The organism is Gordonia sp. ALPHA1B1 (genome assembly GCF_005502615.1).
GTDB lineage: Bacteria > Actinomycetota > Actinomycetes > Mycobacteriales > Mycobacteriaceae > Gordonia > Gordonia hongkongensis.
On the sequence record NZ_SCOC01000005.1, the window covers coordinates 57,672 to 114,560 of the forward strand.

The following is a 56,889-nucleotide window of genomic DNA, read 5'->3' on the forward strand; positions in this document are numbered from 1 at the left end:
GTCACGCTACCGTCGTCGCGACGACGGTTCACCGGAACCCGTGGAGGTCACGACCGACTCGGGCACGACGACGTCCCGGCGCGGCGTCGCCGGGATGCGAGCGCGTACCGCGAACCCGCCGGTCGATGTGGGGGCGGCGACCAGCGAACCACCCACCGCCTGAGCGCGATCGATCATCCCGGGGATACCCACCCCGCTCCCGCCGATCTGCAATGGTTCACCGGTCGCGGCCGTGTTGACCACGGCGACGTCGACGAGTTCATCGTCCCCGTGCCTCACCTCGACGGCCACGCGCCCGCCGGGGGCATGCCGGGTGGCATTGGCCAGCGACTCCTGCACGATCCGATAGATCACCAGCGCGGCCGATTCACCGACCTCGTCGGCGTCGATGGCCAGGTCCAGCACGACCTCGGCACCCGCGCGGCGTGTCTCGGTGACCAGCGAATCGAGTTCGGCCAGGCCGGGATTGGGTGCCGCCGAAGCATCCGCACCCTCGACGCGCAGGACCCCGAGCAACTGTCGGACCTCGTCGAGGGACGTACGTGCCGCCTCGGCGATGGCGTCGAATTCCGCTGCGGCAGAAGGGCTCACATCCGGCAGGCGATATCTGGCGGTCTGTGACATCACGACCACCATCGACATCCGGTGAGCGACCACATCGTGCAGGTCCCGGGCGATGCGCGCCCGCTCCTGGAGTACGGCCGCCTCGGCTTCGGCGGCCTCGGTCTGCTCGGTGCGCACCGCCAACTGCCGTCGCGAAGCCATCAGTCCGCGCAGCAACGCGACCAGGACCGCGAGCACCGAGATCCCGAAGACCCACCCGACGCGCGCGGTCGGTTGCACGGCGAAGGCGATGACGATCGACGTCGAGACCCAGACCACCGGAATCCATCGCAGCGGGCACTTGAGGAAGGCCATGAACGTGAGGACCAGCAGTTCGATCAGGTGGGTGACCTGGATCGTCAGCTCCCACCCGCCCCGGGTCGGGACGACGATGCCGATGAGTTGGGCGGAGACCACCGAGATCGCCCACCCCAGCAACGGGGCCGACCACGCGAGGGCGATCGGCAGGGCCGCGAAGGCAGCGACCACGGGTAGCACGAACACCGGCATCGAGTGGGTGATCGGCAGCGTCGGCCACGCAACCGAGTACATGACCAGTGCGACGAACAGAAAGAACCAGTTGAGTCGCGACGAGAAGTAGTGGCGCACCGCGGGGTCCTGGGCCACCGGGGCGGTCGAGGCCCATTCGAGTGAGGACGCCCCCACCGCGCGGAGCTTCTTGCGGTATCCGAACATGCCCTCACCCTAGGCTCGCCGACCGCTCGAAGACCTCATACTTCCGAGGGAGACGACCCGATACCGTCGTAGCGTTTCGGCGTCGACGAACCGGCCTGGGGACGACCGCGGCCGGTCCCGCGGAGCGATGTGCCGGCCGGATCCGGACTCATAGCGTCGATGACATGACCGGATCAGAGAACATCCGAAAGTTTTCGTCGGACAACGTCTTACACCAGCACCGCGATCTCTCCGCAACTACATGCCGACGACGGTCGCGGTGGTGGGCGGCGATGCTCACCCTGGCCGTACTCGTCACCGGCCAGTGGATCTCGACGGCACACGCCGTCGCGGGCCCGCTCCTCGCAGCATCGAGCCCGGCGGTGACGGCGCCGGCGGCCGATGCGACCAATCCCTACGCGGCCGTGGTCGTCGCCCTCGTGGGACCGCACCCGGCCACCGCACTGACGTCCCTTCCGCCGTCCTTCGTCGTGGCGCAGGGGTACTCCCCGCGGATCGTCGACGGATACCCGATCGACCCGGATGGGGACTGCTCGTCGCCGGTTCCGTTGCCACCGCACTTCACCCCGCTGTGCCGCACCCACGATCTCGGCTACGACCTGTTGCGGGCGGCGCAGCGAAACGGCAAACCGCTCGGCGCCTGGGCCCGGATCGCGCTGGACCGCATGCTGATCGACCGGATGTACGCCTCCTGCCGGACAGTTGCCTGCACGACCGCCACGCACGGCGCTCGAATCGGGTTGGCGTGGAACACGTGGCGCCAGTACGGCGGTCCCCCGGCCCGGGGCGAGTCGTTGTCGGCCTTGGTCCACACGACCGTCGAGCGCGCCTTGGTCGATCCCGACGAGCGCGAGGTGCGGCGATGACGAAGTACCGAGACGCCCGTTGGCTGCGTGACGGCCCGTTCCGATCGTGGCCGCATCCCGCGATCAGTGTCGCGGTGACCCTCGGTTACCTCATCGCGGTCTATCCGGGCACCCTGCCCCGGGACGCGACGACGACCGCGATCGTGACCGCGGCATTGAGCGCGCTGGGTGCGATCATCGGGATGATCGCCGCCCGGCGCAGTCGGCGACAGCCGGACGACCAGGCACGGCGCGTCGTGTTCGGCTCTTGCCTGGTGATCCTCGGATGCACGGTCGGCGTGGCGGTCTGGTGGCAGAACCTCATCCGTGCGGCGGTCGATGTCGCACCCGTCGGGCCCGGATGGGTGGCGGCGGCCACGATCCCGCCCGCCGTCCTCGTCCTGGCGATCGTCGCCGTCCCGCGTAGCTGCGCTCTGCTCGCGGCCGGCGCAGTTGCCCTCACGGCGGGACTGCTGGCACCCGCCGACGCCGGCGCCGACGAACAGCCGGTGCCGGCGTCGTCGACGACGGTGGCGACGCATTCGGACGTCCTGGCCCGCGGGGAGCTGAGCACCGATGGATTCGACCGCGCCGCTGTACAACTCGTGCGGACGTGGACGCGTTCGGGCGGACTGTCGACGCAGGCGGTCGTGGTCGCGGTGCCGACCGGATCGGGATGGCTCGACCCGGCGGCGGTCGACGGTTTCCAGAGCCGGTTCGCCGGCGACGTCCGGGTTCTCACACTCCCCTACGACGACGTGCCGTCGTGGCAGGCCTTCGTGTCCGACCGCTCCCGATCGGCGGACTCGGCGATCGCGGTGGTGTCGGCTCTGACAACCGTCCTCGACGGTGTTCCCGACCGCGAACGTCCGCGGGTGATCCTCTACGGGCAGAGTCTCGGTGCCGTGGGCGCCGACGCCGCCCGGGTATGGCTGGAGAACGAGCGCCCCGCTCTGCTCGACGAGACCGTGCTGGTCGCGCCGCCGGCGGGCACCGTCGCTCCGGATTCCCGCACCTCGCGAACGGTTCTCGCCAATTCCAGCGACCCCGTCGTGCGCTGGTCACCCGCCGGACTGTGGAGGCCGCACCGCGCCACCGAGGACACCCACATCCGCGGTCCGCGGGTCCCGTCGGCGCCGTGGCTACCCGTGGTCAGTTTCGTACAGACGAGCATCGACCTTCTCGGCGCACTCGACGGTGCGGCCGGGGTCGGCCACCGGTATGGGTCGGAACAGTCCGGACCGCCGCAGCCGATGCGGAACTGACGGCCCGCGGCGGCGTGCACCGAAGACGGCACGCCGCCCGGGTCGTCAGACGATCGGCCCCCGAGCCGCTTCGTACGATGCGCCCACGCGGTACAGCCGGTCGTCGGCGAGGGCGGGCGCCATGATCTGCAGCCCGACAGGCATGCCGTCGTCGACCGACAGCCCCGACGGCACCGACATCGATCCGATGCCGGCGAGGTTCACCGGCAGCGTGCACAGGTCGAACAGGTACATCGCGAGCGGGTCGTCGACCTTCTCCCCGATCGGGAACGCGGTGGTCGGCGTGGTCGGCGAGATGAGCACATCGACCTTCTCGAAGGCGGTGGCGAAGTCACGCGCGATCAGGGTGCGCACCTTCTGCGCCTGACCGTAGTAGGCGTCGTAGTAGCCCGAGGACAACGCGTAGGTCCCGATCATGATGCGGCGCTTGACCTCTGGACCGAATCCCTGCTCCCGGGACAGAGCCATGACCTCATCGGCCGAATGCGAACCGTCGTCGCCGACCCGCAATCCGTAGCGCATCGCGTCGAACCGCGCGAGGTTCGATGACACCTCCGACGGGAGGATGAGGTAATAGGCGCCCAGCGCGTAGGTGAAGTGCGGACAGCTGACCTCGACCACCTCGGCGCCGCGCTCCTCGAGGAGCTTGACGGCCTGGTGGAAGGAGTCGAGCACGCCGGACTGGTAACCCTCGCCCTGCAGTTCGGTGACGACACCGATCCGGACGCCGGCGAGATCCCGCTCGGCCCCTTCGCGGGCGGCCGAGACGACGTCGGGCACCGGCACATCGATCGAGGTCGAGTCCCGCGGGTCGTGCCCGGCGATGATCTCGTGCAGCATCGCGGTGTCGAGGACGGTACGGCCACACGGGCCGCCCTGGTCGAGCGACGAGGCGCACGCCACGAGCCCGTAGCGCGAGACCGTGCCGTACGTGGGCTTGACGCCGACCGTCGCGGTGACCGCGGCCGGCTGCCGGATCGAGCCCCCGGTGTCGGTACCGATCGCCAGCGGGGCCTGGTACGAGGCCAGCGCGGCGGCGCTGCCACCCCCCGAACCACCCGGGATCTTGCTGGGGTCCCACGGGTTCCGGGTGAGCTGGTAGGCGGAGTTCTCGGTCGAGCTGCCCATCGCGAACTCGTCCATGTTGGTCTTGCCCAGGATCGGGATGCCCGCGGCGCGCAGGCGTGCGGTGACCGTGGCGTCGTAGGGCGGAACCCAACCCTCGAGGATCTTGGAGCCGCACGTGGTGGGTGCGTCGGTGGTGGTGAAGACGTCCTTGAGGGCGATCGGTACACCCGCGAGGGCCGACGGGGCGTCCCCGGCGGCGATCGCGTCGTCGGCGGCCTTCGCGGCGACCAGCGCTTCGGCGCCACTGACGTGGAGGAACGCGCCGAGTTGGTCGTCGATCTCGGCGATGCGGTCGAGGTGGGCCTGGGTGACCTCTACCGAGCTGACCTCGCGGGCACCGATCCGGGTGGCGAGTTCGGCGGCGGACAACCCGGTCAGATCACCGTCGGGACGCGGCGCGGCGGCGCTGGAATCGGGACTCACTGCTCTTCTCCCAGGATCTGCGGAACCGCGAAACGGTCCTGCTCGACGGCCGGTGCACCGGACAGCGCGGCGTCGGTCGTCAGCCCCGGGACGACGACATCGGGGCGCAGCACATTCGCCAGTTCGGCCGGGTGGGCCGTGCCGGGCACGTCGTCGGCGGCCACTTCCGACACCGACGCGACGTGGGTCAGGATCGAGTCCAGCTGCTCGGCGTAGACATCGAGTTCGTCCTCGCTCAACGCCAGGCGCGACAGACGCGCCAGATGCGCGACTTCGTTGCGCGATATGGACTTCGGTTCGCCAGCCACCGCAGCGTCCTTCCTTCCATCACTGTTCGTTCGGGTCTCGTCGTCCCCGCCGTGTCGTCGACCGATGTCGTGTCGGCGTCTGGGCGACGTCTCCAGACTATGGGAACCCGCGACGACCGCTTCCCCCAGCCACCGGTTGGCAGCCGTGCACTGCGCGCCGCCCGCGCGTGGGTGCGAGAATGTCGCACGTGTCCTACCTGTTGCGGGTCTATCTCGAAGACCGGCCGGGCAGCCTCGGCGTGCTCGCCGTGCAGCTCGGCTCGGTCGGCGCAGACATCCTGTCCCTCGAGGTCGTCGAGCGCGGCAACGGTTACGCCGTGGACGACCTCGTCGTCGAGGTGGCGCCCGGGGCGCTGCCCGACAGCCTGATCACCGCGGCCGAGAAGGTCAACGGCGTCCGTGTCGACTCGATCCGCCCCTACTCGGGCGTGCTGGACACCCATCGTGAACTCGAGTTGGTCGATCAGGTGGCCACTGCCGGACGTGACCGGTTGCAGATCCTGGTGGACAACGCGCCCCGCGTCCTGCGCGTCTCCTGGGCGATGGTGGTCACACCCGCCAGCGGCGGCGTGCTGCAGCTGTTCAGCTCGTCCGGCGCCCCGGAGACCCCGCTCACCAGGGCGGATTGGCTACCGCTCGAGAGAGCCGTCGAGCTGGACGCCGACGGCGACTGGGTGCCCGGTGCCTGGCAGGACATGGACACCCGTCTCGCGGCGGCTCCCCTGGGCTCGGAGTCGAAGGCGATCCTGCTCGGACGCATCGGCGGACCGGACTTCCGGCCGTCGGAGGTCGCCCGACTCGGTTATCTCGCCGGGATCGTCAGTACCGTGCTGCGCGCCGAGAGTTAGCCACCGCCGGTCGATCCGGAGGCATCATGGTCTGATGACGTCCATCACGTTGATACAGGGCGACATCACGACACAGTCGGTCGACGCGATCGTGAATGCCGCGAACTCCACACTGCTGGGCGGCGGCGGTGTCGACGGCGCGATCCACCGGCGGGGCGGCCCGGCGATCCTCGCCGAGTGCAAGGAGCTGCGGGCGGGCACCTACGAACGTGGACTACCCGTCGGCGAGGCCGTGGCCACCACCGCGGGAGACCTCGACGCACGTTGGGTCATCCACACGGTCGGACCGGTGCACTCCTACGACGAGGACCGTACATCCCTGCTCGTCTCCTGCTACCGCGAGTCCCTGCGCCTCGCAACCGAACTCGGTGCCACCACCATCGCCTTCCCGGCGATCTCGACCGGCGTGTACGGCTGGCCGATGGACGACGGCGCCCGCAAGGCGGTCGACACGGTGCGTGCCACGCTGCCGGAGACCTCGATCGAGGAGGTCCGTTTCGTCCTTTTCGACCAGCGTGCCTTCCGCGCGTTCGAGTCCGCTCTGGGCTGATCGACGGTCACTCGGGGCTGCCGGTCTCCAGCAACTTCTTGAACGCGTCCTCGTCGAGCACCGGCACGCCGAGCTGTTCGGCCTTGTCGGCCTTGGTGCCCGGCGAATCCCCCACCACCACGTAGTCGGTCTTCTTCGACACCGAACCCGACGCCTTGCCGCCGCGTTGCAGGATCGCCTCCTTGGCCCCGTCACGGGAGAAGTCCACCAGCGAACCCGTCACGACGATCGTCTTGCCCTCGAGGGTCCGCGGGATCGACTCGTCGCGCTCGTCTTCCATGGAAACGCCTGCGGCGCGCCACTTCTCGACGATGTCTCGATGCCAGTCGACGGTGAACCAGTCGTGGATCGACTGGGCGAGGGTCATTCCCAACCCCTCTACGCCGGCGAGCTGGTCGATGTCGGCGGCCTCGATGGCCTCGAGGGAACCGAATTCGGTGGCGAGGGCGCGGGCGGCGGTGGGCCCGACATGGCGGATCGACAGCCCGACCAGCACGCGCCACAGCGCCACGTCCTTGGCTTTGTCGAGGTTCGCCAGCAACCGCTTGCCGTTGGCCGAGAGCGCCCCCGCCTTGGTGGTGAACAGATCCGTGCGGATCAGGTCCTCGGCCGTCAGCGAGAAGAGGTCACCCTCGTTGGTGAGCACCCCCGCCGACAGCAGGGCCGACGCGGCCTCGTAGCCGAGCGCCTCGATGTCGAAGGAACCCCGACCGGCCAGGTGGAAGAGCCGCTCGCGCAACTGGGCCGGACAACTCTCCTGGTTCGGACAGCGGAGGTCGGCGTCGCTCTCCTTTTCGGGACGCAGCGGCGTCTCGCAGGCCGGGCACAGTTCGGGCATCTCGAACTCCACCTCGGTGCCGTCGCGGAGATCGACGACGGGCCCGAGGACCTCGGGAATCACGTCGCCGGCCTTGCGGATCGTGACGGTGTCCCCGATCAGCACGCCCTTGCGCTTGACCTCCGAACCGTTGTGCAGGGTCGCGCGCGAGACCGTGGACCCGGCGACCAGCACGGGTTCGAGGACTGCGAAGGGTGTGACCCGGCCCGTGCGTCCGACGTTGACCTGGATGTCGGAGAGCTTGGTGGTGGCCTCCTCGGGCGGGTACTTGTAGGCGATCGCCCACCGCGGCGCCCGCGAGGTGGAACCGAGGCGACGCTGCACGGTGACGTCGTCGACCTTGACCACGATGCCGTCGATCTCGTGCTCGACGTCGTGACGGTGTTCGCCCCAGTAGGCGATCTTGTCGATGATCTCGTCGGCGCCGGACACCTTGGTGGTGTGGGTCGACACCGGCAGACCCCAGGCCCCGAGCGCCAGGTAGGCGTCGTGCAACGACTCCGGTCGCCAACCCTCGGTGTGCCCGATCCCGTGACAGATCATCCGCAGCTTGCGACGGGCCGTGACCTGCGGATTCTTCTGCCGCAGCGAGCCGGCGGCCGAGTTGCGCGGGTTCGCGAACGGCGGCTTGCCCTCCGCCACGAGCGAGGCGTTGAGCGCCTCGAAGTCCTCCACCCGGAAGAAGACCTCGCCACGCACCTCGAGGACCTCGGGAATCGGGTACTCCGGGGACTCGGTCAGGCGCATCGGGATGTCGTCGATGGTGCGCGCGTTCAGTGAGACGTCCTCACCGGTGCGTCCGTCGCCACGGGTGACACCTCGCTCGAGAACCCCGTTCCGGTAGACCAGCGCCAGGGCCACGCCGTCGATCTTGAGCTCGCAGAGGAAGTCGGCCCGGGCGCCGGCGTCGGCGACCACGCGGTCGACCCAGGCGCGCATCTCGTCGTGGTCGAAGACGTTGTCCAGCGACATCATTCGCTCGAGGTGGTCCACTGCGGAGAACGCCGTGGAGAAGCCACCCCCGACGAGCTTGGTGGGTGAGTCGGCGGCCGCGAGTTCGGGGTGCGCGTCCTCGAGCGCCTGCAGGCGTCGGAGGAGCAGATCGAACTCGCCGTCGGTGATGACCGGCGCGTCCTTCACGTAGTAGCGGAACTGGTGCTCGCGGATCTCCTCGGCGAGCGCGGTCCACTCCTCACGCAGGTCCGCCTCCGGCCCCGACTGCTCGGTGACCGGCTGACCCGACTCCGTTGTATCTGCCACGTTCCGAGGGTATCGGAGTGGTGGGACAGACCCAGCTCGTCAACCGATGCCTCATTCGCGCGGTACTGCTTCCCTCCCGCTGATCGGATCCGATCAGCGGGACGGAGACGGGACCGCGGGAGTTTCCGCGCCGACGATCACAACGGACCGAGCTTCGCCACCGACCGTTTGGGTGCGATCTGGCGGTAACTCGTGTCGAGGAGTTCGGCGACCTCGTCCCAGTCGGTCTCGGCGTCGAGGATCAGCCCCACCCAGCCGGCCGGCCCGAGGTAGGCGGGCAGGAAGAACCGCGGATCGTCCAGCAGCGCGGGCCGCTCGGAGTCGTCGGCGAGGACCAGGATCGATTGATCGTGACGCACCTTGCTGCCCTTGACGCCACCGCCGTAGTTGCCGAACATCTTGCCGCAGCGAAAGGTCGGGCGACCGTGCGCGACGACCTCGGTTGCGTCGGGCAGCGCGAGCGCGATCTCCCGTATGCGGCCCAGATAGGGATCCGCGTCGTCGAACATGATCGGGTGCGGCATACCGACGAGAATAGGTCCGCGACGTCGGACCCGCAGGGGTTTTCAGAGCGCGGAGGGATCGCTGCCGAGCAGCTGACCGGCCTCCGCGGTGATCGCCAGCGCCGTCTTGGCCCACTTCGTCGATGCCCCGGCCAGACCACAGGTCGGCGTCACGATCACGTTGTCCGACAACACTTTGCGGTCCAGCCCGATGCGGTCGGTCAGCGCGGCGAGTTCGGTCGCCACGTGTTCGGCGGCCAGCGGACGATCGGGCGCGGTCGACGGCACACGACCCGCGAGCAGGACGCCGCCGCGGTCGACGAGCATCCCGATCCCGTCGAGATCGGTCGCCGACGGTGTGGTGATGTCGATCGAATACGCAACCCCGGGAAGATGTTCGAGGAGATCCCACCGCGGTGTGCCGCAATCGTGCAAGACCACCGGGACGCCGACGTGGTCGACGAGTTCGGTGAGTGCGCGAGCCACCTCGACCGCCGGTATCGCCCGGATGGGGTCGAAGCGGGTCAGCGGCTTCACCGTGCCGTCGATGACCTGGCCGACCATCGGCTCGTCGAGCTGGACCACCACGCGCGCACCGAGCCGGCGTTCCACCTCGGCGACGTGCTCGCGCACACCCTCCGCCGTCGACTCGACGATGTCGCGGACGGCACCGTGGTCTTTCAGGACTCGTTGCCCGTTCGTCAGCTCGACAGATGCCGAGGTGGTGAACGGACCGGCCACCTGCACCTTGAAGGCGCGGCCGGTACCGATGAAACCCGCTGTCTCCCACAGCTCCTCGACGACGTCGAGGTCCTCGGCAAGCAGGTCCGCGGCGCGTCGGGCCAGACGGGAGTGGCGTTGCGCCAGCCGGTAACCCCATGTCGCGGTGTCCATCGGCAGGTCGACGAGGATCGCCGCCATCCGGCCGATCAGATCCGCACCGATACCTCGCGCGGGCAGTTCGACGAGGTGGGCGAGATCGAGTTCGCCGTTCACCACCGCGGCGGCGGCACGTGCGTCGGTGCCGGGCATCGACCCCACGCCGGTGCCCAATCCGGTGGGCAGTGCCGCTCCGGTCACCGAGACGCGACGACGGTCGGCTGCGACGAGGTGGTGGCGATGCGTCCGCACCCGACGACCTGGTCGCCGCGTCGGGCATCGGGCAGGTACAGCACCGCGGCCTGACCGCGGGCGACGCCGGTGAGCGGCTCCTGCAGCGCGATGTCGATACCGGGTTCACCGTCGATCGTGGTGGCGGTCGCGCGCACCGGCGCGAGCCCGCCGTGGGCTCGGACCTGCACCATCGCGTCGAAGGGCTCGTCCGGAGTGACCCCGGAGGTCCACACCGCACGCGTCGCGGTGATGCCCCAGACCTGCAGATCGGCTGCCGTCCCGACCGTCACCGTTCCCGAATCCGGGTCGATCTCGGTGACATAGCGGGGCTTGCCGTCGGCGGCCGGCGCCTCGACCCCCAGGCCCTTGCGCTGCCCGATGGTGAAGCCGTGGACCCCGTCGTGCTCGGCGAGGCGCTCGCCCGACGTCGCGTCCACGATCGCGCCCGGCCGGACACCGATGCGGGCTCCGAGGAACGCGCGGGTGTCTCCGCTCGGGATGAAGCAGATGTCGTGGGAGTCCGGCTTGTCCGCGACGGCCAGGCCGCGCCGGGCCGCCTCGGCCCGGATCTCGGACTTCGGGGTGTCACCGATCGGGAACATCGCCCGCGACAACTGATCACGCGTCAGCACGGCCAGCACATACGACTGGTCCTTGTCGGCGTCGACCGCTCGTCGTAACTCGCCGTCGGTCAGCTGCGCGTAGTGACCGGTGGCCAGCGCGTCGAAGCCGAGCGCCATCGCCTTGTCGGCGAGGGCCGCGAACTTGATCTTCTCGTTGCATGTAAGGCACGGGTTCGGGGTGCGTCCGGCCGCGTAGGCCTCGACGAACTCGTCGATCACATCGTCCTTGAACCGGTCGGCGAAATCCCAGACGTAGAACGGGATTCCGAGGACATCGGCGGCCCGGCGGGCGTCGGAGGCGTCCTCGCGCGAGCAGCATCCACGCGAGCCGGTGCGCAGCGCACCCGGAGCCGTCGACAATGCCAGATGAACTCCGACCACCTCGTGACCGGCCTCGACCGCCCGGGCCGCGGCGACCGCCGAGTCGACGCCGCCGCTCATCGCTGCCAGTACGCGCATCAGGAGATCCTTCCGCCGGGGACCGAGACCAGGCCGGCCGCCCGCGCCCGGTCGACGACCTCGTCGATGACCGCGGCGACCGCGTCGATGTCGGCCTCGGTGGTGGTGTGGCCGAGGGAGAACCGCAGCGACGACCGCGCGTCGGCCATGTCCAGACCCATCGCCAGGAGGACATGGCTGGCCTGGGCGACCCCGGCGGTGCAGGCCGATCCGGTGGAACACTCGACGCCCTTGGCGTCGAGAAGCATGAGCAGCGAGTCACCCTCGCAACCGGCGAACGACACGTGCACGTTCCCCGGGAGGCGACGATCGCCGTCGGCACCGTTGCGCACCGTTCCGTCGACGCCGAGGAGGACGTCGGTCAGCCGGGTCTGCAGGGCGCGGACGTGCGCGGTGTTCTCGTCGAGGTGCTCGACGCAACACGACAGTGCCGCGGCCATCCCGGCCGCACCGGCGACGTCCTGCGTTCCCGAGCGCACGTCGCGTTCGTGGCCGCCGCCGTGCAGCAGCGGCACGCATCCGACGTCCCGACCGAGCAGCAGGGCCCCGACGCCCTGCGGGCCGCCGAACTTGTGGGCGGTCAGGCTGAGCGCCGAGAGGCCGCTCGCGGCGAAATCGACCGGCAGATGGCCGACGGCCTGGATCGCGTCGGAATGCACCGGGACGCCGAATTCGGACCCGACCGCGGCGAGCTCGGCGATCGGTTGGATCGTGCCGACCTCGTTGTTGGCCCACATCAGCGAGATGAGAGCGGTCTCGGCAGCGTGCTCCTCGAGCTCCGCGCGCAGGTCGGCGGGCGAGACGACACCGTCGGCGTCGACCGGGAGCAGGACGAGCTCGGCGCCGGCCTGCTCGGCCAGCCACTGCGCGGGGTCGAGGACGGCGTGATGTTCGATCGCCGAGGTGATGATCCGGCGACGGCGGGGGTCGGCGTTCTGCTGTGCCCAGTAGATCCCCTTGACCGCCAGGTTGTCGGCCTCGGTGCCGCCGCCGGTGAAGACGACCTCGGAGGGCCGGGCGCCGACCGCCGCGGCGATGGCCTCGCGCGCCTCCTCGAGCCGACGACGTGCGGTGCGACCGGATCCGTGCAGCGACGAGGCGTTACCCGGCTGCGCGAAGACGGCCGTCATCGCCTCGACGGCTTCGGGCAGCATCTGCGTCGAAGCGGCGTGGTCGAGGTAGACAGGCGCCTTCACGGGCGGTCGGCTTGGCACGGGCATCGCTAGCAAGGATAAACGCGCGTAGGTCGCCGACAAATTCCGCGATCGGACGCGGAACGACAGCCCGCCTCAGACCCGCTCGAGGTAGAAGTACAAGTGACGGCCGTCGATGACTCCGCCTTTGCCGTTCATGATCCCCATCACCGTGGTGTCGTCGACGCGCTTGAAGTGGTCGATGACCGGCTGACCGTCGTAGACCATCGACGCGGTGATCTCGCCGCGGAACTCGATCGCCCACAGGCTGGCCTCGCCCTTGCCGAGTTTGGTGTTGGAGTAGAGGTTGCCGTTCTCGTCGCGGCACACCAGCGGTTGGACGTCGCTGCGTGAGGTGAACGTCTTGCCGAACCAGTTGGCCTTGGCGAGCGCGCCGTTGATGGCGTGCCCGGTGGTGAACTCGCCGCCCTTCCATGCGCCGAGCATCTCCTCGGGCCGCAGCGGCGACAGTCCCGCCCACACGGTGTCGAGGTCGGCGTCGTCGACTCGGCCGTCGACGTCCCGGAGTTCGAAGAACTTGGCGCGCGCGGCTTCTCGGGTCTGAGTGGACGTCATCGTCGGCCTCCTGGAGGTACGCGGTTGATCGTCCGCAGAGCTGCGGACGGCTACCGGAAAAACCTATATCAGGGAACGGGTGATGTCACTTTCCGCGCCCGGGAATCGCCCCGCCACGACGCGCTCACACCGACGCGCCAGCTCGCGACGATCTGCGCCGGGTTCCTCGGGCGGGTGGATGACCATCGTGACGACGAGACCACGCGCCCGCAGGACCCGCCGCAGCGTGTCGGCCGGGGTGTCGGCGCCGATGAAACTCGGTGCCGTCGCGGTGGTCCCGTCGCTGCCGACGAAACGCAACCTCACCGGCACGACCGGCACGTCCGCATCGATCGCGGCCTGGAAGAACGCGGGTCGGAATGCACCGGCCGAGCGGCCGCAGTACGTGGTGCCCTCGGGGAACACGATCACCGACGAGTCGCAGTGCAGCCGCCCGGCCACGTCGCCGACCGTCCCCGGCAGACCGCGGAGTGTGCCGCGGTCGACGGCGATGACGCCGAACCGGCGCGCGAGGGACGACACCACCGGCATCCCGACGACATCGGATTTGGCCACCACGTCAGCAGGGCTGATCAGCGCGAGCGCCAAGACGTCGAGGAACGAGATGTGATTGGCGACCACGAGTCCGGCGCGGGTCGGGCCACATCGCCGGTCCTCGACGCGGACGGCGATACCCAGGGCCGCCAGCAGTGCACCCGACGCGGATCGACGCAGGGGACGCGGCGGACGACGACGCAGCCGCGCCACCGCCCCGGTGGTCAGCGCCGCCCAGACGATCCACACCACGACCACCACGAGTCGGCACAGACGCCACGCGACGATCGTCGCGCCGGTGACCGCGTCGAACCGCCCGGCCCGCGGTGCACCGATGCAACCGTCACCACAGGTGCTGATCGGGAACCACGGGTGCGCGAGCGCGCCGGCCGGGCGGGCAGGCGGACAGGCGGCGTGCTCGCGTCGGAAACGCTCGGAGCGAGGTCCGACCGGACCGACCAGCAGGGCGGTCATCGTGCCGCGCCCCCGGGCTCCGGCGTGGCATCCGTGCGGGCCGAACCCAGCCGTCGGGCACTCGATCGCAGCCGGTCGAGGTATCGCTTGTTGGCACCTTCGCGGTCGAGCAGGGTCAGGAAGTCCGCGACGTCGAAGACGTCGTCGACCGCCGGCTCGCCACAGATGCGGGCGCCGAGGCGGAGGTATCCACGCATCAGTGCCGGCATCGCGACCGTGTCGGACGGCACGATGTCGTCGAGCAGGCGTCCGCCGATGCGGGCCGGCGCCAGCGGGTGGGCGCGGCGCTCGGGGTCCTGGTGGTCGTCGCGCAGACGATCGCGCAGGGCGCGCAGCGACGAACCCGGCAGCCATTCACCCGGCGTGTGCAGGGGCACCGACACACAACCCATCAGGTATCGCAGGTCGGCGTCGTCCATGTACTGCAGCAGCGCCGCCCACATCAGCGCGGTCACCGACCCGTCGCGGTACTCGGAGTGGACACACGCTCGACCCAATTCGACGGTGGCGGAGACGATGTCGTTCATCTCGCGGAGGTCGAACTCGGTGGCCGAGTACCAGCCGCCGGCGGCGATCGCCCGCGCCGGGGAGAGCAGGCGCGCACACCCGACGACCCCGTCGTCGGCGTGGCGGACGATGAGGTGCTCGCAGAAGGCGTCGAACCGGTCGGCATCCCGTCCGGTGACCGCGTCACCGATGCGGTTGGAGAAGCCGGGTTCGTCGGCGAAGACGCGATACCGCAGTTCCTGGGCGGCGACGATGTCGGCGGGATCGTCGGACACGAGGACCCGGATGGGCCCCGCGGTGAGCAGGGTCGTCGGCACGGCCCGCGAGAACCGAGCGCGCGCGACATGGCTGGTGCGGACTGGCGACTGCATGGCGTTCATGACTCGAATGGAAACGAGACCGGGCATCGGCAGGACCACCGCAGCGTGTCGTGTCGGTGCGAGTTCGATGAACTCGGGCCGCCACCGGATGAACAGGCCTCGCCACGGCCACGTGCGGGTGAACGACCCCCGAACGCACGGTGACCCCCGACGGGGAGTCGGGGGTCACCGGGTCCTGCAGTTGATCAGCTCATGATCACTTGCGCTTCTTGACCTCTTCGGTCAGCTGCGGCGCAACGTTGAACAGGTCGCCGACAACGCCGTAGTCGGCGATCTCGAAGATCGGGGCCTCTTCGTCCTTGTTGACGGCCACGATCGTCTTCGAGGTCTGCATGCCGGCGCGGTGCTGGATGGCGCCCGAGATGCCCAGGGCGACGTACAGCTGCGGCGACACGGTCTTACCGGTCTGACCGACCTGGAACTGACCGGGGTAGTAACCGGAGTCGACGGCCGCGCGCGAAGCGCCCACGGCGGCACCGAGCACGTCGGCGAGTTCTTCGACGACGGAGAACTTCTCGGCGCTGCCGACACCGCGACCACCCGAGACGACGATCGACGCCTCGGTCAGTTCGGGACGATCGCCGCCGACGTTCGGCTCGACCTTGGTGATCTTGACCGCGCCCTCTTCCTGAGCCGGGACCTCGACGTCGACACGCTCGCCGGCGCCGGCCTGCGGAGCGGCCTCGACGCCACCGGGGCGGATCGAGAAGACCGGGACCTCGCCCTTGGCCTGGGCGTCGACGGTGTAGGCGCCACCGAAGATGGAGTGGATGCCCACGCCGCCTTCCTTGACGTCGACGATGTCGGCGAGGACGCCCGAGCCGAGGCGCACGGCCAAGCGGCCGGCGATCTCCTTGCCGTCGGCGGTGGCCGCGACGAGGATGCCGGCCGGCGAGGCGGTCTCGGCGATCGAGGCCAGCACGTCGACCTGCGGGGTGATGAGGTAACTACCCGCATCGTCGGACTCGGCGACGTAGATCTTCTCCGCGCCGGCCTCCTTGAGTCCGTCGAGGATGCCGTCGGCCGAGCCGGGCTTGCCGACGACGACCGCCGACGGGGTGCCGAGTGCGCGGGCGGCGGTGATGAGCTCGCTGGTGACCTTCTTCAGGGCGCCTTCGGCGTCCTGTTCCACGAGAACGAGTACTTCTGCCATGGTGGTTTTCTCCTGAATGTCTGGGGGTTCGCCGGTGGTCTGCGTGGAGAAGGTCAGATGATCTTCTGGCCGACCAGGTACTCGGCGACCTTGGTGCCGCCGTCGCCTTCGTCGGTGACGCGCTCGCCCGCGGTCTTCGGCGGCTTCGGGGTGTTCGCCGTCACGACCGAGCCGGCGTTCTCCAGGCCCACATCGCTTGCCTCGACGTCGATCTCGGCGAGGGTCAGGACGGTGACCTCCTTCTTCTTGGCGGCCATGATGCCCTTGAAGGAGGGGAAGCGCGGTTCGTTGATCTTCTCGTTCACGCTGACGATGGCCGGCAGGCTGGCCTCGACGTGGAAGATGCCGTCGTCGGTCTCCCGCTCGCCCTTGAGGGTCTCGCCCTCCAGGGTCAGCTTGCGCAGGTGGGTCAGGTGCGGGAGCTCGAGGTACTCGGCGATCATGGCCGGGATGGCGCCGACGCGACCGTCGGTGGCCTCGTTGCCGGCGATGACCAGCTCGACACCCTCGACCGTGCCGAGCGCCCGGGCCAGCACGTAGGCGGTCTGGACCGCGTCCGAGCCGTGCATGAGGTCGTCCTTGATGTGGATCGCCTTGTCGGCGCCCATGGACAGGGCCTTGCGGATGGCGTCGGTGGCGCGCTCGGGACCCGCCGTCAGGATGGTGACCTCACCGCCGTCGGCCTCCTTGATCTTCAGCGCTTCCTCGACGGCGCGCTCGTTGATCTCGTCCAGGACGGCGTCGGCGGCCTCACGGTCCAGGGTGTAGTCGTCGTCGGACAACTTGCGCTCGGACCATGTGTCGGGAACCTGCTTGATCAGTACGACAATGTTTGTCATGGGTCTACGTCGACCTCCTGCATCGGGTTCGGCAACTTACCGGCGGGTAAGGCCATGGGTCCCCACCACTTTAGCGTCTCCTATGTTTCCACTAAACATCGACTACCTCACACAATGCACGCTACCGTTCGCTCGCTCGGTACGACGGCCCCGGCGGTCCCCGGGGCATGCCCTACTCTCTGTCAGATGACTGACGCAGACCTCGGATCGTCGCGCGGGACGGCAACCACTGGTCTCGAGGCGCTCGACACCGACCAGCAATTGGCGCTGACCGGCGAGCGGACGGTCCCGGGGATTCCCGCCGAGAACTACTGGTTCCGGCGCCACGAGATCGCCTACCGCCACATCGCCGACCGGTGCGCGGGCCACGACGTCCTCGAAGCCGGCTCCGGCGAGGGGTACGGCGCCGCGATGATCGCCGACGCCGGGGCGTCGTCGGTGGTCTGCGTCGACTACGACGCCGCCGCGGTCGAACACACCCGACGCCGCTATCCCCAGCTCGTCGTCCACCAGGGCAACCTCGTCGACCTCCCCCTCGCCGACGCCTCGGTCGACATCGTAGTCAACTTCCAGGTCATCGAACACCTCTGGGATCAGCCGCGATTCGTCGCCGAATGCCACCGCGTGCTGCGTCCGGGCGGGGTCCTGCTCATGTCGACGCCCAACCGCATCACCTTCTCCCCCGGTCGCGACACACCGCTCAACCCGTTCCACACCCGTGAGCTCGACGCGGCCGAACTCACCGAACTGCTTCTCGACGGCGGCTTCGTGATCGACGCGATGTGGGGAGTCGTCCACGGACCGCGCCTTCGCGCCCTGGACACCAAATGGGGCGGTTCGCTCATCGACGCCCAGATCGAGCGTGCGCTCGCCGGCGAGCCCTGGCCGGACGAGCTGGCCGCGGATGTCGCCGGCGTGGTCGCCGCGGACTTCGATGTCGTCGATTCCGGCGTGTACGACATCGACGACTCGCTCGACCTGTTCGCCGTCGCGTTACGGGGCTGAGGGGTGACCACCCGCACCGAACCCGTCCCGGGCCAGTTCACGCTGGTCCTGCACTCGCATCTGCCGTGGCTGGCCAATCACGGCCGTTGGCCGGTCGGCGAGGAATGGCTGTATCAGTCGTGGGCCGCGTCGTACCTGCCGCTGTTCGACATGCTCGAGCGGCTGGCCGCCGACGGTTTCACCGACCAGCTCTCCCTCGGGATCACGCCGGTGCTGGCCGCGCAGCTCGACGATCCGCACTGTGCGTCGTCGATGTACGAGTGGCTCGCCGACTGGCAGCTCCGGGCCACGCAGGCGGCGATGTCCCGCGACGCCGACCGAGCCGCGGCAGGCCGCCGTGAGTACCTCGACGCCCAGCGCGCGCTGGACACCTTTGCCTCCCGATGGCGTCACGGCGCGTCGCCACTGATCCGCGGACTGGCCTCGAGCGGCGTCGTCGAGATCCTGGGCGGGCCCCTGGCCCACCCGTTCGCACCGCTGCTCGACCCGCGACTGCGCCGATTCTCGCTGACCGAGGGGCTCGCGGACGCCCATGCCCGGTGGGGTTTCGATCCGACCGGGATCTGGGCACCCGAGTGCGCCTTCGCGCCGGGGATGGAAACGGAGTACGACCGCGCAGGCGTGCGCCACTTCATGGTCGACGGGCCCGCCTTGCACGGCGACACCGCGCTGGGACGCCCCGTCGGCGACAGCGCCGTCGTCGCCTACGGACGTGACCTGACGGTGAGCTATCGCGTCTGGTCGCCGAAGTCGGGCTATCCGGGTCATGGCGCCTATCGGGATTTCCACACCTATGACCACGAGACCGGGCTCAAGCGATTCCGGGTCACCGGCCGGACCGTGTCCGGAAAGGACAAGAAGCCCTACGACCCGGCGCGCGTCGACGCGGTGGTCGACCGGCACGTCGAGGACTTCGTCGCGCATGTGCGGCAGCGTCTGGTCGACGAGTCCGCGCGGATCGGCCGGCCTGCGCTGGTGGTCGCCGCGTTCGACACCGAACTGTTCGGGCACTGGTGGCATGAGGGCCCGGTCTGGCTGGATCGGGTGCTGCGACGTCTGCCCGAGGTCGGGGTCACCGTCGGGACACTCGCGGGCGCAACGCAGGCCGGGCTCGTCGGCGCGCCCATCGACCTCCCCAGGTCGTCGTGGGGGTCGGGTAAGGACTGGCGGGTGTGGAACGGCCCGGCCGTGCAGCACCTGGTCGACCTGAACGCCGAGGTCACCGAGACGGCGCTCGCCGCGGTCGCCAAGCTGCGGCAACAAGGGAATGCACGCAGCCGGGTCGCCGATCAGATCGTGCGCGAGGCGCTGCTGACCGTGTCCTCGGACTGGCCGTTCATGGTGTCGAAGGACACCGCGGCGCAGTACGCTGTGTCGCGAGCTCACACGCATGCGCATGCCACCCGCGAGATCAGCGACGCGGCTATGCGGGGCCGCGACGACGCAGCCGAGACGCTCGCCGCCGCCTGGGCGCGTGCCGACAATCTCTTTCCCGCACTCGATGCGCGCCGGCTGCACACGGCTCTGACCGCCGACCGGGTCGGTGTCGAGGGGGGAATCCGATGAAGGTGTTATTCGTGTCGTGGGAGTACCCGCCGGTGGTGGTGGGCGGACTCGGCCGGCATGTCCATCACCTCGCCACCGAGATGGCCGCCGCCGGGCACGACGTGGTCGTGCTGACCCGGCGTCCGTCGGGGACCGATGCGGTGAGTCATCCGACGACGGACACCGTCGTCGAGGGTGTTCGGATTCTGGCCGTCGCCGAGGACCCGCCGGAGTTCGAGTTCGGGCAGGACATGATGGCCTGGACGCTGGCCATGGGGCATGCGTTCGTGCGGGCGGGACTTCGGATTCTGCACGGCGCCGGGAGCGGAGCGATCGGGTCGCGATGGATGCCGGAGGTCGTGCACGCGCATGATTGGCTGGTCGCCCACCCGGCCATCGCGCTGGCCGAGTTCTTCGATGTGCCATTGGTTTCCACGATCCACGCGACGGAGGCCGGGCGGCACAGCGGCTGGGTGAGCGGTCGGACGAACCGGCAGGTGCATTCGGTCGAGTGGTGGCTGGTGTCCGAATCCGATGCTCTCATCACGTGTTCGGCGTCGATGCGCGACGAGGTGAACCGACTGTTCGGCTACGACGCCACCGACATCACGGTGATCCACAACGGCATCGACATCCGTACGTGGCCGTTCGCCGAACGTGCTCGGACGAGCGGTCCGGCCGAGCTGCTGTTCGCGGGTCGGCTCGAATACGAGAAGGGCGTGCAGGATCTGCTCGCGGCTCTCCCCCGGATCCGGCGCAGCCATCCGGGTACGACGCTGACGATCGCCGGTGACGGCACTCAGCGGGACTGGCTGATGGAGCAGGCGCGCAAGCATCGGGTCGGCAAGGCGGTGCGGTTCGTCGGCCCGGTCGACCACACCGAGTTGGTTACGCTGATGCACCGCTGCGACGCCATCGTGCTGCCGAGTCGCTACGAGCCGTTCGGGATCGTGGCGCTGGAGGCGGCGGCGACCGGCGTGCCCTTGATCGTGTCCACGACCGGGGGTCTGGGTGAGGCGGTTCGCGAGCCGGACACCGGGCTGACGTTCGAGCCCGCGGATGTCGCCGGTCTGGCCGCGGCGGTCCGGGCCACGCTGTCCGATCCGGGCGCGGCCGCGCAGCGAGCACTGCGGGCTCGGGCGCGGCTCACCGCGGAGTTCTCCTGGGCCGAGGTCGCCGAGCGCACCGCGAGCGTGCACCTCGCCGCGAAGCGTCGGGTCCGGCACGCGATCGGACGGCCCGACATCCCGGAACGCCCGCTGCCAGAACGGGACCCGAGCCAGGCATAGCCCCCTGCTCCCTGAGGAGCCCGGAGCCTGCGGAGGGCCTCCACCCCCTGCTCCCTGAGGAGCCCGGAGCCTGCGGAGGGCGTCACGAAGGGTCCCGCTCGGCCGCGGCCTTCTTCCGTTCGATGTCGGCGAGGGCGCGTTCGAGTTCGGCGCGTTCGGCGGCGTTCGAGGCCCAGTCGTCCATCCGGTTCTTGACCACCCGGGCGGGGGCGCCGACCGCGATGGCGTAGTCGGGGATGACGCCCTTGACCACCGCGTGCGAGCCCAGCACGCATCCTCGCCCGACGATGGTGTTGCGCAGCACCGACACCTTGGCCGCGACCCACGTGTCCGGCCCGATGCGCACCGGGCCCTTCACGATGCCCTGGTCTTTGATCGGCAGCGTGATGTCGTCCATCTTGTGGTCGAAGTCGCAGATGTAGCACCAGTCGGCGATGAGGGTGGAACCGCCGATCTCGAGGTCGAGGTAGGAGTTCACCACGTTGTTGCAGCCGAAGACGGTCTTGTCGCCGATGCGGAGGCTGCCCTCGTGGCAGCGGATGGAGTTGCCGTCGCCGATGTGGACCCAGCGACCGATCTCCATGCGCGCGAGTTCCGGCGTCGCGTGGATCTCGACGTTGCGCCCGAGGAACACCATGCCCCGCAGCACGATGTGCGGATTGGCGAGGCGGAACCGCGCCAGGCGGTAGTAGCGCACGAGGTACCACGGTGTGTACGCCCGGTTGCGTCTGATCCATCGCAGCGAGTCCAGCGTGAGAAAACGCGCCTGGTCGGGGTCGCGGCGTCGGCCCGCGCGCCGGCGGGACCGGTACGACGCATTCCACATGGTGGTCATGACCAGAAACCCTAATCGACGCGATTTTCGCGCACGATAGGCTCACTGCTGGCGCGGAGTGCCGTTCGATGGCATGCCCGGCGCCTGGACACGACGCAGAACAGGGCACGACGACGAGGAGCAGGATGGCTTTGGCACGACCGCAGGTGTCTCGACGCCGCCGATCCGCGCTGACCCGCCCGCTCGTCGCGCTGACGGCCGTGTGCTCGATGGCGCTCGCCGCCTGCTCGGACGGCCACATCGACGTCCGCTCCGTGCCGAGCGTCGGCTGGCCCAGCTACGGGGGCGTCCCGGGCAACGCCAACTTCGCGTATGCCGATGTGCCGGAGGACCTCACGCTGAGCTGGACACGGCCGACCGGCGGCCCGGTCACCGCGCCGGTGACGATCTCCGGCAAGGGGAACGTGGGCGTGACGTCGAATGCGGCGCAGGGCTGCAACGTGCTCGTGCTCGACAGCCGCTCCGGACGCAAGAACTTCTGCAAGGACATGCGGGCCGGTGTCGAGATCAACGCGATGCTCGTCGATCAGTACGACCAGCCCTATCTCGGCGAGGAGACGACCTTCCTCGCCTTCAATGCCGGCGGCGCCATCCGCTGGCGGGCCGGCGTGATCGGGGTACCGCTGTCGGCGAAGTTCGCGGCCCCGAACGAGGTGCTGGTCGCCACCACACAGGGTCAGATCCTGCTGATCGACACCCAGCGCAACGAACTCCTCGCGCCTGAGGTGAGACTGCGCGACGACGCCGATCCGGCGCAACCGCTCCGCGGCTTCGGCGACTGCGTGAGCAATGGGCCGCAGTGCGCGATCCCCGCCCCCGCTGCCGTCGACACCGAACGAGAACGCTTCTTCCTCAACTTCTTTCCCCAGGGCGCAGCGACGTCGCAGATCCGCGCGATGAAGTACGGCGCCGTTGCCGGGAACCGCGAAGTCCGGACTGCGTGGCAGGCCGACGTCCCCAGCGGCGTCATCGGGACCCCGACGCTCTCGGCCGACGGCGCGACCGTCTATGCGTTCTCGCGCGACGGCAAGATCGTCGCCCTGAACGCCGAGGACGGATCGACGCGGTGGACCTACGACATCGGCGGCCACGGATTCGCGACGATGACCGTCTCCCCGGACGGTCTGATCATCCCGACCGGTTCGCTCGGCGCCCCGCTGACCTTGCTGCGTGATCGGGGCGATCGCGCCGAACAGGTCTGGCAGCGCACAGATCTGGCGACAGTGAGCCTGTCCGCGCTGACCCAGCAGCAGACCGCGTGGACGGTCGCCCGCGATCCCGGCAAGGACTCCCTGTCCCTGGTCGAGGTGTCCACGACCGACGGCGCGACGAAACGGACTCTGCCGCTGCCGGATTCGCGCGGCTTCGCGACCGGCGTCTCGGTGTCCTACGCCGGACAGATCGCGACCGCGACCAATCTCGGCGAGGTGTACTTCTTCGACAGCAAGGCCGATCTCGAGTAGGTGTTCGTAGAGTGCGGGATTCGTACCGGAAACCGATACCGATCCCGCACTCTGCGTGATCGGGTTCGTTTCAGAACCGGACGCCCGGCTCACAGATGAACGCGACACCCTTGCGCCCGATCCGGGTCAGCACCACCGACAACGGCCGGGAGCCCTTGAGCTTGAGCTTCTTCCGCAGCCGGTCGGGGTCGACGTCGAGTCCGCGGACAAGGATTTCCAGGGGGCCGCAGTCGAGCGTCGAGAGCGATTTCCGGAGCGCCTTCTCGGTCACCCCCGTCTGCTCGATCACCCGGAACCCGCGGGCGCCGTCGGGGACGGAATCACCAGTGAGATAGGCGATCTGCGGGTCGAGTTGCCAGAGCCCGGACCGGCGGGCGTAGTGCTTGACCAACCCGGCGCGCACGATCGCCCCGTCCGGGTCGACGATCCACTCCCCCGCCTCACCGGCCGGCACGTCGTCGTCTTCGCGGTCGGTGACCTCGACCTCGGCGACCGTTCCGTCGGCGCGGGTGCGCAGCACGGTGGCCCGACGGCCGGGCTCCACACCCGGGCCCGTCCACAGGCACGCCTCGCGCACGCCGCCGTCGAGTGAGGTGACCTGGACCTCGCCGTCGAAGCCATAGCGGTTTCGCAGCATCTGATGATCCAGTCCGGGAGCGCATTTCACGATGAGCGCGCGGCCGGGGTAGGTGGTCAACAGCTCGAAGAGCGGTGGGGTCAGCTGATCGAGCCGGAAGATGCGGCCCGCGTCCGATCGCCGCGCGGGATCGGCGAGGAGCACGTCCGCGGTCGAGGTCGGGGTGAGCGCGTCCGCGACCAGCAGCGTCGCCTCCGGCACGTTGGAACGCGCCATCGCGAGCCGGACCCGGTCGATGTCGCTGCCGATGACACCCGAGATACCGTTGGCGCGCACCAGCTCTCGTAGCTCCGCCCCGATCGAACAGGTCAGGTCGTGCACCACCGATTCCGGGAACCGCGCCGCGATCTCTTCCGCACGGTGCGCGGCGACCACCGACGCGGTCGCCTGCTGCAGGGCGTCATCGGTGAGCAGGAGGCCCTCGGCATCGCGCAGCTTCGAGCGGGCGCGCCTACGACACTGCACCGTCTCGATCAGTGCGGCGTCGTGGGGCGCGTATCGGCTGCGTACCTCGGTGATGTCAGCCAGCATCGTCGACGGGGTGAGCTCGAGGCCGGACACCGTGTCGAGCGCCTTCTCGCCGTGCCGCGACCGCAGGAACGCGACGTCGTCGAGATCGAAGGAGTAGCCCATGGCCTGACGACGGAACCGCCTACTGCGGCTTCGTCCCCGTCACCACGACGTTGTAGAAGAACTTCGGGGGTACGACCTTGCGCAGCACGTTCTCGTCGAGCCAGGTCAGCCGCTTCCAGCCACCGAAGGCAAAGCGGGCCCAGCCCCAGCCGAGCTTCTCCGGCGGCACAGCGGCCTCGAAGGTGCGGACCGGCCAGCCGAGCATCGCGGCGGCCAGTTCCTCGGTGGCGGTGGCCACCTTCTGCGCGCCGGCGGCGCGGGCGATGCCGGCGAGCTCGTCGGGATCGAAGGTGTGGATGTCGACGACGGCCTCGAGCGCGGCCGCACGCGAGGACTCGTCGAGTTCCTCCTGCGGGCGCCGCCACCCCTGCAGCGGACCGAACTTCGTGACATTGGTCGTGGCGAACCACGTCGCCCGACTCATCCAGCGCGCGTAGAAGTCACCGATCGTCGACGGCTCACCCGCGAAGATGAACCGCCCGCCGGGCTTGAGGACCCGCAGCACCTCGCGCAGCGCCTGCTCGACATCGGGAATGTGGTGCAGCACAGCATGTCCGACGACTAGATCGAAGGTGTCGTCGTCGTACGGGATCTTCTCCGCGTCGGCGACCCGGCCGTCGACATCGAGACCGAGGTTCTCCGCATTCCGCAGGGCGACCTTGACCATGCCCGGCGAGAGGTCGGTCACCGACCCCTTCGACGCGACACCCGACTGCATCAGGTTCAGCAGGAAGAAGCCGGTGCCACAACCGAGTTCCATCGCGCGACCGTACGGCAGGGGCTCGTCGGTGGCCACGGCGTCGAAACGGCCACGCGCGTAGTCGATGCAGCGTTCGTCGAAGCTGATCGACCACTTCTCGTCGTAGGTCTCGGCCTCCCAGTCGTGGTAGAGCACCTGGGCGAGTTTGGTGTCGGTGAGGGCAGCCTTGACCTGTTCCTCGGTGGCGTGCGGATTGGGAGCGGGATCGGTGCCCGGTGTGGCGTCGGTGGTCATGATCGCTTCCTGTGTGCGTGGTGATGGGGTGCTGTGGTCGAGGGGTACGCGGCGACGACGGCTCAGCGGCCGACGAATTCCGCCTTCCCGGGGCCGTTCTCGAGGAACGAAGTCAGACCGATGGCGCGGTCCTCGGTCGCGAACAGCGGGGCGAACAGCTGCTCCTCGATCTTGAGCCCGGTGTCGAGGTCGACGCTGAGGCCCTGGTCGACGGCCTTCTTGATCGCGGCGAGCGCCACCGAGGCGGCGCCGTCGAACTGTCCGGCCCAGGCGAGCGCGGCGTTGTAGACCTCGTCCGGCGCGACGACCTCGTCGACGAGTCCGATCGCCAGCGCCTCCGCGGCGTCGACGAAGCGGCCGGTGAACATCAGGTCCTTGGCCTTCGACGGCCCGATGAGGCGTGCCAGCCGCTGCGTGCCGCCGCCGCCGGGGATGAGACCGAGCAGGACCTCGGGCAGCCCGAGCTTCGCGTTGTCGCCCGCGATCCGTCGGTCGGCACCCAACGCGACTTCGAGGCCACCGCCGAGCGCGTACCCGGTGATGGCCGCGACGGTCGGCTTCGGGATGGCGGCGATCGCGCCGAGATCGCTCTGCAGGCGACCCGCCACCCGGCTCATCTCGGCGTAGCCGACGTCCCGCATCTCCTTGACGTCCGCGCCGGCCGCCAGGATCTTCGGGCCGCCGTAGACGACGACGGCCTTGATGTCGGCGCGGACCGTGGCCTCCTCGGCCGCGGCGGCCAGTTCGGCCTGCACCTGCCGGCTCAACGCGTTCATCGGCGGCCGGTGCAGCAGGATGGTGCCGACCCCCGGATGAGCGTCGGAGCACTCGAGGGTCACGAACTCAGGCATGGTCGAAGGCTACCGGTAGGTAAGTCCGATCGATGCCCCAGCCCGACGACCCAGGCCGACGACCCGGCACGCACGACGCGGCCCGGAGTCCGCCGCCCACCGGCATCGGAGCCATACAGTGGCGGTCATGGCGAAAACGTCGGGTTCCGCAGGCGATCCCATCGAGCTCGAGGTCGGCGACCGCACCGTCCGGCTGTCGAGTCCCGACCGCGTCTACTTTCCCGAGCGCGGTGAGACCAAGCGCGATCTCGCCGAGTACTACCTGTCCGTCGGCGACGGGATCGTCCGTGCGCTGCGCGACCGTCCGTGCATGCTGCACCGGTTCCCCAAGGGCGTCAGCGGCAACAAGGTCCACCAGAAGCGCGTCCCCGCCGGCGCGCCGGACTGGCTGGAGACCACCGAGATCTACTTCCCGCGGTACGGCCGCACCGCCGACGAACTGTGCGTCACCGAACTCGCATCGGTGATCTGGGCGGTGCAGATGTCGACCGTCGAGTTCCACCCCTGGAACTCACGGCGCGACGACCCCGAGTCGCCCGACGAGTGGCGTATCGACCTCGACCCGATGCCCGACTGCACGTTCCCCCGGATCCGGCGGGTGGCGCACGTCGTCGAAGAGGTTCTCGACGAACTGGGTATGCGCGGGTTCCCCAAGACCTCGGGCGGTCGCGGGTTGCACATCTACGTCCGCATCGCGCCGGAGTGGGGCTTCCCACAGGTCCGGCGTGCGGCTCTCGCGTTCGCCCGGGAGGTCGAGCGTCGGGCGCCCGACGACGTGACGACGACCTGGTGGCGAAAGGACCGCGACCCGGCGGCGGTCTTCGTCGACTACAACCAGAACACCCGCGACCACACCATGGCCTCGGCCTACTCGGTGCGCGGCAACGAGCGGGCCACCGTGTCGACGCCGATCACCTGGGCCGAGATCGACGACATCGAACCCGACGATTTCACCATCGCCACCGTGCCGGCCCGGTTCGCCGAACTCGGAGACCTGCACGCGGAGATCGACGACGTCGCGCACCGACTCGACACCCTCATCGACTGGGCCGACCGCGACGACATCGGCACCGACGAGGACGCCGAGATCATCGATATGGATCGGTGACGTCGCGTAACGACCGCAATGCCTCTTCCAGGGCGGCGAACTGAGCGTCGCCGAGATGCTCGCGCCACTCCTGCTGCTGCGCCTCGACCTCACGCGCGGCGACCTCGCACAGGTGAACGCCCCGCTCACTCAGCGTCACCAGCCGGGCGCGACGGTCGGACGGGTCCGGCACCCGGGTCAGGTAGCCAGCCGCCTCGAGCTGGTCGACGATGCCGCCCGCGGTCTGCTTGGTGACACCCGCCTGCTCGGCGAGATCGGTCAGCCGCATGGGTTCGGGTGCCAGCCGCTGTAGCACCCGGGACTGCGCCGGAGTGATGTCGTCGGCCCCTTCCTCGGCGATCCGTGCCAACACCCGGCGCTCGGTCGCGCGATGGGCGATGAACATCAGGACGGCGATCTGCGGGTCGGACACGACGTTGACTTTAGTACGAAACCCTGACTAATATCAGTCAGGGAACCTGACTATCTGTGCGGCGGGAGCGACCGATGGACACTGAATCACCCCAGGTTTGATGCCGCTTCCTTCTGAGTCAGGAAGGATGAGCACATGCCTAAGAAAATCGACCCAGAGGTCCGTTCGAGGGCCTTGCGGCTGCTGGAGGCCCACGGCGGCGAGTACACGTCGTTGACTGCCGCTGCCGAAGCGATCGCCAAGCAAGTCGGTGTCGGCGGGGAGACGGTACGCCGCTGGGCCGTGCAGGCCCAAGTCGATGCCGGCGCCCGCTCCGGGACCACCTCGAAGGAGTCCGCCGAGATCAAGCACCTCAAGGCGGAGAACAAGCAGCTGCGAGAAGACGTTGCCATTCTGAAAGCAGCGACGACTTTCTTCGCGGGGGAACTCGACCCCCGCAACCGATGATCGTGGCGTTCATAGATCAGATGCGCAGCAACGGTTTTGCGGTCGAGTCGATCTGCCGGGTCCTGCGTGAGCAGGGCTGCATGGTTGCCGCACGAACCTACCGGGCATGGCGAACACGAATGCCTGCTGCTCGTACCGTCTCCGACGCTCACGTCGTCGATGCGGTGCGCAATGTCGTCTGGCGCACCGATGACGACGGCCGACGGAAGATGACTCCCGAGGGCCTCTACGGGCGGGTGAAGATGCGCGCCCATCTGCACCGCACAATGCTGCCGGGGGTGTCGTATGGTGCTGTTGATCGAGCAATGAAAATGCTAGGCCACAACGGAATTCGAAGATCCAAAGGGGTCCGCACGACCGTCCGCTCCGCTGACGGTGTACGCGCGGAGGATTTGCTGAACCGACAGTTCAGTGCCGCCGAACCGAACCGGGTCTGGGTGACCGATTTCACCTACTGCCGGACCTGGGCTGGGTGGGTGTACGTGGTGTTCATCATCGACGTGTTCTCCCGTCGAATCGTGGCGTGGCACGCATCGACATCGAAGACAGTCGAGCTGGTGACGGTCCCGCTTCGGATGGCGCTGTGGCAGCGCAAGCGGGAAGGGCATCCGGTGAAAGCTGCTGAGCTGATTCATCATTCGGATGCGGGAAGTCAGTACACATCGGTTACACTGACTGAACGTCTGCGACTCGAAGACATCGCCGCGTCGATCGGAACGGTCGGGGACGCCTACGACAACGCGCTGGCCGAGTCGGTGAACGGCTTGTACAAGACCGAGTGCATCCGGACCACGATCTTCCACTCCGGTCCGTACAAGACAGTCTCCGACGTCGAGTTCGCGACCGCTGGTTGGGTCGACTGGTACAACAACAGCAGGCTGCACTCGAGTATCGGCCAGATCCCCCCGACCGAGCTCGAAACGCTTCACTACGCTGGCCTCGGCCCCGAGGACCAGCCCACATTGGAGGCGGCACAAAACCTAGGGTGATTCACACCGACCTCATCTGGCAACGCATCGACGAGCAACGACTCGAACTCGCCGGACTGATCGAGACCCTCACGCCCGAGCAACTCGCCACCCCGTCGCTGTGCGACGCGTGGACGGTGCGCGACGTCGCGGTCCACCTCACCCACTCCCACACCTCACCGGCACGAGCGATGATCGCCGCGTGCCGATACGGATTCCGGTTCAACACGATGATCCGCGAACTCGCGCTGCGCGACGACACCACGGCGGATCAGGCCGCCTCGAAGTTGCGCGCCATGGTCGGTTCGCGTCGGCATCCGATCGGGACGACTCCCATGGCGCCGCTGCTGGATTCGCTCCTGCACGGGCAGGACATCGCGGTCCCGCTCGGACTCGACCGGCCGATGCCGACCGACGCCGCGACGGCGTGCGCAGACTACCTGTGGTCGACGGGTTTCCCGTTCCACGCACGTCGCCGAAACGAGGGACGACGCTACGTGGCCACCGACAGCGACTTCGCGGCCGGGACGGGCGCGGTCGTCGAGGCGCCGATCCGCGACATCGTCATGCTGTTCGGCGGACGGACGAACGCCGCCGGGGCACTGGCGCCCTCAACCTGACAGCGCGTCCGGTCAGAGCGTGATCTCGGGCGGCTGCTGATCGCCGAGAGTCCGGAAGTACTCGTCGGAGCCGGGGAAACCGAGGCCGGCCAGCCCGGCGCCGGGTGTCACGTTCGGCAGGATCGGTTCGATGACACGCTCGGCGTCGAGCAGTTCGTCGATGGTCGAGAACTGCGAGACGTAGTTGAGCTGCGACCACGTGGGCGGCATGAGGAAGTGCTGGCCCGCGGCCCAGGAATCGATCGCGACCCGGGCGTTCACCCACCGGGCGACCTCGGCTTCGGTGGTCTCGGCGTCGGCGTGCTGTCCGTCGGGCATCGCGGCCAGGAAGAACCGGGTGTCGTAGCGTCGCTTCTCGTTCACCGGGGTGATCCAGTGCGCGAGCGGACGCAGCAGATCGGCACGCAGCGTCAGTCCGCGCGCGGTGAGGAACTGCGCGAACGACAACGACTTCTCGACGAGGCGTTGCCGATCCTCGGCCAGTCCCTCCGGGTCGGCGAAGGCGCCGTCGGCATCGGTCGCGAGCAGGACGCCGCACTCTTCGAACGTCTCGCGGACGGCCGCGCACACCAGGGCCTGGGCGATCTCGGCGTCGCTGCCGAATTGCCCGGCCCACCAGGTGGCCTCGGGACCCGTCCACGCCAGGTCGGCGTCGGCGTCCCGCTTGTCGACGCCGCCGCCCGGGAACACCGTCATTCCCCCCGCGAAGGCCATCTGCTTGACGCGGCGTTGCAGGAAGACCTCGATGCCGTCGGCAGCGTCGCGGACGAGCACGACGGTCGCGGCATCCCGCAACGGTGCGGACACGATGTCCGGGCCCTGCTGCTGTGTCGACGTCATTCAGTTACCTCCTGCTGCTCGACGGTGGCCACCCGCACGGCGCCGGCGCCGCGCGAAGTACCGGCCGTCGACTTTGTCCAGAACGATCTGCTGGCGGAAGGCGGCGGTGAGGTTCTCACTCGTGAGTACCTCCTCGAGCAGCCCCTGGGCCACCACGCCACCCTCGGACAGGATCATCGCATGTGTGAAACCTTCGGGGATCTCCTCGACGTGGTGGGTGATCAGCACGATGGCCGGGGCGTCGGGGTCGGCGGCCAGACGCGCGAGACGATCGACGAGTTCTTCGCGGCCACCCAGGTCGAGCCCGGCGGCCGGTTCGTCGAGCAAGAGCAGTTCGGGGTCGGTCATCAGCGCGCGCGAGATCACGACACGCTTGCGCTCGCCCTCGGACAGCGTGCCGAAGCGACGGTCCGCGAGGTGCTCGGCGCCCATCGATTCCAGCGATTCGACGGCCTGCGCACGGTCCATGGCGTCGTAGCTCTCGCGCCACCGCCCCAGGACCGCATATCCCGCCGAGATGACGACGTCGCTGACGATCTCCTCCGGCGGCACTCGATCGACCAGCGACGGGCTCGAGACCCCGATCCGGGTCGACAGCTCGCGGATCTCGACCCGGCCGAGCTTCTCGTTGAGCACGAAGGCGGTGCCCGACGTCGGGTGGATCTCCGCCCCGGCCAGTCGGATCAGTGTCGTCTTGCCCGCGCCGTTGGGTCCGATGATCACCCAGCGTTCGTCCAGTTCCACCTGCCACGACAGCGGGCCGACGAGAGTCTTGCCGCCTCGAACGACGGCGACGTCGCGAAAATCGATCAAGAGGTCGGGATCGGATTCGGTCACTCCCCCATCCTGCACCACGAGGGAATGGTCGACCCGTTCGACTCACGGCAGACCGGACGGCGGGAATAGTCCGGGGCGTCGGCCGCATTGAACATCGTCGTGACCCCTTCGAACCTCCCCTTGTCGATCCTGGATCTCGCGCAGATCGGTCGTGACGAGACTGCCGCGCAAAGCCTGTCCGCCAGTGTCGATCTCGCACAGAACGCGGAGAAGTGGGGCTACCGCCGGATCTGGTACGCCGAGCACCACAACATGTCGGCCATCGCGTCGTCGGCGCCGGCGGTGCTCATCGCACACATCGCCGCGCACACCTCGACCATCCGTCTCGGCGCCGGCGGCGTGATGCTGCCGAACCATTCCCCGCTGACCATCGCCGAGCAGTTCGGCACCCTCGCCGAACTCCATCCCGGGCGCATCGACCTCGGGCTCGGGCGCGCGCCCGGCAGCGATCAGCAGACCTTCGCGGCCCTGCGCCGCACCCACGCCTCCGCGGAGCGGTTCCCGCACGACGTCCTGGAGTTGCAGGCCTTCCTCGGCGACGAGTCGCGTGTCGAAGGCGTTCGCGCGACCCCGGGCGCGGGCACCCACGTGCCGCTCTACATCCTCGGCTCGTCGCTGTTCGGCGCGCAGCTCGCCGCGGCCCTCGGACTTCCGTACGCCTTCGCCTCCCACTTCGCGCCGCAGGCGCTCACCGAGGCCGTGGCGTTGTACCGCCGCGAGTTCCGGCCGTCGGAGGTCCTCGCCGAGCCCTACGTCATCGCGGGTGTCGGAGCGATCGCCGACGAGGACGCCGACCGTGCGCAGGCGCAGCTGCAGATCGCGAAACGTCAACGCGTGTCGCTGCTCTACGGCCGCGGCCGGACCTTCACCGACGAGGAAGCCGACGCCATCCTCTCGATGCCGCAGGGACGCCAGATCGACGAGATGCTGACGTACTCGGGTGTCGGGACGCCGGGCGAGGTGCGCGACTACCTCTCGTGGTTCGCCGGGCACGCCGACGCAGACGAGCTGATCGTCGCGTCGCTGGCGCCCGATCGTGACGTGTGGCTGGGCACCTTCGGCCACCTCGCGCCGGTGAACTCACCGGTCGCCGCCGGCTGACCGAGATCCGAGGGCAGACCGTCAGGCCAGCCGGAAGTCCTCGAAGTCGAACCCGGGCACGACGATACAGCTGACTAGTGACGGCTCGTCCCCGGCGGGCCGTGCACGCTGCCACACGCCCGGCGGCACGAGCGCCTGGGGTCGGTGACCGGCCTCGATGTCGGGTCCGACGAGAACTGTCGTCGGGTCACCGGGGACATCGGCGTCCCCGCCGAGATCGAGTTCGACCGGCGCTCCTCGATGGTGCAGCCACAGTTCGGCGCCGCGTACCGTGTGCCACGCCGACTCGTCGCCCGGCATGAGGACGAAGTAGATCGCCGTGCCGGCGGCACGGTCGCCGGTATAGCCGTCGGCAAGCGACGCCGACGGCACGACGACGTCGCTCCGCCACGTCTCCCGGAACCAGCCGCCTTCCGGATGGGGTTGCAGATCAAGAGCTTTCACCCATTCCGGCGGTACCGCAGCGCTCACGTGTCCTCCTGGGCCCGGATGACCTCGGCGATGACGGTCACCGAACCGGGCGCGATCTCGGTGAACCCGGCGTCTCGAACGGCCACCGCCCTCCCGGCGGCATCGGCGGAGAGCAGTTCTCGCCACCGCCCGGGCGTGGCCTGACGGACCGCGAGCGGGCAGTCGTCCCGACGCCACTCGATCGCGTCGTCCGTGGTGAGGAGCTTGGCCGCCAGCATCGACGCGTGACCGACCTGCGCGGCCAGTTTGCCGACTGTCATCGGCAGGTCGGGATTGGTCCACAGCACGACGCCGGACACAGGCGACTGCTCGGGCAGCTTTCCCTCGACCTCGGTCCCACCGATCTGCAGCTTCGCCACACGCCGGTCGAGGTCACCGACGCGGCCGGGCACGAACGCCCGTGCCGACGCCCCGCCCTCGGTCGCGGTCACACCCCAGACCTCCTGCGCGGCAGCCCATTGCGCGCCACGCGCGCGTCGGGCGATCTTCCGGATTCGTGCGTCGCACCAGGCGTCCATCGCCGCCGACCACGGACCGTCGCCCGCACTTCGTTCGTCGAGGCACAATAACGCCACCGCTCGCGCCGCCGCGGTCAGCAGTTCGGTGCGGTCGGGCGGATCGTTCTTCTCGATGCGGAGCACCATCGCCATCGCCAGGACGTCGGCGGGGTCCGACGGGTCGTCGCCGCCTCCGACGTAGGCGACCAGCCGCCGATGATCGGCCGCGATCGCTTCCGGATCGACCTGCGGAGAGACCGTGCGCTCGGATTCCATGGAGCGGTGCGAGGTCAGCCCAGGGGTACCCGGCGATAGACGCCGTCGGCGGCGTCGGCCGCCTCGATCTCGTCGCGGGAGACGCCCAGGATGAACAGGACCCCGTCGAGAAACGGGTGATTCAGCGTGGCGTCGGCGACCTCGCGCAGCGCAGGCTTCGCGTTGAAGGCGATTCCCAGCCCGGCGACGCTGAGCATGTCGATGTCGTTGGCGCCGTCGCCCACCGCGATCGTCTGCTCCATCGGCACCCCGACCTGATCGGCGAACGACCGCAGCGCGTGCGCCTTGCCCATCCGGTCGACGACCTCGCCGACGACCCGGCCGGTGAGCTTCCCGTCGACGATCTCCAGGGTGTTGGCCCGGACGAAGTCGAGTTCGAGTTCGTGCGCGAGTCCGTCGATGACCTGACGGAAACCGCCGGACACGAGACCGCAGTGGAATCCGAGGCGGTGCAGCGTACGGATCGTCGTCCGGGCACCGGGGGTCAGTTCGAGTGACTTGGCGACATCGTCGAGAACACTTGCGTCGAGTCCGGCCAGGGCCTTGACGCGTTCGTGGAGGGACTGCGCGAAGTCGAGTTCACCTCGCATCGCCGCCTCGGTCACCGCGGCGACCTCGGCTTCGCGGCCCGCGTGCGCGGCGAGCATCTCGATCACCTCGCCCTGGATGAGGGTCGAGTCGACGTCGAAGACGATCAGGCGCTTGGCGCGCCGAGCGAGTCCGCCGCGCTCCACGGCGATGTCCACCGCATGCTTCGCGGCCACCTCGGCGAGGCCTTTGCGGAGGGCGGCGTCGGCGGCGACACCGCCCCGGCCGGCAACGCTGACCATGAGTTCGAGGCCGGTGAGCGGGTAGTCGGCGATCCCGCGGATCGAGTCGATGTTGCCGCCCTGGCTCGCCAGCTTCGCCGCGACGGCGCTGAACGCGGTGGCGGTGACCGGGCTGCCGAGGATGACGACGGCATGCGACGACGGCGAACGGCTACCGGGATCGACCCCGATCTCCACCCGGACGTCGAAACCGATGGACGCCATCGCCTGTTCGACGACTTCCTGCAGCGCCTCGGGGTCGCCGGTGGAGGACACCAGCACTCCGAGGGTCAGCTGTCCGCGGATGACCACCTGCTCGACGTCGAGCAGTGCAACGGCCTGACCGGCCAGGGCACCCATGAGAACAGAGGTGACACCTGGCCGGTCGGGACCGGTGACAGTGACCAGGACGGTCGTACCGGAACTGGCTGTCGAGTCCTTGCTCACCGGGTCAGCGCGGGTCGGGATCCGGGGATCCCTCGTGCGTTCCCACGGTGAACGGCTCGCGACGAGCCTCTTCCATCTGACGGTCCTTGCCCGCGGCGTGACCCGGGCCGACGTGTGCCTCGGCACGCATGCGGTCGATCATGTGCGGGTAGTGCAGCTCGAACGCCGGGCGCTCCGACCGGATGCGGGGCAGCTCGGTGAAGTTGTGGCGCGGCGGCGGGCAGGAGGTGGCCCACTCGAGCGAGTTGCCGAAGCCCCACGGGTCGTCGACGGTCACGACCTCGCCGTAGCGGTAGCTGCGGAAGACGTTCCACAGGAACGGCAGGGTCGACAGGCCGAGGATGAACGCGCCCACGGTCGAGATCATGTTCAGCGTCGTGAAGCCGTCCGACGGGAGGTAGTCGGCGTAGCGACGCGGCATGCCCTCGTTGCCCAGCCAGTGCTGCACCAGGAAGGTCATGTGGAAGCCGATGAACGTCAGCCAGAAGTGGATCTTGCCGAGTCGCTCGTCGAGCATGCGCCCGGTCATCTTCGGGAACCAGAAGTAGATGCCGGCGTAGGTGGCGAACACGATGGTGCCGAAGAGCACGTAGTGGAAGTGCGCGACGACGAAGTAGCTGTCGGACAGGTGGAAGTCCAGCGGCGGGCTCGCGAGCAGCACACCGGTCAGACCACCGAAGAGGAACGTCACGATGAAGCCGACCGAGAACAGCATCGGGGATTCGAACGTGATGTGACCGCGCCACATCGTGCCGATCCAGTTGAAGAACTTCACGCCGGTGGGCACCGCGATCAGGAACGTCATGAAGGCGAAGAACGGGAGCAGCACGGCGCCGGTGACGTACATGTGGTGGGCCCACACCGCGGCCGACAGGGCGGCGATGGCGAGCGTGGCGTAGATCAGACCGGAGTAGCCGAAGATCGGCTTCCGCGAGAAGACCGGGAAGACCTCGGACACGATGCCGAAGAACGGCAGGGCGATGACGTACACCTCGGGATGTCCGAAGAACCAGAACAGGTGCTGCCACAGGATGACGCCGCCGTTGGCCGGGTCGTAGATGTGGGCACCGAACTGGCGGTCGACCTCGAGACCCATCAGCGCCGCGGTCAGCAGCGGGAAGATGAGGAGGATCAGCACGCTGGTCACCAGGATGTTCCAAGTGAAGATCGGCATGCGGAACATCGTCATGCCGGGTGCGCGGAGACAGATCACAGTGGTGACCATGTTGACGCCACCGAGGATGGTGCCGAGACCCGAGACGGCCAGACCCATGATCCACAGGTCGGCGCCGATGCCGGGGCTGTGCACGGCGTCGGTCAGCGGCGTGTACGCGGTCCAGCCGAAGTCGGCGGCGCCACCGGGCGTGATGAAGCCGGCGACGGCGATGGTCGAACCGAAGACGAACAGCCAGAAGCCGAGTGCGTTGAGTCGCGGGAAGGCGACGTCGGGCGAACCGATCTGCAGCGGCAACACGAAGTTGGCGAAGCCGATCACGATCGGCGTCGCGTACATCAGCAGCATCACGGTGCCGTGCATCGTGAAGAGCTGGTTGAACTGCTCGGTGGACAGGAACTGCATGCCCGGCATCGCGAGCTCGCCACGCATCAGCAGGGCCATGAGGCCGCCGATGAGGAAGAACGCGAAGCAGGCGGTGATGTACATCATGCCGATCAACTTGTGATCGGTCGTCGTCAACAGCTTGTAGATGAACGAACCCTTGGGCTGATAGCGCTCCGGGAACGGACGCACTGGAGCCACTTGCGTGGTGGGTTGGTCTACCGCGGTCACAGATCCTCCTCTTGCCCGAACCCGACGCCGAACCCCTTCGGCCGTCGGTCGGCACATGAACAAACCGAGCGCTGGTTACTGATCCTAAACCCTCACCGGTGCCCGGGCCGAGCGGGTCCTACGATCTGTCGTATTCGATGTCGGAGCCACCGGATCGGCAGTGCTCATCGGCGGTTTCTTCGACGACGCGCCAGGCTCTCGGAGCACCCCTCAGATTGCCGGCGTCCGGCGCCCGGGAGTGCGCATCCGAGCCTACGCCGGGTGCCTCGGGACCGGTGCTAGGTTGGGCGGGTGCAACGGAGGGTCACGGTCGCGAACGAGGCCGCCAGAAGTGTCGAGGCAGCCACCGGCGAGACCCGGCGCTCACTCGTCCGACGCATTGGCCTGGCGACCACGATCGGGTTGACCGTGGTCGCGCTGGCCTCCTGTTCGGGCGAGGAACCGCTGACGACTCCGGACGGCTCCCCCATCTCCACCGTGACGACACGGGTGGCGGAGGTGAACATCGTCTCGGCGGACCGTGATTACGCGAAGACCTGCCTCGCACCCACCGCGCCGGATCCGGGTGAGGCCGACGTCGACCGCATCGTCGTGACCGACCCCGCCGTCCTCGACGCGCTGTGCGCCCTCGGGCTCGGCCCCGAGGTCGTCGCGGTGGCTGCCGAACCCGGTTCCGTGCCCGAGTATCTCGGTCCCCAGCTGACCTCGGTCCCGGCCATCGGACCGACGCCCGACGCCGCGGCGGTCGCCGACGCCGATGCCGGACTCGTCCTCACCACCGCCGACACCGCGGACTCCGCCCGCGCGTTCCCCGGTGTCCGCACCGTCACCATCCCGGCCGACGGCACCTGGCAAGAGCAGTTCCAGGCCGTCGCCGACGCCGTGAACCGCAGCGCGTCGGGTCGGACGCGTCTCGCCGAGTACACGACCGAGGCCACCAAGACCGGCCGGCGGATGGACGCCTCGCACACCCAGGTGTCGCTGGTGCGCTTCGGCGACGACTCCGAGACCATCGCGGGGATGAACACCTTCGCCGGCCAGGTGCTCGGGGACATCGGCGTCCAGCGGCCCGGCCCGCAGCGCGTGCCCGACTCCTTCGCCGTCACCGACGAGAACTTCCGCGACGCCGACGCCGACCTCATCTATGTGAGCTTCGAAGGCGAGGAAGGCCTCGCCCACGGGGAAGAGGTCCTGCTCAGCGACGAGTGGCTCAGCCTGGGCGCACCCGTGTGGAAACGTGTGCTCGCCGTCGACGACGACGTCTGGTACGAGTCCTCGGGACTCGCCGCCGCCTGGCTGGTCCTCAACGACGTCAAGGGCTCACTCGACGGCAACTCCTGACGGTCTCCGATCGGTAGGTGTCGCACATCGTTGCCCCAGGCGCAACGATGCGCTACATCTGCCGGGTGCCGTTTCGACCACTTCCGATCACCGACGTCCAAACCCTCGCCGGGGCGACGTCGACACATCAGGATCGGCGCATGAGTGTCACCGACGAATACCTCGCGAACAACGCCGAATACGCCAAGACCTTCACCGGGCCGTTGCCCCTGCCGCCGGCCAAGCACGTCGCGGTGGTGGCCTGTATGGACGCCCGGCTCGACGTCTACCGCATCCTCGGATTGAACGAGGGCGAGGCCCACGTGATCCGCAACGCCGGCGGGGTGGTGACCGACGACGAGATCCGCTCCCTGGCCATCAGTCAGCGACTGCTCGGCACCACCGAGATCATCCTCATCCACCACACCGACTGCGGCATGCTGACGTTCACCGACGACGACTTCAAGCGCCAGATCCAAGACGAGATCGGGCAGAAGCCCGCGTGGTCGACGGAGGCGTTCGCCGATCTCGACGAGGACGTCCGCCAATCGATCACCCGGATCCAGAACAGCCCGTTCGTCACCAAGACCACGTCGTTGCGCGGGTTCGTCTTCGACGTCGCGACCGGACTCCTGCGCGAGGTGTCCTGACCCGGGTTACCCGACCTTCCTACGAGTCGCCGCCCTCGGAACGCTGGACCGCTTCGGGGGCGTTCTCGCGCGTGGCCATCCCGCCCTCGCGTCCGTGGTCCTGCGGGCCGGGCGGATCCTTCTCGACTTCGGTGTCCGGACCCTTGCCGGTATCCCTGTCCCCCGAGGTCGCGGAGCTCTCGGACTGTCCCATCGGTACCTCCTACGATCGTTCCGGCCGGTCTGCCGGGCGACAATCGTCGGTACCCGGCTCCTCGAGCGGGCAAACCACTGTCGGGTGGTCGCGCGCACCGTCCGCCGTCGACGACTGGTGTCGGAGCCCGTCGCTAAACTGGCCGACGATCCTCCATGCCACATGATGCGCCGTCCAGCGGGCAGCCTGCCACCGACTCTGCCCCGAAGCCCAGCCCCGCCGAGCCCCCGCACGCCCTGTGGCGACCGGGCGTCGGCCTGGCGGTGTGGGTCGACGGGGACCCGTCCGATCTCGCCGCGCCCCTGCACGACCTACTCGACGGCCGTCGCTTCCGCAGCGAGATCCCCGTCGTCGACGCCGACGGCCACCGACGTTTCGTCCGCGCCGTGACGTTGGGCATGACGTCGGCGATCACGCTCTTCGACGCGTCGCGATCGATCGCGGTGACCGGCGATGTCCGCTGGTATCGATATCTCCTCGACGGTGTGCGGGCCTTCGTGCGGTCGGGCACCGTGGCGCCGTCGGTTCAGCAGGTGGCCGGCGAGTGGATGGTCCGCTGGGTCGTCGTCGCGACGCCGACGTGGCGCAGCTGGCATGCCGTCGTCGTGGGAAGCGCGCCGGATGCGCTGCTGCACAACGGGTCCGCACCCGCCCTGGACGACTTCCTCGCCGAACTCGTCGACCACGAATGCCGTTCTGCCATCGCTCGTTCCGCGGTCCGCCTCGGTGAACCACGGCCCGCGTCACCCATCGTGCGGGCACTGCTCCCCGACGCCGAACCCCGCCCGCCCAGCTCACCGGAACGTCTCGCCGCCGCCGCGGGTGGCTGGTCGCGGTGGAACGCCGGCACTCCGCGCGACGATCGCTCGCTCATCTTCCGGCTGCACGAACCCGAGTACGACGACCTCGCCGACGCTCCGTGGGCCGACGCATGGGACGACGACACCGTCGACCCGCCGAGCCGCTCCGAGGTGGCCGAGACCTCGCGGTGGCGACTTCAGGTCTGTCGTCGGAGCATCGATGGACAAGTCGAACCCGTCGCACCGCACCGCCTCGACGCCCACGAACTCGACGAACTGACGACCGAATTGGCCACGGCAGTCCGTGAATTCCCCGAACTGGGCCGCGCCGACCCCGATCGGGGCTCCCTCGACTTCCTGCTGCCGACCGCGATCGCGGAGGAACTCTTCGCCACGGGCGCGGCGGCGCTCGGGGCCGTCGGCATACCGGTTCTGTTGCCGCGGACGATCGCCGAGGTCCGTCCGAGCCTGACGCTGCGCGCGCTCGCCCCGCCCGGCGGCGGGGCACCGGCAGCCATGGTCGGCCTGCGGGAGATCCGGGAATTCGAGTGGCGTCTCGCCCTCGGCGACAAACCCGACGCGATCACGCTCACCGATGCCGACCTCGACGAATTGTCCGGCCAGAAGGGCGATCTCGTCCGCGTGCGCGGGGTGTGGATGCGCGCCGAGGGCGCCGCGCTGACCCGGGCAGCCACGTTCGTCGCCACCCAGCGCGCGCTGGCCGCGGCCGAACCGCCGAGCGACTTCGGCGAGCTGTTCAACCTCGTCACCGGCGAGTCGGACCGTCTACCCGTACCGGTGTCACGGGTCGAAGGCCTCTCCTGGCTCGACGACGTCGCCGACACCGGCGTCCTTCGTCCCGAATCCGTCGCGCCACCGACGGGGTTGACCGCCACCCTGCGTCCCTACCAGCAGCGCGGCCTGGACTGGCTCGCCCATCTGGCGACTTTCGGTGTGGGCGGCGTGCTGGCCGACGACATGGGCCTGGGCAAGACCCTGCAGGTCATCGCTCTGGAATGCCACGAACGCAGCGGTCCGTCCGCGTCGCCTGCCGATGATCGTCGGAAGCCGACGCTCGTCGTCTGCCCAATGTCTCTGGTGGGCAACTGGGCGCGGGAGTTCGCCCGGTTCGCGCCCGCGCTCCGTGTGGCGATCCACCACGGGCCGTCCCGCGAGTCCGGGGCGGCGTTCGCTGGCATCCGCGAGTCCGTCGACATCGTGGTCACCACCTTCGCGATCGCGGCGCGCGACCACGAGTTGCTGTCCTCACGACCCTGGCATCGGATCGTGGTAGACGAGGCCCAGCACCTCAAGAACGTGAACACCATTGCGGCCAAGGCGGTTCGGACGGTCCCCGCCGACCACCGACTCGCCCTCACCGGCACCCCGGTTGAGAACCGCCTGGAGGATCTCCGCGCCGTCATCGACCTGGTCAACCCCGGCCTGCTCGGGTCCGCGTCGGTGTTCCGCGCACGCTACGCCGAACCGATCGAACGGGATCGTGACCCGGCCGCCCTCCGACGGTTGTCGGCGATCACCCGGCCGTTCATCCTGCGCCGCGAGAAGACCGATCCGGCGATCGCCGCCGACCTCCCGGAGAAGGCGGACTTCGCCGTCCGGGCCAACCTCACCGTCGAGCAGGCGGCGCTGTACCGCGCGGTGATCGACGAACTGATGGCGGCACTGCGCGACAAGCAGCAGCGCACACTACGACGCCGCAACGTGCTGGCCGCACTGACCCGCCTCAAGCAGGTGTGCAATCACCCCGCGCATTATCTCGCCGATGGCACCGACCTCGTCCGCGACGGCGAACACCGCTCCGGCAAGGTCGAATTGCTGGCCGACATCGTCTCCACCGTCGCCGAGGAGGGCGACCGCGCATTGGTCTTCACCCAGTTCGCCGCCTTCGGTGACATGCTGTCGTCGTGGTTGTCCGCGGAGTTTGGCAGTGAGATCCCGCTTCTGCACGGCGGTCTGGGCCGCACCGAGCGCGACCGCCTCGTCGCCGATTTCCAGTCCGACGACGGGCCGCCGGTCCTGCTGGCGACGCTGAAGGCCGGCGGCACCGGGCTCAACCTGACCGCGGCCAACAACGTCATCCATGTCGATCGGTGGTGGAACCCGGCTGTCGAGGACCAGGCGACCGACCGCGCCTACCGGATCGGCCAGGACCAGAAGGTGTCGGTGCATCGGTTCGTCTGTGTCGGCACCATCGAGGAGCGCATCGACGACATGATCGCCAAGAAACGTGAGCTGTCCCGGCTGACGGTCGCGGCCGGCGAGAACTGGGTGTCCGACCTCGCCGACGACGAACTCTTCGAACTCTTCCGGCTGCGCGACGAGGCGGTCAGCGAATGACGGTGCGCAAGAAGGGCACGCAACGACGCGGTGAGCGTGGCACCATTGCGGTCCGCGGCTATGGCCTCACCTCGTGGTCACGCGCCTTCGTCGATGTCGTCGAGGGCCGCGGTGCCGACGGCGAATCGGTCGCCGACAGCCGTCGTATCACCAAGGCGCGCAGGTATTTCCGCGATCGGCATCTGCGCGGCCTGCGGATCGACGCCGGCCGGGTGACCGCCTCGGTGGAGGGCACCCAGCTCGAGCCGTTCGACGTCATCCTGACCACCCGCACCGTCGACACACCGACACTTGCGAACCTTCTCCGCGAGCGCAACGCTGTCGATGAACTCATGCTGCTCACCCGCGGCGAACAGCCGCCGGCGCTGGGTGAGCTGCTGGTGCCTACGGAGTCCGCCGACGTCGAGACCGACTGCACGTGCCCCGACGAGGCGCCGCGGTGCATCCATGCTCTCGTCACCTGCTACGAGGTGGCCGCCGAGATCGACCGCACCCCGTTGACCCTGCTGACCGTGATGGGCACCGACCTGCGAGCACTGCTGGCCGAGATCGACTCTCGCCCACCGGATTCACGGACCTCCGACGACGGTGGGTCAGCAACCTCACTGCAGGTCGACGACTACTACGGCACCGCCTCGACGTTGCCTCCGCTGCCGTCGCCGTCGCGGATGAACCCGCTGACCGCGCTCGACGGCGGCGAACTACGGGCGGCGTTGCGCGCCACCGGTGTCGCGCCCGCCGACATCGCCGAGGCGATCGACGAGCTCGGCGACCTCTACGACCGGCTCACCGCCGGCGATTCGTAGCGTCACGCTGCCATCAGTTCGCTCATAATGACTGGAGTCAGGGTCAAGGGCGGCAGGATGATTCGCACCTTCCATCCACTGGGAAATTTAGAGGGCGTCATGGAGCTTGCCAGCGAAATCTCAGAGTGCACGACACCGCCATGCAACCGGTGCATGAAGTACCACACCTCTTCGCGATGTTCGTTGTCATTCTGCGTCTTTGGCAGATTGATGCCCTCGATGCCGAGATCGAACTCGAGTTGGGATGACAGCTGATCGGCTGAGGGAAGGAGCGTCAGGGACTTGCGACTTCGCGTACTCACGCTGCTCGAACTCCCGGCGAAGCCGACATACTCGTTTCCGGCTGCGACTATGAGAGACAAATTGCGCTCCCGCGAATAAACCCGGGGAACTCGCTCGCCTTCTGGGCGGTCAAAGCCCTCCAGAGCTCCTCGCAGACGAGCTGATACCATGTGAGTCACGGTCGACAAGTACGCTCCGCACGCGAACGCAGTTGCATCCAGACCCGCATACGTATAGGCTTCTCGCAGAACGTTTCCGATCGTCGACGGGGTAGTTCCAAATCTCGATAGGCCGATCGACGGGTCAGGGTAATAGACTGAATGACCCGAGGCGAAATAGAGATTCTGAGACATATGTACTCCAATCTTTGACAAAGATGCGTGTGCCGGCTGCTGAAGACAGCTAGCGACTGCAAGCGCGAGGCCGCGCCTCGCCTAACAATTCGTGTGGGAATCGGCTTGCGTTTACTATTGCCGAGGATCATCCCACTTGCGGACGGTGCGGCGGCGGGAGACTACGTTCTCCACACGGTGCCGTTATGGTGCGTCCGCGCACACCAGGTTCTCCTGCGGTCGCTAGTCGCGCTACACAGGGTTGCCATTGCGACCCAATCCGTACGCATCAACGTACTTACGGCTTCCTGCTTACCGCACGTGCTATTTGCAATCCTCGGCCAGCCGCATTCTTAGCTCGGAACCGCGCTGAACGCGGTTCCGAGCATTGGAATCGGCTGCGAGACTAGAAGTCCCAGTCCTCGTCCTCGGTATTGACGGCCTTGCCGATGACGTAGGAACTGCCCGACCCGGAGAAGAAGTCGTGGTTCTCGTCGGCGTTGGGCGACAGCGCCGACAGGATCGCCGGGTTCACGTCGGTCTCGTCGCGCGGGAACATCGCCTCGTAGCCCAGATTCATCAGGGCCTTGTTCGCGTTGTAGCGCAGGAACTTCTTGACGTCCTCGCTCAGCCCGACCTCGTCGTACAGAGCCTCGGTGTAGTCACTCTCGTTGTCGTAGAGCTCGAACAGCAACTCGAAGGTGTAGTCCTTGAGCTCCTGACGACGCTCCGGGGTCTCGACCTCGAGTCCGCGCTGATACTTGTAGCCGATGTAGTACCCGTGCACCGCTTCGTCGCGGATGATGAGGCGGATCAGGTCGGCGGTGTTGGTGAGCTTCGCGCGGCTCGACCAGTACATCGGCAGGTAGAAGCCGGAGTAGAACAGGAACGACTCGAGCAGCGTCGAGGCGACCTTGCGCTTCAGCGGGTCGTCGCCACGGTAGTAGTCCATGACGATCTGCGCCTTGCGCTGCAGCTGCTCGTTCTCCTCCGACCAGCGGAACGCCTCGTCGATCTCCTTGGTGGAGCACAGTGTCGAGAAGATCGAGCTGTAGCTCTTGGCGTGCACCGACTCCATGAAGGCGATGTTGGTGAGCACCGCCTCCTCGTGCGGAGTGGTGGCGTCCGGGATCAGCGACACCGCGCCGACCGTGCCCTGGATGGTGTCGAGCAGGGTGAGACCGGTGAACACCCGCATGGTGAGCTGCTTCTCGTACTCGGTGAGCGTGCCCCACGACGGGATGTCGTTGGACACCGGCACCTTCTCGGGCAACCAGAAGTTGCCGGTGAGGCGATCCCACACCTCGGCGTCCTTCTCGTCGGGCACACGGTTCCAGTTGATCGCCGAGACCCGGCTGACCAGCTTGATGGGCGCTCCGTCGGCGGGGCTGTGGCGTTCGGTGGAGGTCATAGCATTTCCAACTTTCCGTAATTTCCGATGAGCCTCGCGAGCATGGACGTCACTCCTTCAGCCTGAGCTCTCGCAGGAGGCCTTGGTGGACTTGAAGCATTGACTCGTCGCGTGAACTGATGAACCGGTCCTCGTACCTGTAGACGGATCGTGAACCGCCAGAAGCTCCACCGGCGTGATAGACACCCACAGCCGAAGCTTCAAACAACGCTTGCAGCGCTTCTTCAGCCTGCATCTCGTTCATCCCCTTCTCGACAGCGACCTCGAACCACCGGTCCCGTGTGAAGGTCCGGCGTTCGAGAGCGTTCAGAGACTTGACGACCGCATTGAAGTCCGAGACGTGACGTTCGATCTCATCCCTGAGCTCATCGAGCAAGTGGCGACTATAACCTGGTTCATAGTCATAGATATCTTGTGGCTCAATTAGGTTGTGCCCGTGACGCTTCGCCACTCGGTGCGCTCCGTCGCAGAAGGCAATGATATCCCGAGGCCGTCCGAGGGTCCGCTTTGTCAGGTAGGTCTGACTCTTAGCTCGTTGTCGCATTTCGACGTCAGAGAAGACAGCGTCCCACGCTTGCCCCTGCGGCACCCCAGTTGTGGCCTGGATCCGCCGCTCGATAACCGCAATGAGCTCGTCACGGTCCCATTCCAAGAACTTCATATCTTGGCTCATTTTGTTTTTGTCGTTGAACGAAATCGCATGCCAAAGATCGGAACGCAGGAAGCAAATCACGGCGGCCGGACGCCACTTAGGCGATTTCATTCTCAGAGACAATTGCCGGGTCGCACGAACCGCGCCGGTAATTAGATTCAGGCTTTCGCCACTACCATCCCAGGCATCATCAAGGCGATCAATGAGCACTGTAACCGGGCAATTTTCATAGTTCTCGGCAACAAGCGTTTCGAGTTGCTGAATTGCTTTAATTGTTTCATTGTCAACCAGCCTGGCATCAGGTTCCGTGACTTCAACCGACCCCATCGTTGCGAAGCCGTCGATCGACGGCAACTCGAGCTTTCGAAGCCTACGCAACCACCCAGTCATCTGAGCGAACGCACCTCGATCAGATCCGAAGCCAATACCGACAAGCACCTCATCGGCTTCGGTACGGCTCTTGCGATCCATGTGGTCTCGCATGCGGGCATACATCGCCATCACAATGAGGAGTCGCCACGATGCCGTGTACGCAAACTCGGTCGGGACACCATCTTCGACTAGCGCATAGTGGACGCCAAAGACATACTCCTGCAGGTCGAGGCTAATTGCCGCTTCAGCTAGCTCCTTATCCAAGTACTTGAAAAGCGCGGTCTTTCCTGACCCTTTCCGCCCGACAATTAGTTGCAGACCACTGAGCGCTTCTTCGCTTGCGCCGGTCTGGAGAAAATAGTCGAGAAGGTTCGCGTCACTCTCGGCATCGTAACGCCCGAAACTGACAGAGTCGAGAACGCTTTTTACCATCTTTCCGTCGACCTCACAACATGCAGCTGACGCAATTTTCCACCTCGGTCCCCTCGAGCGCGATCTGGCGCAGGCGGATGTAGTAGAGCGTCTTGATGCCCTTGCGCCATGCGTAGATCTGCGCCTTGTTGACGTCGCGCGTGGTGGCGGTGTCCTTGAAGAAGAGCGTCAGGCTGAGGCCCTGGTCGACATGCTGCGTTGCCGCGGCATAGGTGTCGATGATCTTCTCGTACCCGATCTCGTACGCGTCCTGGTAGTACTCCAGGTTGTCGTTCGTCATGTACGGCGCCGGGTAGTAGACGCGGCCGATCTTGCCTTCCTTGCGGATCTCGATCTTGGCGGCGACCGGGTGGATCGAACTGGTCGAGTGGTTGATGTAGCTGATCGAGCCGGTCGGCGGGACGGCCTGCAGGTTCTGGTTGTAGATGCCGTCGCGCTGGACGGCGGCCTTCAGCTCACGCCAGTCGTCCTGGGTCGGGATGGCAATCCCGGCCTGCCCGAACAGGTCTCGCACCTTCTGGGTCGCCGGCTCCCACACCTTCTCGGTGTACTTGTCGAAGAACTCACCGCTCGCGTACTTCGACTTCTCGAAGCCGGTGAACGCCCGGCCGCGCTCGGCGGCGATCCGGTTCGACGCGCGCAGCGCGTGATAGAGCACCGTGTAGAAGTAGATGTTCGTGAAGTCGATGCCTTCTTCGCTGCCGTAGAAGACCCGCTCACGCGCCAGGTATCCGTGCAGGTTCATCTGCCCCAGGCCGATGGCGTGAGACTGGTTGTTGCCGTGCTCGATCGAGGGCACCGACGTGATCGTGGTCTGGTCGCTCACCGCGGTGAGGCCGCGGATCGCGGTCTCGATGGTCTGGCGGATGTCGGGCGAATCCATCGTCTTGGCAATGTTCAGCGAACCCAGGTTGCACGAGATGTCCTTGCCCACTTCGGCATAGGACAGGTCGTCGTTGAAGGTCGACGGCGTCGACACCTGCAGGATCTCCGAGCACAGATTGGAGTGCGTGATCTTGCCGTCGATCGGGTTGGCCCGGTTCACCGTGTCCTCGAACATGATGTACGGGTATCCCGACTCGAACTGCAGCTCGGCGAGGGTCTGGAAGAACTCGCGCGCCTTGATCTTGGTCTTGCGGATGCGACGGTCCTCGACCATCTCGTGATACTTGTCCGTCACGTTGACGTCGGCGAACGGTACGCCGTAGACACGTTCGACGTCGTACGGACTGAACAGGTACATGTCGTCGTTGGCCTTGGCCAGCTCGAACGTGATGTCCGGGATGACCACACCAAGCGACAGGGTCTTGATACGGATCTTCTCGTCCGCGTTCTCGCGCTTGGTGTCGAGGAAGCGATAGATGTCGGGGTGGTGTGCGTGCAGGTACACCGCGCCCGCGCCCTGCCGGGCACCGAGCTGGTTGGCGTAGGAGAAGGAGTCCTCCAGCAGCTTCATGATCGGGATGACACCCGAACTCTGGTTCTCGATCTTCTTGATCGGCGCACCGTGCTCACGGATGTTGCTGAGCAGCAAGGCAACTCCGCCGCCGCGCTTGGAGAGCTGCAAGGCCGAGTTGATCGACCGGCCGATCGACTCCATGTTGTCCTCGATACGCAGCAGGAAGCACGAGACGGGTTCGCCGCGCTGCTTCTTGCCGGAGTTGAGGAAGGTCGGCGTCGCCGGCTGGAACCGGCCGTCGATGATCTCGTCGGTGAGGTTGCGCGCGAGGGCCGTGTCGCCGTCGGCCAGGGTCAGCGCCACCATGCACACGCGATCCTCGAAACGCTCCAGGTACCGCTTGCCGTCGAACGTCTTGAGCGTGTAGCTCGTGTAGTACTTGAACGCCCCGAGGAAGGTCGGGAAACGGAACTTCTTGCTGTAGGCGTGCCCGAAGAGGCTCTTGACGAACTCGCGGTCGTACTTCGCGAGGACCTCGGGCTCGTAGTAGTTCTCCTCGACGAGGTAGTCGAGCTTCTCGTCGAGATCGTGGAAGAAGACCGTGTTCTGGTTGACGTGCTGCAGGAAGTACTGGTTCGCGGCTTCGCGATCCTTGTCGAACTGGATCTTGCCCTCGGCGTCGTACAGGTTGAGCATCGCATTGAGGGCGTGGTAGTCGAGCTCGCCCGGGTCGTGTCCCGAGGGCCCGGGGTGCACACCCGACTTGCTGGCTGAAGTGGTGTCCGAGACGGCGGCGGTGGGCGACACGACAGATGACTCCTGCGGGTAGTGGTGGCTGTTACCGAGGGCCGGTGCGGCCAGAGTATGGGAGGGGTACGACAAAGCCTGATCGAGCGGAATCCGCAGGTCAGGCGGGCGAGGCGCTGAGCGACACGCTCGCCGCGAACGCCGGACTCTGGGCGAATTCGGCGAGTCCCGCGCGGACGCGGTCGACATCGTCGGAGGTGCCCATCAATTCGAACCGGTAGAGGTAGGGGACGTGGCACTTCCGTGCGATGACATCGCCGGCGTAACAGAACTCCTCGCCGAAGTTCGTGTTACCCGCCGCGATCACCCCCCTGATCGATGACCGATTGTGTTCGTCGTTGAGGAAGCGGATGACCTGCTTGGGAACGTAGCCGCCGGGTTGCCCCGTCGCCTTGCCCCCGCCGTAGGTCGGGCAGACCAGGACATACGGCTCGTCGACACGGAAAACACCGGTCCGATCGAGGACCGGGATGCGCGCGGCGCGCATGTCCAGTTTCTCGACGAACCGGTGGGTGTTCTCCGAGACGGAGGAGAAGTACACGATCAACGGCGATTCTGCCGCCATGTCTCCTCCAGCCTGGTCGTTCTCGTCGATCTCGCCGGCCGTGTCCGGCCCGGCACTGTCGGTGTCAACGCCGTGAGCGGCGTGACCATTTCCTCGATGACCCCGCGGTGCGGCGTGATCCGGCTTCCCCGTCGGATCGCCTCCGAACCGTCGGTCGGGCGGGCGATGTCACCGTGATGGTGACGACAGATCAGGCAGCGGCGGTGGCGAGTGCCTTGATGCGGTCGGGACGGAAGCCCGACCAGTGCGCGTCGCCGGCGACCACGACGGGTGCCTGCAGGTAGCCGAGCGCCATCACGTAGTCACGCGCCTCGGCATCTTCGCTGATGTCGACGATCTCGTAGGACAGACCCTGCTTGTCGAGGGCCTTGTAGGTGGCATTGCACTGGACGCAGGCCGGCTTCGTGTAGACGGTGATAGACATTCGGAGGTACTCCTCGGGTCGTAGGAATCGCCAGTGACGTGCGGTTTCCCAGCGTGAAGATGGTGACCTGGATCACCATCGTGGTGGCTTTCTCCGAGGAGTCGAACTGCTTCTCGTCGTCTGCCTGACTGGTAGCTCAAACACTACACCTAGTGGCTGACTTTTCTGGTCACCACAAGGGCTTGTGAATAACATTGATGGAAGACATGCAGGTCGGAGCGGTGCACGATCACAAATCCCCCGCGTGTCCTCCGCGTGTCCGGCGTGTCGTTCACAGGCTGTCCCGAGGCGGTCCACAACATGTCCACCGACCATCCACATCCGCCCCCGGTCGCACTCGCGGCCCGACGCCGGCACCCCCGGACACGACGACGCCGCGCCGGGCAAGGGCCGGGCGCGGCGTCGGGACGTCGGTGTGGGTCAGGCGCTGACAGCGACCTCGTCGACGAGCCGGGTGACGGACGCGACGACCTTCTCGACGACCTCCGGAGAATCCAGGCCGGCCTCGGGCAGTGCCGCGAGCTGCAGACCGAGGTCGGCTTCCGCGATCGCGCGACCGCCGGCGATGCCGACCGACTTACGGGTGTCCTCACGGGTCCACGCGCCGCCGTACTGGCCGAGGGCCGCGCTCAGCACCGCGACGGGCTTGCCCGTGAGCGCGCCGGTGCCGTAGGGCCGCGACAACCAGTCGATGGCGTTCTTGAGTGCGGCGGGGATGGTGCCGTTGTACTCGGGGGTTGCGATCAGCACGCCGTCGGCGGCGCCGACGACCTGGCGCAGGTTCGCCACGGCTGGGTCGAGCTGCTCCTCGATGTCGATGTCCTCGCTGTAGAACGGCAGCGAGCCGAGATTGTCGACGACCGTGATGGAGACTCCCGACGGCGCATTGTCCGCGGCCAGGTGGGCGAGCTGGCGGTTGACCGAGGCCGTACGCAGGCTTCCGACCAGCGCGACCAGTTCGACGACTCGTTCCGACATGTGATTCCTCTCGATGGCACAGGGGTCCGTGGAAGTCCACGCGACCTTGTCTACGACATGCTCTAACCGGACCAGGGTCCGATTCATTCCGCATCTGGTCAAGAGTTACGCTCATCACGTGCCAAACGGGCCCGACCACTCCCCACTCCACATCTCTCTCAATTCTTCGGGGACCGAACGTGCCGACGCCGCACGTAACCGGCGTCTGCTGCTGGCTGCCGCCAAGAACCTCATCGATCACCACGGTGCGGCCGCGGTGACGATGGAGGCGGTTGCCCGCGAAGCGGGTGTGGGCAAGGGCACAGTGTTCCGTCGCTTCGGCAGCCGGACCGGGCTCATGCTCGCTCTCCTCGACCACAGCGAGTCCGAGATCCAGCAGGCGTATCTGTCCGGTCCGGAGCCGCTGGGTCCCGGCGCTCCCCCGCTCGACCGACTCCTCGCCTACGGTCGCGCTCGCCTCAAGCTCACCGCCGACCACCTCGACATCCTGCTGGAGGCCGGCGCCGGCGCCGAGGACTTCATGAGTCACCCGGTGGCCCGAACGTCCACCCAGCATGTGCAGATCCTGTTGCGCCAGTTGGGTTTCGACGGCGCGCTGGATTTCCTGGCCCTCACTGTCCAGGCGCCGCTCTCGGCGAGTTCGGTCCGCTACCTGTTGGTGGACGTCGGGCTCGACCTCGAGACGATCACCCATCAGTGGCAGGACATGGTCACCGCGCTCGTCACCGGACACGACCGGTCCTGACCCGTCGGGTCCATCCCGGTCACGACGTCCTCGCGGCGGCGGTCAGGCGGCGAGGTGTCCGGCGTACTCGCCGCGCGCCGCGGCTCGCGGACACCTAGCCTGGGTTCCTGTGAAAGCTGTGATCATCGGCGCCGGTATGGGCGGGACCTCGGCGGGCATCGCGTTGCGACAGCTCGGGCACGAGGTCGAGATATACGAGCAGGTCACCGAGAACCGCCCCGTCGGCGCGGCGATCTCGGTGTGGTCCAACGGGGTCAAGTGCCTGAACCACCTCGGCCTCGAAGCCGAGACCGCCGCGCTGGGCGGCATCGTCGATTCGATGAGCTACATCGACGCATTCACCGGAGAGACGATGTGCCGCTTCAGCATGGCACCGCTCATCGACGAGGTCGGGCAACGTCCTTACCCGATCGCACGCGCCGAACTCCAGCTCATGCTCATGAACGCCTTCGGCCACGACGAGATCCGGTTCGGCAAGAAGATGGTCGCCGTCCACGACGGTCCGGACGGCGCCACGGTCGAATTCGCCGACGGCACCACTGCCCAGGGTGATGTCGTCATCGCCGCCGACGGTGCGAGATCGCTTGCCCGCGACCATGTGCTCGGTCACGCGGTCGAGCGTCGTTACGCGGGGTACGTGAACTTCAACGGACTCGTCCCGATCGACGAGGAGATCGGACCGGCCACCGAATGGACCACCTACGTGGGCGATTCGCGTCGGGTATCGGTGATGCCGGTGGCGGGCAACCGGTTCTACTTCTTCTTCGACGTGACCATGCCTGAAGGGGTTCCGTTCGAACGTGGAACCGCACGCGAGGTGCTCGCCGAGGAGTTCGCCGGATGGGCGCCCGGCGTCCAGAAGCTCATCGAGACACTGGATCCCGCGACCACCAACCGCGTCGAGATCCTCGACATCGATCCGTTCCACACCTGGGTCCGGGGACATGTAGCACTACTCGGCGACGCCGCACACAACACCACCCCCGACATCGGGCAGGGTGGTTGTTCGGCGATGGAAGATGCGATCGCCCTGCAGTTCGCCTTCCGTGATCACCCCGACGACCTGCACGCGGCCCTCACGACCTATGAGGCGTCACGCACCGAACGGGCCGCCGACCTCGTGCTCCGCGCACGCAAGCGCTGCGACGTCACGCACGGCAAGGACCCGGAGGCGACCGCGGCCTGGTACGAGGAACTGCGATCCGAGGACGGCACCAACGTCATCCGCGGGATCGTCGGCAACATCGTCGGCGGCCCGCTCACGTAGGGCCGCGGCGGGAGCGCCGTCGATCATCCGCCGGTCGAGGGTCCTTCGGTGTGCTCCGCGCCGGCGTCGAGTCGTGCGGTCTCCAGGCCGTCGTGCGCGACAAGGGCGTGCTCGCGCGAGAGGGTCGGCCCGGGCGCGAGCAGCGACACCACCGACCACGGCGCGCGGGATGGTGAATCCCCGAGCCCGAGGATGCCGCCGGTCTCGAAGTCCGGTACGCCGAACCGCACACCCGAATCGTTGACGTAGAACAGCGATTCGGTGCGCGAGCTGTCCGACTCGTTGCCGGTCACCTGCAGATACTCACCCGAGCCGGGCGGCATGTAGACCGCGTCGAGGTTCGGTCCGGCACCATCGGACGACGTCAGCCGGACCGGCACCGCGTCCGACGCGAGCGGCAGTTCGCGCCCCGCGAGCAACGTCGTCTGTGCGCGGGGCTCCCCCGTCCCGCGGGTCCAGGTGCGGCACAGCGTCGGATCGCCGCTCACGTCCAGCAGCGACGGCGCGACTTCGGGAAAGTCCGAGACGGGTTCCGACTCCACGGTTCTCAGCGCGGCGAGCTGCCCCGGGGCGACGGTGGTCACCGGAGCTGCGTCGGAGTCGGCCAGCCGCATGAGTTCGGCGGTCGGGGCGCTGATCTCCTGCACCCCGTCGCGCAGCACCAGATGATAGGACGTCGTGTCGTCGACACCGACCGACTTGACGACACTGCCGACACTCGCGCCGTCGACTGCCCCGGGCTGGCCGGCACCCGAGATCTCCGGCACGGCAAGCGGATCGACGAGTGGGAAGGTATTGAGCAGGCCGGTGGACATCTGCCGGGGCGTGGCCCCCTCGAGGCCGAGAGCCCGCATGACGGGCGCGCTCTCGGTGTCGACAGCGGCACGGACCGGACTCCAGACACCGTCCCGGAACAGCTGATACACCAGGAAGGTCTCGTCGCCGCCATCGACGAGCACGGCGTCGGCGGGGCGCGCCGTCCCGATCGCGTCACCCAGACGCGGCGTCTCGGCGATGACGGTCTGCTCGATCGACTCGGCCGGCGCGTCCGACACGGTCGACGAATCGCAGACCGTCCAGGTGGAGGAGTCCGGGTGCGACGACTTCGGCAGTGCCGCCGGCGCACCCGGGATGCCCAGCAGGGGTCCGCGCGGGTACGGCTTGAGCTTGTTGTCCCCGACCGAGGTCGGCGACTCCGAGCTACCCGTCACCAGCCGTGCCGAGGCCAGGTTGAGGACGGGATGCAGGGTGTCCTCGATCAGGACGTAGGTGCTGCCGCTGTTCTTGCTGACGATGATCGTGGCGTCGCCGACGGACCCCTGCGGCCGGATCAGGCCCCAGATTCCGCACCCGCCGAGGACCAACAAGCCGAGGACGGTCCCGACCACGAGCGCCTGCAACTGTGAACGCATGGGATCGTGCAACATCCGGACATCGCGTCGTACCAGCGCGTGCTCGAGCCTCTTGATCAGGAAACGGTAGCCGTTGACCTGGGCTTTGGTCGTCAGCTGACGTGCCACGGCTCCCCCTGTCCGCACCCGGGCCGCGGCGTCGGACCTTCTCCGGCGGCGAGCGGGTTGTGATCTCCTGCGGCACACCCCCTGCCGCGCGGTAGTAGCCTAGCCGACAAACATGCCCCTGACGTGTGGGGCTCCACCGCTTGTGCACACTCTCGGTGGACGGCACGCGGCAGTCGGCAGCGGTGATCGAGGGGGTCGCAACCGTGGAGCGGAACAGACGTGGGATGGCACTGCCCACACTCGTCGTGATCGAGGCGGTGCTGGCGCTCGGACTCGTCGTCTGGGTGGTGTCCGGCAGCGTCTGGGGAGCGACCGCACTCGGCGTGGCCGCGGTCGTCTCCGCAGGTCTGGTGCGGGTCGGCGGCCGGCCGTCGGTGTTCGGTCGAATCGTGGCGAATCTGTCGTTCTCCTGGTCGCGGATGCGCCGCGACCACGGCGATCTCGCCCCGGCCCCGTTCGACATACCGCTGCCCGCCCCCAGCACCCACGCCACCGCACGGCGGACATCGGCTCCGACGACCATCGGCGCGAGGTGGGTCGGCGACACCCTGGTCACCGTCGTCCGGGTGGACCCGGGCAGCCCGGCCGTCACCTACCTGACCCCGGGCCACAGCGAACTCGGCGACGAATCGGGCCAGGTGGTGCCCCTCGGCGTCCTGGCCGAGTGCATCAGTCCCTACGACATCCGGCTCAGCTCCATCGAGGTCATCAGTCACGGTGTGCGCGTGTGGGGTTCGGGCATCGCGCCGGACACCTACGACCGCACCCTGGGCCCGCTGTCGGCGACGGCCCAACGGTCGGTGCTGGTCGTCCTCCGGCTCAATCCCCTCGACTGCGCCGACGCCGTCGCCCGCCGCGGGGGCGGCGCGACCGGTGCACTGCGCACCGCGACGGTGACCACCCGCCGCGTCGCCAAGAGGCTCGCCGAACACGGCTTGTCGACGACCATCCTGTCGGCGGCACAGATCACCGCCATCACGGCGCAGCTCATCGAGGGCGCGAGCCTCGACTCGCTCGTCGAGGAACGCGACTCGGTCGGCGTCGCCGGTCTGCGGATGCGCAGCGCCGCCGTCGAACCGGCCGCCCTGACCGACGTGCTGCGCGGCATCTGGGTCAACTCCGCGGTCTCGACGACCGTCACCGTGAAGTTGTGCCCACGAGTCACCGAGGGCAGGCGTCGCGGCGATCGCACGACGGTCGAGGTGTCCGGGATCGTCCGCGTCAACGAGTTCCCCGCGGCGAGGCGCGCACTCGGTGGATGGCCCGCGGGTCTGATCCCCCTCGACGGCCGCCAGTTCGACGCTCTCGCAGCGAGTCTCCCCATCTCGACGCCGACCCGGCTCGACCGGGCCATACCCGCACTCACGGGTTCGGAGGCGGAGGCGTTCCTCGCCTCGGCGCGTATCCCGGCAGGCGGTTGCGGCCAGCTCATCGGCGCCGATCACGCCGGCCGCGCGGTCGCCACCCGGCTCGTCGGACCCGGTATCTCCACGGTCTCGGTCGCCGCGGGCATTCACGTCGTGGCCCAGATCGCTCTCCGCGCAGTCGCGGTCGGTGCCGCGGTGCGCGTGCACACCGACCGCCCGCACCGGTGGACCCCGGTGGTCACCGCCGTGGGCGATCCGAGCGCGCTGTCACTCTCGGGCGACCGCACCCCGGCGCGCCCCGGCCCCGGCCTGGTCATCGTCGACGGTGTGGCGCCACCTTCCCCACAGCCCGACACCACGCGGATGATCGTCGTCGCACCGGGCCTCGGCGAACCCGCCGACGGCGCCACCGTCGCGCTGCGTCAGAATCCGCGCACGCCACAGGACATCGCACTCGACACCGGCGGGCGGCCGATCCTGGTCACCATGGTCGCGACCCCCGACGAATGGAACCTGATCGGCGGCTACCCCGAACCCGCGGGCACCGCTGCGGCTACTCCGGTTCGGCGCTGACGGACTGACATCATTCGGACGCGGACGCCACCGATGAGGTCAGGTCGGGTTGCGCCGAGACCGCGGCCGGCACCAGCGCGCGGTAGAAGACCGCACGAGCCGACGCCGCGCGGACGATGACGTCCGGGTCGTCGTCGGTGATCCACACCGCCCGTCCGGCCGTCACGGTGAGCGGGTTCCCACCCGCCGGTCGGACCTCCACCGCGCCGCTGAGCACGGCGAGGATCTGCGGGCCCGGCATGTCGAAGCAGATCGACGAGGCGTGGTGGAGGCCCGTCCCGTCGAGTTCGACACGCGACAGCCGGAATTCGGGAGCGGGGGTGAGGTACACGCGCTCGGCGCCGACGGTCCGGATCTGCGGGGTCAGGTCCGAGACATCGACCGGGGTGAAGTCGAGGACGCGCAACAACTCGGGAACGTCGATGTGTTTGGGCGTCAGTCCGCCCCGCAGCACGTTGTCGGAGTTCGCCATGATCTCCACGCCCGTACCGCGGAGGTAGGCGTGCAGGTTGCCCGCGGACAGATAGAGCCCCTGCCCGGGTTCAAGGTGAATGTTGTTGAGCAGCAACGATGCCAGGACACCGGGATCGTTCGGGTAGGCCTCCCCGAGTTCACACACCGTCCGCAGTTCGGCGACGAACTCC

General features: G+C 68.0%; 53 protein-coding genes (1 of these 53 cut by a window edge). 19 read left to right on the plus strand and 34 right to left on the minus strand.

The window, feature by feature from the left end; translation table 11 throughout:
- Positions 1–6: 6 nt before the first annotated feature.
- Positions 7–1,299, minus strand: a complete 1,293-nt coding sequence (locus tag FFS52_RS04715) for a histidine kinase (RefSeq protein WP_137809004.1) — start codon at positions 1,297–1,299, stop codon at positions 7–9.
- A gap of 164 nt (positions 1,300–1,463) precedes the next feature.
- On the opposite strand from FFS52_RS04715, the gene FFS52_RS04720 reads away from it, so the two are divergent.
- The gene (locus FFS52_RS04720; RefSeq protein WP_249356251.1) at positions 1,464–2,165 is read left to right on the plus strand and encodes a hypothetical protein; all 702 of its coding nucleotides are present in this window, start codon (positions 1,464–1,466) and stop codon (positions 2,163–2,165) included.
- A complete protein-coding gene (locus FFS52_RS04725) occupies positions 2,162–3,409 on the plus strand; it encodes an alpha/beta-hydrolase family protein (RefSeq protein ID WP_137809005.1) in 1,248 nt (415 codons plus the stop codon). Before FFS52_RS04720 ends, FFS52_RS04725 begins: the two co-directional genes overlap by 4 nt.
- A 45-nt stretch (positions 3,410–3,454) precedes the next feature.
- Here the strand turns inward: FFS52_RS04725 and gatA are convergent, their stop codons facing one another.
- Together gatA and gatC are read right to left on the minus strand one after the other, a co-directional pair.
- Entirely contained in the window at positions 3,455–4,960 is a 1,506-nt protein-coding gene (gene gatA, locus FFS52_RS04730) for an Asp-tRNA(Asn)/Glu-tRNA(Gln) amidotransferase subunit GatA (RefSeq protein ID WP_137809006.1), read from the minus strand.
- Complete coding sequence (gatC, locus tag FFS52_RS04735) at positions 4,957–5,268, minus strand: Asp-tRNA(Asn)/Glu-tRNA(Gln) amidotransferase subunit GatC (protein ID WP_065632687.1); 312 nt, start codon at positions 5,266–5,268, stop codon at positions 4,957–4,959. Before gatC ends, gatA begins: the two co-directional genes overlap by 4 nt.
- 179 nt (positions 5,269–5,447) lie before the next feature.
- Between gatC and FFS52_RS04740 the strand changes: the two genes are divergently transcribed.
- Complete coding sequence (locus FFS52_RS04740; protein WP_137809007.1) at positions 5,448–6,116, plus strand: amino acid-binding protein; 669 nt, start codon at positions 5,448–5,450, stop codon at positions 6,114–6,116.
- A gap of 34 nt (positions 6,117–6,150) precedes the next feature.
- The gene (locus FFS52_RS04745) at positions 6,151–6,666 is read left to right on the plus strand and encodes an O-acetyl-ADP-ribose deacetylase (protein ID WP_065632685.1); all 516 of its coding nucleotides are present in this window, start codon (positions 6,151–6,153) and stop codon (positions 6,664–6,666) included.
- Positions 6,667–6,673: 7 nt separating this feature from the next.
- On the opposite strand, the gene ligA is transcribed toward FFS52_RS04745, so the two are convergent.
- From ligA to FFS52_RS04795, 10 genes are all read right to left on the minus strand, one after another.
- Entirely contained in the window at positions 6,674–8,764 is a 2,091-nt protein-coding gene (gene ligA / locus FFS52_RS04750) for an NAD-dependent DNA ligase LigA (RefSeq protein WP_065632684.1), read from the minus strand.
- A gap of 137 nt (positions 8,765–8,901) precedes the next feature.
- Positions 8,902–9,288 (minus strand): MmcQ/YjbR family DNA-binding protein, encoded by a 387-nt coding sequence (locus tag FFS52_RS04755; RefSeq protein ID WP_065632683.1) that lies wholly within the window; start codon positions 9,286–9,288, stop codon positions 8,902–8,904.
- Positions 9,289–9,330: 42 nt separating this feature from the next.
- The gene (locus FFS52_RS04760) at positions 9,331–10,347 is read right to left on the minus strand and encodes a vitamin-B12 independent methionine synthase (protein ID WP_137809059.1); all 1,017 of its coding nucleotides are present in this window, start codon (positions 10,345–10,347) and stop codon (positions 9,331–9,333) included.
- Positions 10,344–11,462 (minus strand): tRNA 2-thiouridine(34) synthase MnmA, encoded by a 1,119-nt coding sequence (gene mnmA, locus FFS52_RS04765; protein WP_058252159.1) that lies wholly within the window; start codon positions 11,460–11,462, stop codon positions 10,344–10,346. The genes FFS52_RS04760 and mnmA overlap by 4 nt, the downstream gene beginning before the upstream one ends.
- Positions 11,462–12,682 carry a cysteine desulfurase family protein gene (locus tag FFS52_RS04770; protein WP_171011552.1) on the minus strand — a complete coding sequence of 407 codons (1,221 nt, stop codon included), beginning with the start codon at positions 12,680–12,682 and terminating at the stop codon, positions 11,462–11,464. Before FFS52_RS04770 ends, mnmA begins: the two co-directional genes overlap by 1 nt.
- A gap of 69 nt (positions 12,683–12,751) precedes the next feature.
- On the minus strand, positions 12,752–13,231 hold the full coding sequence (locus FFS52_RS04775; RefSeq protein WP_058252161.1) for a DUF4334 domain-containing protein: 480 nt from the start codon (positions 13,229–13,231) through the stop codon (positions 12,752–12,754).
- Positions 13,232–13,294: 63 nt separating this feature from the next.
- Positions 13,295–14,239 (minus strand): lysophospholipid acyltransferase family protein, encoded by a 945-nt coding sequence (locus FFS52_RS04780; RefSeq protein ID WP_137809008.1) that lies wholly within the window; start codon positions 14,237–14,239, stop codon positions 13,295–13,297.
- Positions 14,236–15,222, minus strand: a complete 987-nt coding sequence (locus FFS52_RS04785) for a GNAT family N-acyltransferase (RefSeq protein ID WP_137809009.1) — start codon at positions 15,220–15,222, stop codon at positions 14,236–14,238. The genes FFS52_RS04780 and FFS52_RS04785 overlap by 4 nt, the downstream gene beginning before the upstream one ends.
- A gap of 100 nt (positions 15,223–15,322) precedes the next feature.
- Complete coding sequence (locus tag FFS52_RS04790) at positions 15,323–16,279, minus strand: electron transfer flavoprotein subunit alpha/FixB family protein (RefSeq protein ID WP_068970697.1); 957 nt, start codon at positions 16,277–16,279, stop codon at positions 15,323–15,325.
- Positions 16,280–16,332: 53 nt separating this feature from the next.
- On the minus strand, positions 16,333–17,118 hold the full coding sequence (locus FFS52_RS04795) for an electron transfer flavoprotein subunit beta/FixA family protein (RefSeq protein ID WP_004019278.1): 786 nt from the start codon (positions 17,116–17,118) through the stop codon (positions 16,333–16,335).
- 186 nt (positions 17,119–17,304) lie between these two features.
- Here FFS52_RS04795 and FFS52_RS04800 point away from each other — a divergent pair, with 186 nt between their 5' ends.
- From FFS52_RS04800 to FFS52_RS04810, 3 genes are read left to right on the plus strand one after another with little or no spacing between them, the layout of a single operon-like run.
- Positions 17,305–18,123 (plus strand): class I SAM-dependent methyltransferase, encoded by an 819-nt coding sequence (locus tag FFS52_RS04800; RefSeq protein ID WP_068970698.1) that lies wholly within the window; start codon positions 17,305–17,307, stop codon positions 18,121–18,123.
- A 3-nt stretch (positions 18,124–18,126) separates the two neighbouring features.
- Positions 18,127–19,689, plus strand: a complete 1,563-nt coding sequence (locus tag FFS52_RS04805) for a glycoside hydrolase family 57 protein (RefSeq protein ID WP_137809010.1) — start codon at positions 18,127–18,129, stop codon at positions 19,687–19,689.
- Positions 19,686–20,957: a glycosyltransferase family 4 protein gene (locus FFS52_RS04810; RefSeq protein ID WP_137809011.1), complete on the plus strand. Its 1,272-nt coding sequence runs from the start codon at positions 19,686–19,688 to the stop codon at positions 20,955–20,957. The genes FFS52_RS04805 and FFS52_RS04810 overlap by 4 nt, the downstream gene beginning before the upstream one ends.
- An 82-nt stretch (positions 20,958–21,039) precedes the next feature.
- On the opposite strand, the gene FFS52_RS04815 is transcribed toward FFS52_RS04810, so the two are convergent.
- The gene (locus FFS52_RS04815) at positions 21,040–21,792 is read right to left on the minus strand and encodes an acyltransferase (protein ID WP_065632672.1); all 753 of its coding nucleotides are present in this window, start codon (positions 21,790–21,792) and stop codon (positions 21,040–21,042) included.
- A 125-nt stretch (positions 21,793–21,917) separates the two neighbouring features.
- On the opposite strand from FFS52_RS04815, the gene FFS52_RS04820 reads away from it, so the two are divergent.
- Positions 21,918–23,255, plus strand: coding sequence for a PQQ-binding-like beta-propeller repeat protein (locus tag FFS52_RS04820; protein ID WP_065632671.1), 1,338 nt, complete (start codon positions 21,918–21,920; stop codon positions 23,253–23,255).
- Between the two features lie 70 nt (positions 23,256–23,325).
- Here FFS52_RS04820 and FFS52_RS04825 read toward each other — a convergent pair whose 3' ends face one another.
- The 3 genes from FFS52_RS04825 to FFS52_RS04835 all read right to left on the minus strand — a co-directional run bounded on the left by FFS52_RS04825 (position 23,326) and on the right by FFS52_RS04835 (position 26,370).
- Positions 23,326–24,525, minus strand: coding sequence for a class I SAM-dependent methyltransferase (locus FFS52_RS04825; RefSeq protein WP_137809012.1), 1,200 nt, complete (start codon positions 24,523–24,525; stop codon positions 23,326–23,328).
- Between the two features lie 19 nt (positions 24,526–24,544).
- Positions 24,545–25,519 carry a class I SAM-dependent methyltransferase gene (locus FFS52_RS04830; RefSeq protein ID WP_137809013.1) on the minus strand — a complete coding sequence of 325 codons (975 nt, stop codon included), beginning with the start codon at positions 25,517–25,519 and terminating at the stop codon, positions 24,545–24,547.
- A gap of 62 nt (positions 25,520–25,581) precedes the next feature.
- The gene (locus FFS52_RS04835; RefSeq protein ID WP_137809014.1) at positions 25,582–26,370 is read right to left on the minus strand and encodes an enoyl-CoA hydratase-related protein; all 789 of its coding nucleotides are present in this window, start codon (positions 26,368–26,370) and stop codon (positions 25,582–25,584) included.
- A gap of 127 nt (positions 26,371–26,497) precedes the next feature.
- Between FFS52_RS04835 and ligD the strand changes: the two genes are divergently transcribed.
- Positions 26,498–27,478, plus strand: coding sequence for a non-homologous end-joining DNA ligase (gene ligD, locus FFS52_RS04840; RefSeq protein ID WP_137809015.1), 981 nt, complete (start codon positions 26,498–26,500; stop codon positions 27,476–27,478).
- On the opposite strand, the gene FFS52_RS04845 is transcribed toward ligD, so the two are convergent.
- Positions 27,459–27,890, minus strand: coding sequence for a MarR family transcriptional regulator (locus FFS52_RS04845; RefSeq protein WP_137809016.1), 432 nt, complete (start codon positions 27,888–27,890; stop codon positions 27,459–27,461). The genes ligD and FFS52_RS04845 overlap by 20 nt on opposite strands.
- 135 nt (positions 27,891–28,025) lie before the next feature.
- Between FFS52_RS04845 and FFS52_RS04850 the strand changes: the two genes are divergently transcribed.
- Both FFS52_RS04850 and FFS52_RS04855 read left to right on the plus strand, forming a co-directional pair.
- Positions 28,026–29,326 (plus strand): IS3 family transposase gene (locus FFS52_RS04850; RefSeq protein ID WP_137809017.1). Its coding sequence is split into 2 segments (ribosomal slippage): positions 28,026–28,299 and positions 28,299–29,326, totalling 1,302 coding nucleotides; the frame shifts between segments, so codons are not numbered across the junction.
- Positions 29,326–29,925, plus strand: coding sequence for a maleylpyruvate isomerase family mycothiol-dependent enzyme (locus FFS52_RS04855; RefSeq protein WP_137809061.1), 600 nt, complete (start codon positions 29,326–29,328; stop codon positions 29,923–29,925). The genes FFS52_RS04850 and FFS52_RS04855 overlap by 1 nt, the downstream gene beginning before the upstream one ends.
- 12 nt (positions 29,926–29,937) lie before the next feature.
- Here the strand turns inward: FFS52_RS04855 and FFS52_RS04860 are convergent, their stop codons facing one another.
- Both FFS52_RS04860 and FFS52_RS04865 read right to left on the minus strand, forming a co-directional pair.
- Positions 29,938–30,765, minus strand: coding sequence for an NUDIX domain-containing protein (locus tag FFS52_RS04860; RefSeq protein ID WP_137809018.1), 828 nt, complete (start codon positions 30,763–30,765; stop codon positions 29,938–29,940).
- Positions 30,766–31,602, minus strand: a complete 837-nt coding sequence (locus FFS52_RS04865) for an ABC transporter ATP-binding protein (protein ID WP_058252176.1) — start codon at positions 31,600–31,602, stop codon at positions 30,766–30,768.
- A 99-nt stretch (positions 31,603–31,701) separates the two neighbouring features.
- Between FFS52_RS04865 and FFS52_RS04870 the strand changes: the two genes are divergently transcribed.
- Positions 31,702–32,703 carry an LLM class flavin-dependent oxidoreductase gene (locus tag FFS52_RS04870; RefSeq protein WP_058252200.1) on the plus strand — a complete coding sequence of 334 codons (1,002 nt, stop codon included), beginning with the start codon at positions 31,702–31,704 and terminating at the stop codon, positions 32,701–32,703.
- A gap of 21 nt (positions 32,704–32,724) precedes the next feature.
- On the opposite strand, the gene FFS52_RS04875 is transcribed toward FFS52_RS04870, so the two are convergent.
- Genes FFS52_RS04875 through ctaD form a run of 4 tightly spaced genes read right to left on the minus strand, consistent with a single transcriptional unit; the run spans position 32,725 to position 36,992 of the window.
- Positions 32,725–33,174 carry a cupin domain-containing protein gene (locus tag FFS52_RS04875; protein WP_137809019.1) on the minus strand — a complete coding sequence of 150 codons (450 nt, stop codon included), beginning with the start codon at positions 33,172–33,174 and terminating at the stop codon, positions 32,725–32,727.
- Positions 33,171–33,947, minus strand: a complete 777-nt coding sequence (locus FFS52_RS04880) for an aminoacyl-tRNA hydrolase (RefSeq protein WP_137809020.1) — start codon at positions 33,945–33,947, stop codon at positions 33,171–33,173. Before FFS52_RS04880 ends, FFS52_RS04875 begins: the two co-directional genes overlap by 4 nt.
- A gap of 14 nt (positions 33,948–33,961) precedes the next feature.
- Positions 33,962–35,203, minus strand: coding sequence for a phosphoserine phosphatase SerB (gene serB, locus FFS52_RS04885; protein WP_058252179.1), 1,242 nt, complete (start codon positions 35,201–35,203; stop codon positions 33,962–33,964).
- 4 nt (positions 35,204–35,207) lie between these two features.
- Positions 35,208–36,992, minus strand: coding sequence for a cytochrome c oxidase subunit I (gene ctaD / locus FFS52_RS04890; protein WP_065632663.1), 1,785 nt, complete (start codon positions 36,990–36,992; stop codon positions 35,208–35,210).
- A 291-nt stretch (positions 36,993–37,283) separates the two neighbouring features.
- On the opposite strand from ctaD, the gene FFS52_RS04895 reads away from it, so the two are divergent.
- Both FFS52_RS04895 and FFS52_RS04900 read left to right on the plus strand, forming a co-directional pair.
- The gene (locus FFS52_RS04895) at positions 37,284–38,333 is read left to right on the plus strand and encodes an ABC transporter substrate-binding protein (RefSeq protein WP_171011553.1); all 1,050 of its coding nucleotides are present in this window, start codon (positions 37,284–37,286) and stop codon (positions 38,331–38,333) included.
- 140 nt (positions 38,334–38,473) lie between these two features.
- Positions 38,474–38,962: a carbonic anhydrase gene (locus tag FFS52_RS04900; RefSeq protein WP_137809021.1), complete on the plus strand. Its 489-nt coding sequence runs from the start codon at positions 38,474–38,476 to the stop codon at positions 38,960–38,962.
- 19 nt (positions 38,963–38,981) lie between these two features.
- Here the strand turns inward: FFS52_RS04900 and FFS52_RS23620 are convergent, their stop codons facing one another.
- Entirely contained in the window at positions 38,982–39,155 is a 174-nt protein-coding gene (locus FFS52_RS23620; RefSeq protein ID WP_091344398.1) for a hypothetical protein, read from the minus strand.
- Positions 39,156–39,310: 155 nt separating this feature from the next.
- Between FFS52_RS23620 and FFS52_RS04905 the strand changes: the two genes are divergently transcribed.
- Together FFS52_RS04905 and FFS52_RS04910 are read left to right on the plus strand one after the other, a co-directional pair.
- Positions 39,311–42,313: a DEAD/DEAH box helicase gene (locus tag FFS52_RS04905; protein WP_249357857.1), complete on the plus strand. Its 3,003-nt coding sequence runs from the start codon at positions 39,311–39,313 to the stop codon at positions 42,311–42,313.
- Complete coding sequence (locus tag FFS52_RS04910; protein ID WP_078112940.1) at positions 42,310–43,119, plus strand: hypothetical protein; 810 nt, start codon at positions 42,310–42,312, stop codon at positions 43,117–43,119. Before FFS52_RS04905 ends, FFS52_RS04910 begins: the two co-directional genes overlap by 4 nt.
- A 2-nt stretch (positions 43,120–43,121) precedes the next feature.
- On the opposite strand, the gene FFS52_RS04915 is transcribed toward FFS52_RS04910, so the two are convergent.
- The 7 genes from FFS52_RS04915 to FFS52_RS04945 form a co-directional block, all read right to left on the minus strand.
- Entirely contained in the window at positions 43,122–43,421 is a 300-nt protein-coding gene (locus FFS52_RS04915) for a hypothetical protein (RefSeq protein ID WP_137809022.1), read from the minus strand.
- Between the two features lie 718 nt (positions 43,422–44,139).
- Positions 44,140–45,144, minus strand: a complete 1,005-nt coding sequence (nrdF, locus tag FFS52_RS04920; protein WP_068970712.1) for a class 1b ribonucleoside-diphosphate reductase subunit beta — start codon at positions 45,142–45,144, stop codon at positions 44,140–44,142.
- Positions 45,145–45,193: 49 nt separating this feature from the next.
- Positions 45,194–46,600, minus strand: coding sequence for a hypothetical protein (locus tag FFS52_RS04925; protein WP_137809023.1), 1,407 nt, complete (start codon positions 46,598–46,600; stop codon positions 45,194–45,196).
- 13 nt (positions 46,601–46,613) lie between these two features.
- Positions 46,614–48,806, minus strand: a complete 2,193-nt coding sequence (gene nrdE / locus FFS52_RS04930) for a class 1b ribonucleoside-diphosphate reductase subunit alpha (RefSeq protein ID WP_137809024.1) — start codon at positions 48,804–48,806, stop codon at positions 46,614–46,616.
- Positions 48,807–48,906: 100 nt separating this feature from the next.
- Complete coding sequence (nrdI, locus tag FFS52_RS04935) at positions 48,907–49,371, minus strand: class Ib ribonucleoside-diphosphate reductase assembly flavoprotein NrdI (RefSeq protein WP_137809025.1); 465 nt, start codon at positions 49,369–49,371, stop codon at positions 48,907–48,909.
- Positions 49,372–49,561: 190 nt separating this feature from the next.
- Positions 49,562–49,795 carry a redoxin NrdH gene (locus FFS52_RS04940; RefSeq protein ID WP_004019249.1) on the minus strand — a complete coding sequence of 78 codons (234 nt, stop codon included), beginning with the start codon at positions 49,793–49,795 and terminating at the stop codon, positions 49,562–49,564.
- A 420-nt stretch (positions 49,796–50,215) separates the two neighbouring features.
- Positions 50,216–50,773: an NAD(P)H-dependent oxidoreductase gene (locus tag FFS52_RS04945; RefSeq protein ID WP_078112944.1), complete on the minus strand. Its 558-nt coding sequence runs from the start codon at positions 50,771–50,773 to the stop codon at positions 50,216–50,218.
- Between the two features lie 118 nt (positions 50,774–50,891).
- Here FFS52_RS04945 and FFS52_RS04950 point away from each other — a divergent pair, with 118 nt between their 5' ends.
- Positions 50,892–51,518 (plus strand): TetR/AcrR family transcriptional regulator, encoded by a 627-nt coding sequence (locus FFS52_RS04950; RefSeq protein WP_065632656.1) that lies wholly within the window; start codon positions 50,892–50,894, stop codon positions 51,516–51,518.
- Between the two features lie 109 nt (positions 51,519–51,627).
- Complete coding sequence (gene hpxO / locus FFS52_RS04955; RefSeq protein ID WP_058252545.1) at positions 51,628–52,785, plus strand: FAD-dependent urate hydroxylase HpxO; 1,158 nt, start codon at positions 51,628–51,630, stop codon at positions 52,783–52,785.
- Positions 52,786–52,808: 23 nt separating this feature from the next.
- Here hpxO and eccB read toward each other — a convergent pair whose 3' ends face one another.
- Positions 52,809–54,305 (minus strand): type VII secretion protein EccB, encoded by a 1,497-nt coding sequence (gene eccB / locus FFS52_RS04960; protein WP_137809026.1) that lies wholly within the window; start codon positions 54,303–54,305, stop codon positions 52,809–52,811.
- A gap of 224 nt (positions 54,306–54,529) precedes the next feature.
- On the opposite strand from eccB, the gene eccE reads away from it, so the two are divergent.
- Positions 54,530–56,245, plus strand: a complete 1,716-nt coding sequence (eccE, locus tag FFS52_RS04965) for a type VII secretion protein EccE (RefSeq protein WP_249357859.1) — start codon at positions 54,530–54,532, stop codon at positions 56,243–56,245.
- Positions 56,246–56,255: 10 nt separating this feature from the next.
- Here eccE and manA read toward each other — a convergent pair whose 3' ends face one another.
- A protein-coding gene (manA, locus tag FFS52_RS04970) for a mannose-6-phosphate isomerase, class I (protein WP_137809028.1) crosses the window boundary here: on the minus strand, positions 56,256–56,889 show its 3' portion. Its footprint extends 653 nt past the window's final position; the window shows 634 of its 1,287 coding nt (coding positions 654–1,287); the start codon falls outside the window, past its right edge; it ends in the stop codon at positions 56,256–56,258.

What these genes read in the sequence shown, in the direction of transcription:
- FFS52_RS04745 (WP_065632685.1), top strand. Translation starts at nt 6,151, where the DNA reads ATGACGTCCATCACGTTGATACAGGGCGACATCACGACACAGTCGGTC.
- FFS52_RS04815 (WP_065632672.1), bottom strand. Translation starts at nt 21,792, where the DNA reads ATGACCACCATGTGGAATGCGTCGTACCGGTCCCGCCGGCGCGCGGGC.
- FFS52_RS04830 (WP_137809013.1), bottom strand. Translation starts at nt 25,519, where the DNA reads ATGACCACCGACGCCACACCGGGCACCGATCCCGCTCCCAATCCGCAC.
- FFS52_RS04835 (WP_137809014.1), bottom strand. Translation starts at nt 26,370, where the DNA reads ATGCCTGAGTTCGTGACCCTCGAGTGCTCCGACGCTCATCCGGGGGTC.
- FFS52_RS04740 (WP_137809007.1), top strand. Translation starts at nt 5,448, where the DNA reads ATGTCGCACGTGTCCTACCTGTTGCGGGTCTATCTCGAAGACCGGCCG.
- FFS52_RS04720 (WP_249356251.1), top strand. Translation starts at nt 1,464, where the DNA reads ATGACCGGATCAGAGAACATCCGAAAGTTTTCGTCGGACAACGTCTTA.
- FFS52_RS04945 (WP_078112944.1), bottom strand. Translation starts at nt 50,773, where the DNA reads ATGTCGGAACGAGTCGTCGAACTGGTCGCGCTGGTCGGAAGCCTGCGT.
- FFS52_RS04780 (WP_137809008.1), bottom strand. Translation starts at nt 14,239, where the DNA reads ATGACCGCCCTGCTGGTCGGTCCGGTCGGACCTCGCTCCGAGCGTTTC.
- FFS52_RS04770 (WP_171011552.1), bottom strand. Translation starts at nt 12,682, where the DNA reads ATGCCCGTGCCAAGCCGACCGCCCGTGAAGGCGCCTGTCTACCTCGAC.
- FFS52_RS04925 (WP_137809023.1), bottom strand. Translation starts at nt 46,600, where the DNA reads ATGGTAAAAAGCGTTCTCGACTCTGTCAGTTTCGGGCGTTACGATGCC.
- FFS52_RS04820 (WP_065632671.1), top strand. Translation starts at nt 21,918, where the DNA reads ATGGCTTTGGCACGACCGCAGGTGTCTCGACGCCGCCGATCCGCGCTG.
- nrdI (WP_137809025.1), bottom strand. Translation starts at nt 49,371, where the DNA reads ATGGCGGCAGAATCGCCGTTGATCGTGTACTTCTCCTCCGTCTCGGAG.
- FFS52_RS04800 (WP_068970698.1), top strand. Translation starts at nt 17,305, where the DNA reads ATGACTGACGCAGACCTCGGATCGTCGCGCGGGACGGCAACCACTGGT.
- FFS52_RS04755 (WP_065632683.1), bottom strand. Translation starts at nt 9,288, where the DNA reads ATGCCGCACCCGATCATGTTCGACGACGCGGATCCCTATCTGGGCCGC.
- FFS52_RS04810 (WP_137809011.1), top strand. Translation starts at nt 19,686, where the DNA reads ATGAAGGTGTTATTCGTGTCGTGGGAGTACCCGCCGGTGGTGGTGGGC.
- FFS52_RS04860 (WP_137809018.1), bottom strand. Translation starts at nt 30,765, where the DNA reads ATGACGTCGACACAGCAGCAGGGCCCGGACATCGTGTCCGCACCGTTG.
- FFS52_RS04940 (WP_004019249.1), bottom strand. Translation starts at nt 49,795, where the DNA reads ATGTCTATCACCGTCTACACGAAGCCGGCCTGCGTCCAGTGCAATGCC.
- FFS52_RS04775 (WP_058252161.1), bottom strand. Translation starts at nt 13,231, where the DNA reads ATGACGTCCACTCAGACCCGAGAAGCCGCGCGCGCCAAGTTCTTCGAA.
- nrdF (WP_068970712.1), bottom strand. Translation starts at nt 45,144, where the DNA reads ATGACCTCCACCGAACGCCACAGCCCCGCCGACGGAGCGCCCATCAAG.
- FFS52_RS04910 (WP_078112940.1), top strand. Translation starts at nt 42,310, where the DNA reads ATGACGGTGCGCAAGAAGGGCACGCAACGACGCGGTGAGCGTGGCACC.
- eccE (WP_249357859.1), top strand. Translation starts at nt 54,530, where the DNA reads ATGGCACTGCCCACACTCGTCGTGATCGAGGCGGTGCTGGCGCTCGGA.
- FFS52_RS04900 (WP_137809021.1), top strand. Translation starts at nt 38,474, where the DNA reads ATGAGTGTCACCGACGAATACCTCGCGAACAACGCCGAATACGCCAAG.
- FFS52_RS04825 (WP_137809012.1), bottom strand. Translation starts at nt 24,525, where the DNA reads ATGGGCTACTCCTTCGATCTCGACGACGTCGCGTTCCTGCGGTCGCGG.
- ligD (WP_137809015.1), top strand. Translation starts at nt 26,498, where the DNA reads ATGGCGAAAACGTCGGGTTCCGCAGGCGATCCCATCGAGCTCGAGGTC.
- FFS52_RS04905 (WP_249357857.1), top strand. Translation starts at nt 39,311, where the DNA reads ATGCCACATGATGCGCCGTCCAGCGGGCAGCCTGCCACCGACTCTGCC.
- FFS52_RS04725 (WP_137809005.1), top strand. Translation starts at nt 2,162, where the DNA reads ATGACGAAGTACCGAGACGCCCGTTGGCTGCGTGACGGCCCGTTCCGA.
- FFS52_RS04715 (WP_137809004.1), bottom strand. Translation starts at nt 1,299, where the DNA reads ATGTTCGGATACCGCAAGAAGCTCCGCGCGGTGGGGGCGTCCTCACTC.
- FFS52_RS23620 (WP_091344398.1), bottom strand. Translation starts at nt 39,155, where the DNA reads ATGGGACAGTCCGAGAGCTCCGCGACCTCGGGGGACAGGGATACCGGC.
- FFS52_RS04880 (WP_137809020.1), bottom strand. Translation starts at nt 33,947, where the DNA reads ATGGAATCCGAGCGCACGGTCTCTCCGCAGGTCGATCCGGAAGCGATC.
- FFS52_RS04790 (WP_068970697.1), bottom strand. Translation starts at nt 16,279, where the DNA reads ATGGCAGAAGTACTCGTTCTCGTGGAACAGGACGCCGAAGGCGCCCTG.
- FFS52_RS04795 (WP_004019278.1), bottom strand. Translation starts at nt 17,118, where the DNA reads ATGACAAACATTGTCGTACTGATCAAGCAGGTTCCCGACACATGGTCC.
- mnmA (WP_058252159.1), bottom strand. Translation starts at nt 11,462, where the DNA reads ATGCGCGTACTGGCAGCGATGAGCGGCGGCGTCGACTCGGCGGTCGCC.